Source organism: Rhizobium sp. BR 315 (assembly GCF_050577975.1).
GTDB classification, from domain to species: Bacteria; Pseudomonadota; Alphaproteobacteria; order Rhizobiales; family Rhizobiaceae; genus Rhizobium; species Rhizobium miluonense.
The window spans coordinates 1-57671 of the sequence record NZ_JARWKZ010000009.1; the positions used below are offsets into that span (position 1 = coordinate 1).

50 protein-coding genes (1 of these 50 running past the window's edge) are annotated in these 57671 nt (G+C 60.8%); 26 read left to right on the forward strand and 24 right to left on the reverse strand.

Annotated features, from left to right (window positions below):
- Positions 1 to 592 precede the first annotated feature (592 nt).
- From hrpB to QD409_RS11975, 3 genes are all read left to right on the forward strand, one after another.
- Complete coding sequence (hrpB, locus tag QD409_RS11965; RefSeq protein WP_430762787.1) at positions 593 to 3118, forward strand: ATP-dependent helicase HrpB; 2526 nt, start codon at positions 593 to 595, stop codon at positions 3116 to 3118.
- A 2-nt stretch (positions 3119 to 3120) separates the two neighbouring features.
- Positions 3121 to 4458, forward strand: coding sequence for an ActS/PrrB/RegB family redox-sensitive histidine kinase (locus tag QD409_RS11970; protein ID WP_430762788.1), 1338 nt, complete (start codon positions 3121 to 3123; stop codon positions 4456 to 4458).
- Between the two features lie 75 nt (positions 4459 to 4533).
- A complete protein-coding gene (locus QD409_RS11975) occupies positions 4534 to 5121 on the forward strand; it encodes an ActR/PrrA/RegA family redox response regulator transcription factor (protein ID WP_430762789.1) in 588 nt (195 codons plus the stop codon).
- Between the two features lies 1 nt (position 5122).
- Here the strand turns inward: QD409_RS11975 and QD409_RS11980 are convergent, their stop codons facing one another.
- Positions 5123 to 5611, reverse strand: coding sequence for an MmcB family DNA repair protein (locus QD409_RS11980; protein ID WP_430762790.1), 489 nt, complete (start codon positions 5609 to 5611; stop codon positions 5123 to 5125).
- Positions 5612 to 5790: 179 nt separating this feature from the next.
- On the opposite strand from QD409_RS11980, the gene QD409_RS11985 reads away from it, so the two are divergent.
- On the forward strand, positions 5791 to 6465 hold the full coding sequence (locus QD409_RS11985; protein WP_430762791.1) for a L,D-transpeptidase: 675 nt from the start codon (positions 5791 to 5793) through the stop codon (positions 6463 to 6465).
- 262 nt (positions 6466 to 6727) lie between these two features.
- Here the strand turns inward: QD409_RS11985 and QD409_RS11990 are convergent, their stop codons facing one another.
- The 5 genes from QD409_RS11990 to hslV form a co-directional block, all read right to left on the reverse strand.
- Positions 6728 to 8896, reverse strand: coding sequence for a malate synthase G (locus QD409_RS11990; RefSeq protein ID WP_430762792.1), 2169 nt, complete (start codon positions 8894 to 8896; stop codon positions 6728 to 6730).
- Positions 8897 to 9049: 153 nt separating this feature from the next.
- A complete protein-coding gene (locus QD409_RS11995) occupies positions 9050 to 10444 on the reverse strand; it encodes a cytochrome P450 (RefSeq protein ID WP_430762793.1) in 1395 nt (464 codons plus the stop codon).
- A 224-nt stretch (positions 10445 to 10668) separates the two neighbouring features.
- The gene (locus QD409_RS12000) at positions 10669 to 11622 is read right to left on the reverse strand and encodes a DUF1402 family protein (RefSeq protein ID WP_430762794.1); all 954 of its coding nucleotides are present in this window, start codon (positions 11620 to 11622) and stop codon (positions 10669 to 10671) included.
- A gap of 163 nt (positions 11623 to 11785) precedes the next feature.
- A complete protein-coding gene (hslU, locus tag QD409_RS12005; RefSeq protein ID WP_092846563.1) occupies positions 11786 to 13096 on the reverse strand; it encodes an ATP-dependent protease ATPase subunit HslU in 1311 nt (436 codons plus the stop codon).
- A 47-nt stretch (positions 13097 to 13143) separates the two neighbouring features.
- Entirely contained in the window at positions 13144 to 13671 is a 528-nt protein-coding gene (gene hslV, locus QD409_RS12010; RefSeq protein ID WP_430762795.1) for an ATP-dependent protease subunit HslV, read from the reverse strand.
- Between the two features lie 213 nt (positions 13672 to 13884).
- Between hslV and hisB the strand changes: the two genes are divergently transcribed.
- The 7 genes from hisB to coaA are packed head-to-tail and all read left to right on the forward strand — an operon-like array spanning position 13885 to position 18553.
- Positions 13885 to 14493: an imidazoleglycerol-phosphate dehydratase HisB gene (gene hisB / locus QD409_RS12015; protein WP_430762796.1), complete on the forward strand. Its 609-nt coding sequence runs from the start codon at positions 13885 to 13887 to the stop codon at positions 14491 to 14493.
- Between the two features lie 24 nt (positions 14494 to 14517).
- Entirely contained in the window at positions 14518 to 15015 is a 498-nt protein-coding gene (locus tag QD409_RS12020) for a DUF2628 domain-containing protein (RefSeq protein WP_430762797.1), read from the forward strand.
- A 2-nt stretch (positions 15016 to 15017) separates the two neighbouring features.
- A complete protein-coding gene (hisH, locus tag QD409_RS12025) occupies positions 15018 to 15668 on the forward strand; it encodes an imidazole glycerol phosphate synthase subunit HisH (protein ID WP_430762798.1) in 651 nt (216 codons plus the stop codon).
- Positions 15669 to 15693: 25 nt separating this feature from the next.
- A complete protein-coding gene (gene hisA / locus QD409_RS12030) occupies positions 15694 to 16437 on the forward strand; it encodes a 1-(5-phosphoribosyl)-5-[(5-phosphoribosylamino)methylideneamino]imidazole-4-carboxamide isomerase (RefSeq protein ID WP_430762799.1) in 744 nt (247 codons plus the stop codon).
- Positions 16434 to 17222: an imidazole glycerol phosphate synthase subunit HisF gene (gene hisF / locus QD409_RS12035; protein WP_430762800.1), complete on the forward strand. Its 789-nt coding sequence runs from the start codon at positions 16434 to 16436 to the stop codon at positions 17220 to 17222. Before hisA ends, hisF begins: the two co-directional genes overlap by 4 nt.
- A 14-nt stretch (positions 17223 to 17236) precedes the next feature.
- Positions 17237 to 17551 (forward strand): phosphoribosyl-ATP diphosphatase, encoded by a 315-nt coding sequence (locus QD409_RS12040; protein ID WP_092846553.1) that lies wholly within the window; start codon positions 17237 to 17239, stop codon positions 17549 to 17551.
- A 6-nt stretch (positions 17552 to 17557) separates the two neighbouring features.
- The gene (coaA, locus tag QD409_RS12045) at positions 17558 to 18553 is read left to right on the forward strand and encodes a type I pantothenate kinase (protein ID WP_430762801.1); all 996 of its coding nucleotides are present in this window, start codon (positions 17558 to 17560) and stop codon (positions 18551 to 18553) included.
- On the opposite strand, the gene QD409_RS12050 is transcribed toward coaA, so the two are convergent.
- The 4 genes from QD409_RS12050 to QD409_RS12065 all read right to left on the reverse strand — a co-directional run bounded on the left by QD409_RS12050 (position 18495) and on the right by QD409_RS12065 (position 22961).
- Complete coding sequence (locus tag QD409_RS12050) at positions 18495 to 19637, reverse strand: glycosyltransferase family 87 protein (protein ID WP_430762802.1); 1143 nt, start codon at positions 19635 to 19637, stop codon at positions 18495 to 18497. The two genes, coaA and QD409_RS12050, sit on opposite strands and share 59 nt — an antisense overlap.
- A gap of 155 nt (positions 19638 to 19792) precedes the next feature.
- Positions 19793 to 20401 carry an alpha-ketoglutarate-dependent dioxygenase AlkB family protein gene (locus tag QD409_RS12055; RefSeq protein WP_092846548.1) on the reverse strand — a complete coding sequence of 203 codons (609 nt, stop codon included), beginning with the start codon at positions 20399 to 20401 and terminating at the stop codon, positions 19793 to 19795.
- A gap of 301 nt (positions 20402 to 20702) precedes the next feature.
- Positions 20703 to 21137, reverse strand: coding sequence for an alternative ribosome rescue aminoacyl-tRNA hydrolase ArfB (gene arfB / locus QD409_RS12060; protein WP_092846546.1), 435 nt, complete (start codon positions 21135 to 21137; stop codon positions 20703 to 20705).
- A 213-nt stretch (positions 21138 to 21350) separates the two neighbouring features.
- Positions 21351 to 22961 carry a phosphoenolpyruvate carboxykinase gene (locus QD409_RS12065; RefSeq protein WP_092846544.1) on the reverse strand — a complete coding sequence of 537 codons (1611 nt, stop codon included), beginning with the start codon at positions 22959 to 22961 and terminating at the stop codon, positions 21351 to 21353.
- A 350-nt stretch (positions 22962 to 23311) separates the two neighbouring features.
- On the opposite strand from QD409_RS12065, the gene QD409_RS12070 reads away from it, so the two are divergent.
- The 12 genes from QD409_RS12070 to trxA all read left to right on the forward strand — a co-directional run bounded on the left by QD409_RS12070 (position 23312) and on the right by trxA (position 41285).
- The gene (locus QD409_RS12070) at positions 23312 to 24046 is read left to right on the forward strand and encodes a response regulator transcription factor (RefSeq protein WP_200863311.1); all 735 of its coding nucleotides are present in this window, start codon (positions 23312 to 23314) and stop codon (positions 24044 to 24046) included.
- A gap of 84 nt (positions 24047 to 24130) precedes the next feature.
- A complete protein-coding gene (locus QD409_RS12075) occupies positions 24131 to 25924 on the forward strand; it encodes a stimulus-sensing domain-containing protein (RefSeq protein WP_430762896.1) in 1794 nt (597 codons plus the stop codon).
- A gap of 8 nt (positions 25925 to 25932) precedes the next feature.
- On the forward strand, positions 25933 to 26385 hold the full coding sequence (locus QD409_RS12080) for an HPr kinase/phosphorylase (RefSeq protein ID WP_430762803.1): 453 nt from the start codon (positions 25933 to 25935) through the stop codon (positions 26383 to 26385).
- A gap of 152 nt (positions 26386 to 26537) precedes the next feature.
- The gene (locus QD409_RS12085) at positions 26538 to 26939 is read left to right on the forward strand and encodes a PTS sugar transporter subunit IIA (protein ID WP_004127534.1); all 402 of its coding nucleotides are present in this window, start codon (positions 26538 to 26540) and stop codon (positions 26937 to 26939) included.
- 18 nt (positions 26940 to 26957) lie between these two features.
- Entirely contained in the window at positions 26958 to 27233 is a 276-nt protein-coding gene (locus QD409_RS12090) for an HPr family phosphocarrier protein (protein WP_004127532.1), read from the forward strand.
- 181 nt (positions 27234 to 27414) lie between these two features.
- Positions 27415 to 28815, forward strand: a complete 1401-nt coding sequence (gene ahcY / locus QD409_RS12095) for an adenosylhomocysteinase (protein WP_430762804.1) — start codon at positions 27415 to 27417, stop codon at positions 28813 to 28815.
- 315 nt (positions 28816 to 29130) lie between these two features.
- Positions 29131 to 31710: a PAS domain-containing sensor histidine kinase gene (locus QD409_RS12100; RefSeq protein ID WP_092846539.1), complete on the forward strand. Its 2580-nt coding sequence runs from the start codon at positions 29131 to 29133 to the stop codon at positions 31708 to 31710.
- Complete coding sequence (tsaE, locus tag QD409_RS12105; RefSeq protein WP_092846537.1) at positions 31707 to 33218, forward strand: tRNA (adenosine(37)-N6)-threonylcarbamoyltransferase complex ATPase subunit type 1 TsaE; 1512 nt, start codon at positions 31707 to 31709, stop codon at positions 33216 to 33218. The genes QD409_RS12100 and tsaE overlap by 4 nt, the downstream gene beginning before the upstream one ends.
- Positions 33219 to 33406: 188 nt before the next feature.
- Positions 33407 to 34138, forward strand: coding sequence for a nucleotidyltransferase family protein (locus QD409_RS12110; protein WP_092846536.1), 732 nt, complete (start codon positions 33407 to 33409; stop codon positions 34136 to 34138).
- A gap of 4 nt (positions 34139 to 34142) precedes the next feature.
- Positions 34143 to 37331, forward strand: a complete 3189-nt coding sequence (addB, locus tag QD409_RS12115) for a double-strand break repair protein AddB (protein ID WP_430762805.1) — start codon at positions 34143 to 34145, stop codon at positions 37329 to 37331.
- The gene (gene addA / locus QD409_RS12120; RefSeq protein ID WP_430762806.1) at positions 37324 to 40890 is read left to right on the forward strand and encodes a double-strand break repair helicase AddA; all 3567 of its coding nucleotides are present in this window, start codon (positions 37324 to 37326) and stop codon (positions 40888 to 40890) included. The genes addB and addA overlap by 8 nt, the downstream gene beginning before the upstream one ends.
- A 74-nt stretch (positions 40891 to 40964) precedes the next feature.
- Positions 40965 to 41285, forward strand: a complete 321-nt coding sequence (trxA, locus tag QD409_RS12125) for a thioredoxin (protein WP_015338194.1) — start codon at positions 40965 to 40967, stop codon at positions 41283 to 41285.
- A 67-nt stretch (positions 41286 to 41352) separates the two neighbouring features.
- Here trxA and QD409_RS12130 read toward each other — a convergent pair whose 3' ends face one another.
- The 7 genes from QD409_RS12130 to QD409_RS12160 all read right to left on the reverse strand — a co-directional run bounded on the left by QD409_RS12130 (position 41353) and on the right by QD409_RS12160 (position 48595).
- Positions 41353 to 42705 (reverse strand): bifunctional folylpolyglutamate synthase/dihydrofolate synthase, encoded by a 1353-nt coding sequence (locus QD409_RS12130; RefSeq protein WP_430762807.1) that lies wholly within the window; start codon positions 42703 to 42705, stop codon positions 41353 to 41355.
- A gap of 32 nt (positions 42706 to 42737) precedes the next feature.
- Positions 42738 to 43649, reverse strand: coding sequence for an acetyl-CoA carboxylase, carboxyltransferase subunit beta (gene accD / locus QD409_RS12135; RefSeq protein WP_430762808.1), 912 nt, complete (start codon positions 43647 to 43649; stop codon positions 42738 to 42740).
- Positions 43650 to 43857: 208 nt separating this feature from the next.
- Positions 43858 to 44697 carry a tryptophan synthase subunit alpha gene (gene trpA / locus QD409_RS12140; RefSeq protein WP_430762809.1) on the reverse strand — a complete coding sequence of 280 codons (840 nt, stop codon included), beginning with the start codon at positions 44695 to 44697 and terminating at the stop codon, positions 43858 to 43860.
- A 10-nt stretch (positions 44698 to 44707) separates the two neighbouring features.
- Complete coding sequence (gene trpB / locus QD409_RS12145; protein WP_430762810.1) at positions 44708 to 45922, reverse strand: tryptophan synthase subunit beta; 1215 nt, start codon at positions 45920 to 45922, stop codon at positions 44708 to 44710.
- Positions 45919 to 46593, reverse strand: a complete 675-nt coding sequence (locus QD409_RS12150; protein WP_430762811.1) for a phosphoribosylanthranilate isomerase — start codon at positions 46591 to 46593, stop codon at positions 45919 to 45921. The genes trpB and QD409_RS12150 overlap by 4 nt, the downstream gene beginning before the upstream one ends.
- 143 nt (positions 46594 to 46736) lie before the next feature.
- Positions 46737 to 47738 carry an NADP-dependent oxidoreductase gene (locus QD409_RS12155; RefSeq protein WP_092846522.1) on the reverse strand — a complete coding sequence of 334 codons (1002 nt, stop codon included), beginning with the start codon at positions 47736 to 47738 and terminating at the stop codon, positions 46737 to 46739.
- A gap of 41 nt (positions 47739 to 47779) precedes the next feature.
- On the reverse strand, positions 47780 to 48595 hold the full coding sequence (locus tag QD409_RS12160) for an oxidoreductase (RefSeq protein WP_092846520.1): 816 nt from the start codon (positions 48593 to 48595) through the stop codon (positions 47780 to 47782).
- A gap of 89 nt (positions 48596 to 48684) precedes the next feature.
- Here QD409_RS12160 and QD409_RS12165 point away from each other — a divergent pair, with 89 nt between their 5' ends.
- The gene (locus QD409_RS12165; RefSeq protein ID WP_092846518.1) at positions 48685 to 49116 is read left to right on the forward strand and encodes a winged helix-turn-helix transcriptional regulator; all 432 of its coding nucleotides are present in this window, start codon (positions 48685 to 48687) and stop codon (positions 49114 to 49116) included.
- A 153-nt stretch (positions 49117 to 49269) separates the two neighbouring features.
- Here the strand turns inward: QD409_RS12165 and QD409_RS12170 are convergent, their stop codons facing one another.
- The 6 genes from QD409_RS12170 to QD409_RS12195 all read right to left on the reverse strand — a co-directional run bounded on the left by QD409_RS12170 (position 49270) and on the right by QD409_RS12195 (position 55884).
- Positions 49270 to 50031: a M48 family metallopeptidase gene (locus QD409_RS12170; protein ID WP_092846516.1), complete on the reverse strand. Its 762-nt coding sequence runs from the start codon at positions 50029 to 50031 to the stop codon at positions 49270 to 49272.
- 100 nt (positions 50032 to 50131) lie between these two features.
- A complete protein-coding gene (locus QD409_RS12175) occupies positions 50132 to 50569 on the reverse strand; it encodes a DUF2852 domain-containing protein (RefSeq protein WP_092846514.1) in 438 nt (145 codons plus the stop codon).
- Between the two features lie 325 nt (positions 50570 to 50894).
- Positions 50895 to 52172 (reverse strand): polyhydroxyalkanoate depolymerase, encoded by a 1278-nt coding sequence (gene phaZ, locus QD409_RS12180; protein ID WP_430762812.1) that lies wholly within the window; start codon positions 52170 to 52172, stop codon positions 50895 to 50897.
- Positions 52173 to 52472: 300 nt separating this feature from the next.
- Positions 52473 to 53315, reverse strand: a complete 843-nt coding sequence (locus QD409_RS12185; protein ID WP_092846510.1) for a fumarylacetoacetate hydrolase family protein — start codon at positions 53313 to 53315, stop codon at positions 52473 to 52475.
- 132 nt (positions 53316 to 53447) lie between these two features.
- Positions 53448 to 54866: a pyridoxal phosphate-dependent decarboxylase family protein gene (locus QD409_RS12190; protein WP_430762813.1), complete on the reverse strand. Its 1419-nt coding sequence runs from the start codon at positions 54864 to 54866 to the stop codon at positions 53448 to 53450.
- Between the two features lie 64 nt (positions 54867 to 54930).
- Entirely contained in the window at positions 54931 to 55884 is a 954-nt protein-coding gene (locus QD409_RS12195; protein ID WP_430762814.1) for a glutathione S-transferase family protein, read from the reverse strand.
- 157 nt (positions 55885 to 56041) lie between these two features.
- Here QD409_RS12195 and QD409_RS12200 point away from each other — a divergent pair, with 157 nt between their 5' ends.
- Both QD409_RS12200 and QD409_RS12205 read left to right on the forward strand, forming a co-directional pair.
- Entirely contained in the window at positions 56042 to 56341 is a 300-nt protein-coding gene (locus QD409_RS12200) for a DUF2218 domain-containing protein (protein WP_430762815.1), read from the forward strand.
- 80 nt (positions 56342 to 56421) lie between these two features.
- Entirely contained in the window at positions 56422 to 57021 is a 600-nt protein-coding gene (locus tag QD409_RS12205; RefSeq protein WP_430762816.1) for a nitroreductase family protein, read from the forward strand.
- 134 nt (positions 57022 to 57155) lie between these two features.
- Here the strand turns inward: QD409_RS12205 and gyrB are convergent, their stop codons facing one another.
- Positions 57156 to 57671: the end of a DNA topoisomerase (ATP-hydrolyzing) subunit B gene (gyrB, locus tag QD409_RS12210; protein WP_430762817.1), read on the reverse strand. The gene runs 1920 nt beyond the window's last position; only the last 516 of its 2436 coding nucleotides appear in the window; its start codon lies off the right edge, out of view — the gene reads right to left on this strand; the stop codon is at positions 57156 to 57158.

A 57671-nucleotide genomic window follows, 5' to 3' on the forward strand; every position in this document is an offset into this window, starting at 1 on the left:
GTATTCTCTTGTTCAAAACGTGACCGTCGAAGTCTATTCCAAGAACCGGCATCTCTGCCGATCCCGCAAGCTCCGCCGCCCACGTTTCTCTTTCTTCTCATCTTCAATTGTCAAATAACAGACCAGAAAACCCAGTCGAAATCCATTCCCGCAATCCCAGGCACCTAAGCCCAGAACCATCAATCAGCATCGCAGCCAATCCAGGAAACACTAGAGCGAAGGTCGTCGTCGCCAGCAGCGCCGCCGCCCTCGTCAGTGATCGGGCTTATAGACCCTACCAAACGACATAGTCAACAGCACGATTGTAAAAATTCTGACATTTTTGTAAGTTGTTGGTTTTAAACAGAATTTTGATGTGTCGGTGCGGAAGTTGGGGTTTTCTACCTGATTGGATAGGTTTTCCGGATTCATTTTACGCCTTTTGCCGGAATCATCCAGATCAGCCCCCACAAACCGGTTCAAACGGCCTCGCCGACGCACTCGCTCGACGTCTCATTGCCAGCAAAACGCCCAGGACCTAATAGACATCAAACGAACAAAGGAAGCGGAGCATGTTGCTTCTTCACGAAGAGCGGGCACAAGCAGCCGCGCCATGCGGGTCCGGCACTATTCCATACAATGCGATACGGAGCCGGCAGGCGTGACATATAGAGTGCCTCCATTACCGGAACTTCCGGTCTCGCATGTGCTTGGTGATATCGGCACTGCACTGGCCGACCGTCAGCGTGCCGTGCTTTCCGCGCCGCCCGGCGCCGGCAAGACGACTCTGGTGCCGCTCTATCTATTGGGCCAGGACTGGCGCGGCGACGACAGGATCATTCTTCTGGAGCCGCGGCGGCTGGCGGCGAGGGCAGCAGCTGCCCGAATGGCCTCGCTGCTCGGTGAACAGGTCGGCAATACTGTCGGCTATCGCATGCGGCTCGACAACCGCATCTCCTCCAAGACCCGCGTCGAGGTGGTGACCGAAGGTGTCTTCGCGCGGATGATCCTCGACGACCCTGAGCTTTCCGGCATCTCCACCGTCATCTTCGACGAGTTCCACGAGCGGTCGCTGGATGCGGATTTCGGCCTGGCGCTGGCACTCGACGTGCAGTCGGCGCTGAGGGAGGACCTCCGCATCCTCGTGATGTCGGCGACACTGGACGTGGAGCGTGTCGCTACCCTCCTCGACCATCCGCCCATCATCGAAAGCATGGGCCGCAGCTTTCCGATCGACATCCGTCATCAAGATCGGCCGACGGGAGAGCGGATCGAAGATACCGTGACACGGGCGATCCTCGATGCGCATGCGAGCGAACAGGGCTCGATCCTGGCCTTCCTGCCGGGACAGGCCGAGATCACCCGGACGGCGGAACGGCTCGAAGGCCGGTTCGGACCGGAGACGATGATCGCGCCGCTTTTCGGCAATCTCAGCCAGAAGGAGCAGGATGCGGCCATCCGGCCTGCGCCGCAGGGCACGCGCAAGATCGTGCTTGCCACCTCCATCGCCGAAACCTCCATCACCATCGATGGGGTGCGTATCGTCATCGACAGCGGCCAACAGCGGCTGCCGGTCTTTGAGGCTTCGACCGGCATTACGCGGCTCGAGACGGTGCGCGTATCGCGCGCCTCGGCCGATCAGCGCGCCGGACGTGCTGGCCGAACCGAGCCGGGCATCGCCATCCGCCTGTGGCATCCGGGCCAGACGGCGGCACTGCCTGCCTTTACGCCGCCGCAGATCCTTTCCAGCGATCTCTCGGGCCTTGCGCTCGATCTCGCCCATTGGGGCGTGCAGGATCCGGCAACGCTTTCCTTCATGGACCAGCCGCCGGCGACGACGCTTGCCGAGGCGCGAGCACTCCTGCGGCAGCTGGGAGCGCTCGACGCGGAAAACGGACTAACGGCGCATGGCCGGCTGATGCGCGAGCTCGCTTTACCGCCGCGGCTGGCAGCGATGGTCATCTCGGCTGCGGAATTCGGCCAGGCGCGGGAAGCGGCGTTGCTGGCCGTGCTGCTGACGGAACAGGGGCTCGGCGGCCAGAGCATCGATCTGGAGGACCGGCTGCGGCGCTTCAAGACAGAGAAGGGCGAGAGAGCGGAGGCGGCGCGACGCTTAGCCGGGCGACTCGCCCAGGCCGCTGGCAACGGCGGTAACCCAGCCTCCGCCACGCCGCAGCTGGCCGGTTCGTTATTGCTGCATGCCTTTCCCGATCGGATCGCCCTGCAGCGCGGCGGGCGGGGCCGCTTCGTCATGGCGAATGGGCGCGGCGCGGAGCTGCCGGAAACCGAGCGTCTTGCCGGCTCGCAGATACTTGTGATCGCCGATCTGACCGGCCGCGCAGCGCAGGCGCGCATCCTTGCCGCGGCGGAGATTTCCCGCGCCGATGTCGAAGAGCACTTGCCGGGCGAGATCCGCACGGAGGATCAGAGCTTTTTCGACAGAGCAAGTCGGCAGGTCCGCGCGAGGCGAGCGACAAGGCTCGGCGCCATCATCTTCGAGGAAACGCCCCTGCCGCGTCCCTCCGGCGAGCAGGCGGCCAAGGCGCTGGCCGAGGGCATTCACGAACTAGGGGTCGGTGTGCTGCCTTTTTCGAAAGAGGCGGCGCAGCTACGAGACAGGATCGGCTTCTTATATAGGACGATCGGCGAGCCTTGGCCGGATATGAGCGACGAAGCCTTGGCTGCCCGGCTAGACGAATGGTTCACGCCGTTTCAGACCGAAGCGCGCGGGCTCTCCGATATCTCGGCCGGCGGGCTTTCCAACGGGCTGATGGCGCTGGTCCCGCACGAGCTGCAGCGCGATCTTGCTCGGATGGCGCCGACGCATTTCGAAGCGCCGACTGGGCAGCGCCATCCCATACAATATGACGGCGAGGAGCCGCTGCTGACCATCCGCGTCCAGGAGCTGTTCGGGCTGAAACAACACCCAAGCGTCGGCGGCGGCCGGTTGCCGTTGCTGCTGGAGTTGACATCGCCGGCCCATCGCCCGATTCAGACGACGCGCGACCTGCCCGGCTTCTGGGCCGGATCCTGGCGGGATGTGCGGGCCGACATGCGCGGACGCTACCCGAGGCATCCTTGGCCGGAAGATCCGGCAGAAGCCTTGCCGACCACACGCGCCAAGCCACGAGGGACATGACGATGGCACGATTCTTCCGGGGATTGGAAAAACTGTCCGATGCGGAGATCAAGGCGCAGGACGACCATCACAGCAGCCGGCGGCTGAGGCTGCAGACGCTGGTGCGCCTCCGCTGGCTTGCGGTCGGTGGCCAGACGGCAACTGTCATGATCGTCGCCTTCTGGCTGAAATTCCCCATGCCGCTCATGCCGTGCTGCGTGCTGATCGCCTGCCTTGCCTGGATCAACTTCTTCCTGACCCTGCGCTTTCCGCCGACGCACCGGTTGGAGCCGCCGGCCGCCTTCGCGCTGCTCGGCCTCGATCTTCTGCAGCTCTGCGGGCTGCTGCTGATCACCGGCGGGCTTGCCAACCCCTTCTCGGTGCTGGTCTGCGTGCCTGTCATCATTTCCTTCGCCTCGCAGCCGATCCGCTATAGCATGACGCTGATCGCGCTTGCGATGATCTGCATCACCGGGCTCGCCTTCTCGCCCTTCCCACTCCCCTGGTATGAAGGCGTCGCCGTAAACGTACATAGCGTCATGCAGCTAGGTGTCTGGTGCTCCATCGCCTCGACCATGGCTTTTGCCGCTTTCTATGCCTATCGCGTCTCCATGGAGGCCTCGCAGCTCGCCGATGCGCTCTCGGCGACGGAACTGGTGCTGCAGCGGGAAAAGCATCTGTCGCAGCTCGACGGACTGGCAGCGGCGGCGGCACACGAGCTCGGCACGCCGCTTGCGACCATCAGCGTCGTTGCCAAGGAAATGGAACGCGAGCTGCGCGAGGACGACCGTTTTCGCGAGGATGTGGCGCTGCTGCGCAGCCAGAGCGAAAGATGCCGCGACATCCTGCGCCGGCTGACGACGCTTTCTTCGGAAGACGAGGCGCATATGCGGCGGCTGACGCTGTCTTCGATGATGGAGGAGATCATCGCCCCGCATCGTGAGTTCGGCATCTCGCTGGAGCTGATCGAAAAGAGCCCGCGCTCCGGCGAGCCTGTCCTCAACCGCAATGCCGGCATCATGTATGGGCTCGGCAACCTCATCGAAAATGCCGTCGACTATGCCCGCAAGACGGTAACCGTCACGGTGGAATACACCGTCGAGACCCTGACCATCGTCATCGAGGACGACGGCAGCGGCTATTCGCCGGAAATCCTGGCACGGATCGGCGAGCCCTATGTCACCTCGCGTCAGCGCGACGACACGGCAGGCGGCCTTGGTCTCGGCCTCTTCATCGCCAAGACGTTGCTGGAGCGCTCCGGTGCCGCCCTCTCCTTCACCAACCGCGATCCGGAAAGGCCGGGGGCTCGCGTCCGCGTCGAATGGCCGCGCGTGTTGATCGACAGTAATTCGACAAAATGATTTTGACGGCTTAAAACAACCCTCGTCAAAATCGGTAGGATATGCAGGCGGATGGTCGCCGGGATAGAAGATAGAATGACGGATAAAGAGATCGCTGCCCCGCATGCCGGGGACAAGGATGCCGCGGCCCATATCGGCGCGGATGCGACATTGCTGATCGTTGATGATGACGGCCCCTTCCTGCGCCGGCTGGCGCGCGCGATGGAAACGCGGGGCTTCGTGGTCGAAACAGCGGAATCGGTGGCGGAAGGTGTCGCCAAGACCAAGGCCAACCCGCCGAAATACGCGGTCGTCGACCTGCGCCTCGGCGATGGCAACGGCCTCGATGTCATCGAAGCCATTCGCCAGCGGCGTGACGATACGCATATCGTCGTGCTGACGGGTTATGGGAACATCGCGACGGCAGTGACCGCCGTCAAGCTCGGCGCGCTCGACTATCTCGCCAAACCCGCCGATGCGGACGACGTCTTTGCCGCGCTGACGCAGCGCCCCGGTGAGAAGGCGGAAGTGCCGGAAAACCCAATGTCGGCCGACCGGGTTCGCTGGGAGCATATCCAGCGTGTCTATGAAATGTGCGAGCGCAACGTTTCCGAGACGGCCCGGCGGCTGAACATGCATCGCCGCACGCTGCAGCGCATCCTTGCCAAGCGCGCGCCGAAATAGGCTATTCGGACGCGAAGGACTTGCCCGTCGCCCATTCGGCCAGCATCAGGCGCTGGGCGGCGGCACGCGAGAAATTCAGCGTCACCGACTTGCGCGTCGCCGGCGACAGGCGATGCTCCGGCGGCTCGCGGATGATATGAGCGCCATACCCATCGGATAGAAACAGCCCGCAATCCTCCGGAAAGATATCCAACGGCACGTCCTTGTGCGTGGCGAAGAACATCCTGTCGCAATGCTGCCGGTATTCTGGCCATTTGCGGTCGACACGGAAATCCTCGATCGAGGTTTTGATCTCGATGATCCAGATCTCGCCCTTTTCCGAAAGGCTGATGAGGTCGGCGCGGCGGCCGCTGGCCAACGGCAACTCCGGCAGCACAGCGTGACGCATGTCGTGTAGTAATAGTTGCACGCCCTTGCGTACAAGCATGGCCCGTTCCGACTGCCGGCCATCTATTAACGGATTGTTATTATAAACGTTCAAAATCGTCATGAATTGCCTCAAGGACAGGCAAGCATTGTTGCAAAAAAACCATGTCCCTCTAATTTGCGCGGCGGCGCTATTTTGTAGCGTCAGAGCAGCTTGCAAAGTTTAGTTTAATGGAAAATAAACCGTAGACAAAGATGGTAGATAACCATCCGATCCCCGCCACAAAATTTCAAGAGACTTCCATGCGCATCCGTAATGCTATGACCGCACTCGGCCTTGTCGCAATGCTCGCATCGGCTGGCTATGCCACCACCGCCGCAGCCGCGCCGACCGCTACCGCAAAATCCGCCGCAGAGACCATCAAGACGTTCGATGGCGACTATGGCATCACCAGCGATAACGGCTTCCAGCTGCCGGCGATCCCGATCCAGAAGGTGAAGCCGCAGTTCCGCCGCCAGATCGTTTCCTACAAGTCCGACGAGGCTGAAGGTACGATCATCGTCAACACGCGCGAGCGCCATCTCTATTACATCCTCGGCAACGGCGAAGCGATGCGTTACGGCATCGGCGTCGGCAAGCAGGGCTTCTCCTGGTCCGGCACCGCTTACGTCGCCTGGAAGCAGGAATGGCCGAGCTGGCATCCGCCGAAGGAAATGGCCGTCCGCCGTCCGGAAATCGCAAAGTATGTCGATGGCGGCATGAACCCGGGCCTTTCCAACCCGCTCGGTGCGCGCGCCATGTACCTCTACAACGAAAAGGGCCAGGACACGCTGTTCCGCCTGCACGGCACGCCGGAATGGGCTTCGATCGGCACGGCCGCTTCCTCCGGCTGCATTCGCCTGATCAATCAGGACGTGATCGATCTCTACAGTCGCGTCCTGCCGGGTCACAGCACCAAGGTCATCGTTATCCAGTAATTCGCTGGCATCGGGATTGAAAAAGGCCGCCGGATAGTGATCCGGCGGCCTTTTTGTTTTGGGGACTGTAAATTGTCCTCCTTCTCCCCTCGGGGAGAAGGTGCCCAAAGGGCGGATGAGGGGGAGGGGCGGCAAAGAAATAATTCCTTGAACAAGGATATTTCGCGCTCGCGGCGACACCCCCTCACCCCGCCCTCTCCCCGAGGGGAGAGGGAATCTTGCCAAGTATCGCCCTTCGCCGCGAAACGTCGCAAGCGAAGGCTTATCCAGCCTGCTTTGCCTTCAGTTCGATACGGCGGCGATGCAGGACCGGCTCCGTATAGCCGTTCGGCTGCTCGCGCCCCTTGAGCACGAGATCGAGCGCTGCCTGGAAGGCGACGGAATCGTCGAAATTGCCTGACATTGCGATGTAGTTGGGATCATCGGCATTCTGCTGGTCGACGACGGCGGCCATGCGCTTCATCGTCTCGATGATCTGCGCTTCGCTGATGACCTTATGGTGCAGCCAGTTGGCCATGTGCTGCGCCGAGATGCGCAGCGTGGCGCGGTCTTCCATCAGGCCGACATTGTTGATGTCGGGTACCTTGGAGCAGCCGACGCCCTGATCCACCCAGCGGACGACATAGCCGAGGATGCCCTGGCAGTTATTGTCGATCTCGCGCTGGATTTCCTCCGGCGTCCAGTTCGGCCGCGACGCGACCGGCACGGAGAGGATATCGGAAAGCTTGGCGCGGGCGCGGCTCTTCAGGCTCTTCTGCACGTCGGCGACGTTGACGCGGTGATAGTGGGTGGCGTGCAGCGTCGCAGCTGTCGGAGACGGCACCCAGGCGGTGTTGGCGCCGGCCTTAGGATGAGCGATCTTCTGCTCCAGCATGGCCGCCATCAGGTCCGGCATGGCCCACATGCCCTTGCCGATCTGAGCATGGCCGGACAGGCCGCATTCAAGGCCGATATCGACGTTCCAATTCTCATAGGCACTGATCCAGGCGGCCTGCTTCATATCGCCCTTGCGGATCATCGGGCCGGCTTCCATCGAGGTATGAATCTCGTCGCCGGTGCGATCGAGGAAGCCGGTGTTGATGAAGACGACGCGCTCGCGGGCGGCGCGGATGGCTTCCTTGAGGTTGACCGTCGTGCGGCGCTCCTCGTCCATGATGCCCATCTTCATCGTGTTACTGGGCATGCCGAGCAGATCTTCGACGCGCGAGAAGATGGCGACCGCGAAGGCGACTTCTTCCGGCCCGTGCATCTTCGGCTTGACGACATACATCGAGCCGGTGCGTGAATTCTTGCGGCGGCCGTTCGGACCGATGTCGTAGAGTGCGATCAGACCGGTGATGGCGGCATCCATGACACCTTCCGGCACCTCGTTGCCATCGCGGTCGAGAATGGCCGGGTTGGTCATCAGGTGGCCGACATTGCGCACCAGCATCAGCGAACGGCAATGCAGGTCGAAGGTGCTGCCATCCGGCGCGGTATAGGTGACGTCGGGATTGAGACGGCGTGTGAAGGTCTTGCCGCCCTTGGCGACTTCCTCCGTCAGGTCGCCCTTCATCAGGCCGAGCCAGTTGCGGTACACTTCAGCCTTGTCCTCGGCATCGACGGCTGCGATCGAATCCTCGCAATCCATGATCGTGGTGATTGCCGATTCCAGGCGAACGTCGGAAATGCCGGCCGGATCCGTCTTGCCGATAGTCGTGCTCGCGTCGATGACGACTTCGATTTGGATGCCGTTCTGCTTCAGCAGGATATGCGTCGGGGTGGCTGGAGCGCCCAGGTAGCCGGCGAAATGGCCGCCATCGGCCAGCTTCGACGCGCCGCCCTTGGTCGCGATCGCCAGGGCACCATCCTTCACGACAAGGCCGGTGACATCCTTCCAGCTTGCGCCATCAAGCGGCACCGTCGAATCGAGGAAATCGCGAACCCAGGCAATAACCTTCTCGCCACGCTTGGGATTATAGCCCCTGCCCTTCTCGGCGCCGTCGGTCTCGGGAATGGCATCCGTGCCGTAAAGCGCATCATAGAGCGATCCCCAGCGGGCGTTGGCGGCATTCAGCGCATAGCGGGCATTCATGACGGGAACGACGAGCTGCGGGCCGGCGATCTCAGATATTTCCGGATCGACATTGGCGGTCGAAATCGTGAAGGCCGGGCCTTCCGGCACGATGTAGCCGATTTCGCGGAGGAAGGTTTCATAAGCGGCAAGATCGACCGGCGCGCCGTTTTTCCGATACCAGTCGTCGATCGCCGCCTGCATGCGATCACGCTTGGCGAGCAATTCGCGGTTCTTCGGTGCGAGATCGTGGACGATTTCAGAAAAGCCGGCGAAGAAGGCATCGGGCTCGATGCCCGAGCCCGGAAGGGCTTCCTTGACGAGGAAATCGTAAAGTACCGGTTCGATCTGCAGCCCGTTCTTCTCAATGCGGCTCATGCCAAATACTCCTCAAGGCCATTTATGGCTCAATTTTCCTATGGTGCCACTTTGCTGACGGTTTCGCCCTCAGTCAATTTGGTAATAGTTCGAAAGATTTATGCAATACGGGAAACAATTGACTTACGTTGATCCGGAGGCGGCAAAAACACCCTATCGCCGCGTCACCCGCATCGGCAGTCCGCCGCGCGGCTGGGTCGTCAGCTTCTGCACCGGCCAAGGATCGGTCTCATCCGTCGCATCGAAACGGAAACGGCGCATCATCACGGCGAGAGCGATGACGGCCTCCTGAAGTGCGAACGTGGCACCGATGCAGACACGCGGACCCGCGCCAAAAGGCAGATACTGGAAGCGATTGATCTTGGCCCGGTTTTCCGGAAGGAAGCGCTCCGGCATGAAGGCACGCGGCTTTTCCCAGTAGAGCTCATGACGATGCAGCGTCCAAGGCATGATCAGCACGGTGATTCCCTTCGGGATCGTCACGCGCTCGCCCTTGGCGCTCGTCCATTCGTCGTCGGCAATCGCGGCTCGATTGATCGACGGCGCCGGCGGATAGAGACGCATCGCCTCCTCGAAGGCAGCGCGGACGTGCGGCATCAGGTCGAGCCAGGCGACGGGTTCGGCATCGGTGGCAAGCACCCGATCGATTTCCTCTTCCATGGCATCGCGAATATGCGGGCTGTTGGCGACGCAATAGAGTGTCCAGGCCAACGCGCGAGCCGTCGTTTCATGGCCCGCGCCGATGAAGGTGAGGATATTGTCCTCGATCTCCTCCATCGTCAGCCCGTCGGGACCGGTCTTTTCCAGAAGCAGCGTCAGGAAATCATCCGGCGCGCTCGCGCGGTCCCTGCTCATCTTCTCCAGGCGCTGGTCCATAGCCTTGCGGACGATGCCGCGGAACTTATCGAGCATGCGCCGGCCGCCGATGCGGGTGAGACGCGGCACCCAGGCGGGAGCGCGCAGAAGATCCATGGGATCGACCCGGCCCATGCGATGCAGCAGCTCGTTAACGTCGTCGGAAAAATGCTCTCTTTCAGTGACGATCTCGCCGGAAAACAAGGTCTCCGTCAGGATGGCGAAGGTCAGCTCGGTCATGTCAGCAGCGATATCGAACACTGCGCCTTCGCTGCCGATCTCCTCATATTTGTGCAGGTATTCCAGGCTCTGGCCTAGCATCTGGCCGGCGAAACCCTGGGCATGGCGCGGCGTGAAAACCGGGGCAACCGCCTTGCGCGAGCGCTTCCAGACAGATCCTTCCGCCGTCAGCAGACCATCGCGCAGAATCGGCCGGAGCACGAGCTGGCGGATATCGGCCATGCGATAGTTGGCAGCGTTGTCGACCAGAATATGCTTGATCAGGCCGGGATCATTGACGATCAGCGTCCGCTCGTTGAAGAACTTCGTCTTGATCCAGGGCAACGTATAGGAAGGTTCGCCCCAGAGTTCGAGCGGATTGCGCAGGATGGTTTTGATGATCGTCCATCGCGACGGCGGGACGGTGCGCGGGATCGGCGCCGGCGGGGAGAAGGCTTCCGGAATCATATCCATGGGATCAATTCTCCTCGAAGACCGGGCGGTTGCGCGATCTGACGCAGCCGAAGCGGCGCGCCCATCCGATATGGTGAGCGCCACTCGCGAAATCCAGGCGGTAAAACGCCGCGCGTGCCGCCTAAAGCGCATCGCGATTTGTCAAATTCGCTTTTTAGCGTTTCAGGTCTTTGACTTCACGCGTGCCGTTATCGCAAACCGCTGCACACTTTTGCGCGGCTGCTTTAAAGCAGCGACTTCAGGTCGCTCAGCTTATCATTGATGAGCCAGCCGTAGTAGTTCTCTTCCGGCCAGACGGGCTGCGAAGAGCCCCTGTTCTTGGCAGCAAGGGCGGCAGCGCGCTTGCGGGTGTTGCCGAGATTGTAGAGCGTCGCGGTGATGCCGGGATTGCCGGAAATATCCATACCGGCGATCGAACGATAGTCATCGATCGATTTGCGGATCGAGGCCGCGACGAAGGCGAGCGACAGATCCGGATCCATGATCGCCTTGTAGACACCGCCTGCATCCTTCTCGTCCAGCTTCGCGACGCCCGAGGTGCGGCTGACCAGATCGGAAAGTTCAAGCGCCGTCAGCGGATTGACCTGACCGAGACCAAAGGTCTGCCCGGCATAGAAGGGCTGGAAGAAAACAGCGCTGAAACGATTGTCGGGATAGGGTTTGCCGCCGACGGTCTTGCCGCGGAAATCATCTTCCCAGACATCCTCGCGGCAGATCCAGAGGCTGTAGGAGTCCTTCTTGCTCTTGCAGGCGTCGAATTGCGGCCGGGCGATGAAATCGTCGACGTTTTCGCCGTTATAGGCGAAGCGGAAGCTCTGGCCGGCATAGGATGCAGCTTTAACGTAGTAGGACTGCAGGCCGTCATAGGCGTCAACATTATAGGTATGCTCGCCGACGATCGCACCGATGATGTGGATGGGTTCGATGCCATAGGCACGCGCCGTCGATTTGATCTTCGACATCAGCCTAGTGTCGGTCGCCAGCAGCTCACGAACCTTCTGATACTTGCGTTCGAAGGTAGAGTTGGTGCCGCGCGTGCGCCGCACGGAGGCGCCGGGAACGGGCGGCTGCTCGGCATTGCGGTTGCCCGGAGGCACCACGCTCGCCGCATCCGCATAGGCAGGGATCCAGGAGAGGCTGGCGACTGCCAGAAGAAGGGTGATCAGTATACGTCGCAAGATGGCTGTCCTGTCGAAGTTTCAACCGATGTTTCCGTGCGGCTCCCTGACGGATAATCTTGGCCGAATAAAGCCATCCGACACAAAGAAACGGGCCCCTAACTAAAAAGTTAACGGCCCGCTGTCGAGTGTTTACTGCTTTAAATCGCCTTTGCCGGCCCGCTTATAGGATGAAGCGGGACAGATCGGTGTTTGTTGCAAGGTCGCCGACATGCTCGCGGACGTAGGCGGCGTCGATGGTCACCGACACACCGGCACGATCCGACGCATTGTAGGAAATATCGTCAAGCACGCGCTCCATGACCGTCTGCAGGCGGCGTGCACCGATATTCTCGACGGTGGAGTTCAGATGCACGGCGACATCGGCAAGTGCGTCGATCGCATCGTCGGTGAAATCAAGCTTCAGGTCTTCCGTTTCCATCAGCGCCTTGTACTGGCGGATGAGGCTGGCTTCCGGCTCGGTCAGGATGCGGCGGAAGTCTTCCTTGGTCAGTGGCTTCAGCTCGACGCGGATCGGCAGGCGGCCCTGCAATTCCGGCAGCAGATCCGAAGGCTTCGAGACGTGGAAGGCGCCAGAGGCGATGAAGAGGATATGGTCCGTCTTGACCGGGCCATATTTCGTCGAAACCGTCGTGCCTTCGACCAGCGGCAGCAGGTCGCGCTGCACGCCTTCGCGCGAGACACCGGCACCCATGCCGCCATCGCGGGCCGCGATCTTGTCGATCTCGTCGAGGAAGACGATGCCGTCGTTCTCGGCGGATTGCACGGCTTCGCGCTGGATCGCCTCGTTGTCGATCAGCTTGTCGGATTCATCGCGCACGAGTTCCTTGTAGGAATCCTTGACCGTGGTGCGCACCTTCTTCGTGCGGCCGCCCATGGCCTTGCCGAACATTTCCGACAGGTTGAGCACGCCGATATTGGCGCCGGGCATGCCGGGGATTTCGAAACCGCCGGGCATGCCGGAACCGGTATCGGCAACTTCGATGTCGATTTCCTTGTCATCCAGCTGACCGTCACGCAGCTTCTTGCGGAAGCTGTCGCGTGTCGCCGGCGATGCGGTGGCACCGACCAGCGCATCGAGCACGCGCTCTTCAGCGCTCATATGCGCCTTGGCCTGCACCTCGTTACGCTTCTTTTCGCGTACCAGGCCGATGCCGACCTCAACGAGATCGCGGACGATCTGCTCGACGTCACGGCCGACATAGCCGACTTCGGTGAACTTCGTGGCTTCGACCTTGATGAAGGGTGCGCCGGCAAGCTTGGCGAGACGGCGGGAGATCTCCGTCTTGCCGACGCCGGTCGGGCCGATCATCAGGATGTTCTTGGGCATGACTTCGTCGCGCAGATCGGGCTCGAGCTGCTGGCGGCGCCAGCGGTTGCGCAAGGCGATCGCCACGGCGCGCTTGGCCTCATGCTGGCCGACAATATAACGATCGAGCTCGGAGACGATCTCGCGGGGGGAAAAAGTGGTCATTTCGCGTGTTCCCTGTCAGGGCTAGAAACTATCAAGAGAGGAACGTCTTAGGCATCGGCATCGAGCGTTTCGACGATCACATTGTGGTTCGTGTAAACGCAAATGTCGGCAGCGATATCGAGAGCGCGGCGGGCGACGTCCTCGGCGGACTTGTCGCTATCCATCAGCGCGCGAGCGGCGGCGAGCGCGAAATTGCCGCCGGAGCCGATCGCCATGGCGCCGTGTTCGGGCTCGAGCACATCGCCGTTGCCGGTGATGGCGAGCGTTATCTGCTTGTCGGCAACAAGCATCATGGCTTCGAGGTTGCGCAGATATTTGTCCGTGCGCCAGTCCTTCGCGAGCTCGACAGCGGCGCGCATCAACTGGCCGGGATATTGTTCCAGCTTCTTTTCAAGACGCTCGAGCAGGGTGAAGGCATCGGCGGTCGCGCCAGCGAAACCGGCGATAACGTCGCCCTTGCCGATACGGCGAACCTTGCGCGCATTGCCCTTCATCACGGTCTGGCCAAGGCTCACCTGGCCATCACCAGCCATCACGACCTTGCCGTTCTTGCGAATAGTCACGATTGTCGTCATTTAACACCTGTTTGCCCCCGTTCCGGCGGGCTTTCTGCCGGGCCGCGTTTCGGCCCCGTCAGCACCTATGTAAGAGGGCTTTTGGCGATTGCAAATGGCAGCCGAACCGGATTGGTTCAAGCGAGCCGGCTAAAGACGCACGGCCCATGCGTAACTTCTGGATATTTCTCGATCCGCCTGATAAGGAACGGCCGTATTCCGATGGAGCAGCCCATGGCAGAGACCGCAGCGAGCCGCACGGCAAGCGTTTCCCGCAAGACCAACGAGACCTCGGTCTCCGTTTCCGTCAACATTGACGGCAGCGGCAAATCGACGATTTCGACTGGTGTCGGCTTCTTCGACCATATGCTGGAACAGCTGTCGCGACATTCGCTGATCGACATGGAGATCGACACCAAAGGCGACCTGCATGTCGACGATCATCATGCTGTCGAGGATACCGGCATCGCCATCGGTCAGGCCATTGCCAAGGCGCTGGGCGACCGGAGCGGCATCACGCGCTATGCCTCGATCGACCTTGCCATGGACGAGACGATGACGAAAGCGGCCGTTGATCTTTCCGGCCGGCCTTTCCTCGTCTGGAATGTCAGTTTCAGCGCGCCGAAAATCGGTACCTTCGATACCGAACTGGTACGCGAATTCTTTCAGGCCTTAGCGCAGAATGCCGGCATCACGCTGCATATCCTCAACCATTATGGCGCCAACAATCACCATATAGCCGAGACATGCTTCAAGGCCGTTGCGCGCGCACTGCGCACCGCAACCGAGATCGATCCGCGGCAGGCAGGCCGGGTGCCTTCGACGAAAGGCACGCTCGCCTGAGCCCCGAGCTGGGGAATTGAGGAAATGGCAAGCTATCTGATTTTGACTCCGCCAGGAGTGCCGAACCGATCCGAAGTATCGGATCGGTATCGCGACGGAACACGATTCATCCGCGACGGCTTTTCGTGGAAGGCATTTTTGTTTCCCGCGCTCTGGATGTTCTTCAATCGCCTCTGGCTGCCCGCCGTCGCTGCCATCCTACTGCAGGGCCTCGCTCTGGAGCTGATGCGCCAGCCGGGATTCTTTGCCGCTGGAGCCGGGATTCTGTTGGGCGTGCACGTCCTGGCGGCCCTCGAAGGCACGCATGCGCTCAGCGACCGCCTTGTCGAACGCGGCTGGAAGGTGGAAAATCTCGTCTCTGCGCATGATCTGACGACGGCTGAGGAAATGCATTTTTCCCAGCTGGAGCAGAAACGAGACCCGGATATCCATCCAAAAGACTGGGATATTTCGGCCACAAACACCAATACCCGCCGCCAAGGCCCGAGCTTCGGCCTTCCCGGCTATGACGGAGGACGCTGACCATGCGCGTCGCAATTATCGATTATGGTTCCGGCAATCTGCGCTCGGCCACGAAGGCTTTTGAGCGGGCTGCCCGTGAAGCAGGCATCGACGCTAAAATCGACCTGACCGATGACGCCGAGCGCGTCGCCACGGCTGACCGCATCGTGCTGCCTGGCGTCGGCGCCTACGCCGATTGCCGTCGCGGCCTCGATGCCGTGCCCGGCATGGCGGAAGCGGTCATCGACGTTGTCGAACACAAGGCCCGTCCCTTCCTCGGCATTTGCGTCGGCATGCAGCTGATGTCGTCGCGTGGGCTGGAGAAGACTGTTACCCAAGGGTTTGGGTGGATCAAAGGCGATGTCAAGGAAATGACGCCGAACGATCCCAATCTGAAAATTCCGCAGATCGGCTGGAATACGCTGGACTTGCGCCACCCGCATGCCTTGTTCGACGGGATCGAGACCGGGCCGGACGGCTTGCACGCCTATTTCGTCCATTCCTATCATCTGGCGGCCGACCATGGCGACGATGTCATCGCCACAACGAGCTATGGCGGATCGATGACCGCCTTCGTTGGACGCGACAATATGGCCGGCGCCCAGTTCCATCCGGAAAAGAGCCAGAAGCTCGGCCTTGCCCTGATCGCCAATTTCCTGCGCTGGAAGCCGTGACGCTTCGCGCTTTGAGGACCAAAACATGATTCTCTTCCCCGCAATCGACCTCAAGGACGGGCAATGCGTGCGCCTGAAGCTCGGCGACATGGAGCAGGCAACCGTCTACAATCCCGATCCCGGCGCCCAGGCGAAAGCCTTTGAAGACCAAGGCTTCGAATGGCTGCATGTCGTCGATCTCAATGGCGCCTTTGCCGGCGAGACCGTGAATGGCGCTGCCGTCGATGCCATCCTCAAGGCGACGAAAAATCCTGTGCAGCTTGGCGGCGGCATCCGCACGCTCGACCATATGGAAAACTGGCTGTCGCGTGGGCTTACCCGCGTCATCCTCGGCACGGTTGCCGTCCGCGATCCGGCCCTTGTCATTGAAGCCTGCAGAAGATTTCCAGGCCATATTGCCGTCGGCATCGACGCCAAGGGTGGCAAAGTCGCGGTCGAAGGCTGGGCGGAAGCCTCAGAACTCGGCGTGATCGAGCTTGCGAAACAATTCGAGGGCGCCGGCGTCGCTGCGATCATCTATACCGACATCGACCGCGACGGCATTCTGACAGGCATCAATTGGGCCTCGACGCTGGAACTGGCCGACGCGGTCTCCATCCCCGTCATCGCCTCCGGCGGGCTCGCCTCGCTGGATGATATCCGCCGCATGATCCAGCCTGATGCCCGCAAACTGGAGGGTGCGATTTCCGGCCGCGCGCTCTATGATGGCCGGATCGATCCGAAGGCAGCACTGGCCCTGATCAAGCAGGCCAAGGAGGCAGCGCAATGACCCTGAAAGCCCGCGTCATCCCCTGCCTCGACGTCAAGGACGGCCGCGTCGTCAAGGGTGTCAATTTCGTCAACCTCGTCGATGCCGGCGATCCCGTCGAGGCTGCCAAGGCCTACGACGCCGCCGGCGCTGACGAGCTTTGCTTCCTCGACATCACGGCTTCCTCCGACAATCGCGACACCATCTTCGACGTCGTGGCGCGGACCGCCGAACAATGCTTCATGCCCGTCACGGTCGGCGGCGGAGTGCGCACGATCGCCGACATCCGCAAGATGCTGCTCTGCGGCGCCGACAAGGTTTCGATCAATTCGGCGGCCGTCAACAATCCCGATTTCGTTGCCGAGGCCGCCGATAAATTCGGCAACCAGTGCATCGTCGTTTCCATCGACGCGAAAAGGCGGCGCACCGAAGCGCTCGGCGGCGACAATATGAGCCCCTGGGAGATCTATACCCACGGCGGCCGCAACGCGACCGGCATCGATGCCGTCGATTTTGCCCGCAAGATGGTCGAGCGCGGCGCCGGCGAGTTGCTCGTCACCTCCATGGATCGCGACGGCACCAAGGTCGGCTACGATCTGGAGCTGACGCGGGCGATCGCCGATGCCGTGCGTGTGCCCGTCATCGCGTCGGGCGGCGTCGGCGATCTCGACGACCTCGTCGCCGGCGTGAAGGAAGGCCATGCGACGGCGGTACTGGCTGCTTCGATCTTTCACTTCGGCACCTATTCGGTGGGCGAGGCAAAGCGCTACATGGCCGAGCGCGGCATTCCCATGCGGCTGGATTAGGAGACAGCGTAGCGATGAGCGGATTTACCCTTTCCGACCTCGAAAAAATCGTCGAGGAACGCTCCAAGGCTTCGCCCGACGAATCCTGGACGGCGAAGCTTTTTGCGGCCGGCCAGCCGAAAGCGGCGAAGAAACTGGGCGAAGAGGCGATCGAGGCCGTCATGGCTGCGGTTGCGAATGATCGCGACAACCTCACCTACGAGGCCGCCGATCTGCTATATCACCTTTTGGTCGTATTGAAGATTGCCGGCATTCCGTTGCAGAATGTCATGGGTGAGCTCGAAAGGCGCACCACTCAATCCGGCCTTCAAGAGAAGGCAAGCCGGTAAAACGCAATGACGATAGCGACCAAGACCGAGCCAGCGCACGAGACACTCGATATTTTCCAGGCGAAAGCCTATTCGCCCTATTATTTCTTCTCCTCGGAAGAATGGGCGAAATTCCGGGCGGACACGCCGCTGACATTGACCGCCGACGAAGTGACGCGGCTGCGCTCGATGGGCGATCCGATCGATCTCAACGAGGTCCGCCGCATCTATCTGTCGCTGTCGCGCCTGCTGTCCTCGCATGTGGAATCCTCGCAAATTCTGTTCGAGCAGCGCAACCGCTTCCTCAGCCTCTCTGATGTCGCCAAGACGCCTTTCGTCATCGGCATTGCAGGCTCCGTCGCCGTCGGCAAATCCACCACGGCGCGTGTCCTGAAGGAATTGATGGGGCGCTGGCCGTCGAGCCCGAAGGTCGATCTGGTCACGACAGACGGCTTTCTCTATCCGAACGCCGAACTACAGCGCCGCAACCTGATGCAGCGCAAGGGCTTTCCGGAAAGCTACGACACGGCAGCGCTCTTGCGCTTTCTTTCGGCAATCAAGGCCGGTCAGCCGAATGTCCAGGCTCCCTCCTACTCTCACCTCGTCTACGACGTGCTGCCGACCGAGTTCAAGACGGTCGACCGTCCGGATATTCTCATCTTCGAAGGCATCAACGTGCTGCAATCGCGGCATCTGCCGGCTGACGGCAAGATCGTGCCGATGGTCTCGGACTTCTTCGATTTCTCGATCTATATCGATGCCGACGAGGATCTTATCCATAACTGGTACGTCGCCCGCTTCATGAAGTTGCGCGAAACCGCGTTCCGCGACCCCAACTCCTTCTTCCACCGCTACGCCTCGATCAGCGAGCAGGAAGCATTGGCGATCGCGGAAGGGCTCTGGAAGAATATCAACCTCAAGAACCTGCGCCAGAACATCCTGCCGACGCGCCCGCGCGCCGACCTCATCCTGCAGAAGGGCAAGAACCATCTGATCGAGCAGGTTGCATTGAGGAAGCTGTAGCTCGCGATTCTTCGGCCGTAGTCGCCATGTCCGCGCCTGGCGAGCGTCGATCACGCAGGATGCGGATGAGTACGCAGGCTGCAAGTGCGGCCAATACCACGGCGCCGAGCGGCGCGAGTTGCCTTGCGACCTGCTGATTGTAGAGCGGATAGAGCCAGGCAGCGCCAAGAGGAGCCAAAAGGCCGCGATAGTTGAAGAAGAAGTACGCGGCAGCGACATTCATCGGGATGGTGTCGTAAGAATAGCCGTAAGGCGTCGCGATAAGCGTCAGGAGTATCGTGAGGCAGACCTTGCTCCGATGCTCGATGACCGTACTGCTGCGCCAGAGCCACAGGGTCGTCGCGATGGCAACAACAGAAGCGACCACTTGGAGCGAGTAGGAAGGCGTAAGACCGAGTCCCAAGGATCGCGCCAGAATGAAGAATGTCGTGGCGTTGACCTGATAGCCATTCGAAAAGGGCGCCTCTAGGATTGATGTCATCAGCGGGCGTGTCTCGGTCCAAAACAGCAGCCACACATCGAAGCCAAACAGCAGTCCTGTGACGATCACCAGGAAGAGCGCGGTAACGCCTGCCGAAAGAAAGGCCCGGTAGTTCCCACTGGCAAGCAAGCAGAACGGCACCAAGACGCCCAATTGTGGTTTGACCGTCAACAGGCCGAACAGAATACCCGCGATGATTGGCCGGCTCGGAGCAAGCAGCAGCCCGGATAGCAGGAGCGCCGTCGTCAACGCCCCATTTTGCCCGAAGATGGCGTCGACCATCGCAGCGGGCGAAACGACGATGAGCACGCGCGCCCACCAAACCAGACCGAGCGGCTTCGTTGCCAGGAACAGCAGGAAAAGCGTACCCAATGTCCAGATGATATAGGCGATGAAAATCGGCAATCCGGCAAGGGGAACGCCAATCAGCAGCATGGAGGGCGGGTAGCTCCATTCCTGATTCTGCATCAAAGGCGACAGGAGCAGCCGAAGCTCCCGTCGATAAGCCTCGGCATCGAACAGATAGGCGACATTACCTTTCAGGGCCATCACCGCCCCGCCCCAGAGATTGGTGAAATCCCAATAGGGCAGACGATTGGTCATGACGGAGAATCCGTCGGGCGTTAAGACCCATAAGGATGTCAGGAAGTAGAGACCCCTTGCCAATCCGAGAGCAACGGCCAGGGCCGCAAAAATCAACTCCGGTCTCGTCCTCAGCCTTGTCACGATCGCCCCAATCGCATTCGTCTCCAATCTACTTATGGGGTTACCCGTCTTAAGGTCAGGTTTATCCGCCCGCCATTCTTCAGCAATGTCGATGTCGCGGGATAGATGCGGTCGACGCCGTGGAAGCTGAGCCTGCCCTCGCCGCCGAGGACGACGATATCGCCGCTGGAAAGCTTGAAAGATAGCGTACGATCATTGCGGTTGAGGCCGCCCACCCGAAACAGGCAGGTGTTGCCGAGCGAGATCGACAGCACGGGCGCGTTGAGATCCTGTTCATCTCGATCCTGATGCAGGCCCATGCGGGCATCGTCTGCATAGAAATTGACGAGGCAGGCCTGCGGCGGCTTTTCATAACCTGCTATATCATTCCAGAGATCGAGCATTTGCGGCGGCATAGCCGGCCAAGAACGATCTGTCACGGGATGAGTGGGTTGATACCGATAGCCGCGTTGCTTGTCCGTGACCCAGCCGAGCGGGCCGCAATTGGTCATGCGCACCGACATCTCTTTGCCGGTGCCCGGCATGACGGGCGTGAATAGCGGCGCGTCGGCCACGACAGCACGGATCGCCTCGATCAGCGTTTCCTGGGCGGGGCGATCGAGGTATCCGGGCAGGTGGCGGATTCCGTTTGGGAGCAGCATTTGGTGTCCTGTAGGTGTTGCCAATTAGGTGAATGCATCACCGCCTCGCCTTTGTGCATGGCCCCTCACCCCAACCCTCTCCCCGCAGGCGGGGCGAGGGAGTTTCTCGTACCTCAAGCTCGCTGCCGCACACTATCCACGGCAAGCGAGGGCGGTGCTGTGGCGCTCGGTCGTCCCTTCTCTCCGCACGGCGGGGAGAAGGCTAGGATGAGGGGCCGAGCACATAGCTGCCGCGAAATCGGACTCACCCGACAAGCTATTTTGAACCAACCAAACCCAGCATGCAGCCCGAAAAGCCGATCTAGTCGCCGCCGACCTTGCCGCGCATCTTCTTCACTTCGGAACGCCCGGACTTCTCCTTCAGCCTGCGTTCGACGGAGCCCTTAGTCGGCTTGGTCTTCTTGCGCGGCGGTGGCGGTGGGGCAGCCGCCTCGAGGATTAGCTCCTTCAGGCGCTCTCGCGCATCCTCGCGGTTGCGATCCTGGCTGCGGAAACGGCTGGCCTCGATCATCAGCACGCCATCCTTGGAGACGCGCCGCCCGGCAAGTCTGACCGCATTCGCCTTGACGCGGTCTGTCAGCGACGGCGAATTCTGGACATTGAAGAAAAGCTGGACAGCCGTCGCGACCTTGTTGACGTTCTGGCCACCGGGACCGCCCGCCAAAACGAACTGTTCCGCCAGCTCCCAGCCGGCAATGGTAATCCGGTCGTTGATGTAAAGCGCTTCGCTGGCCATGGTTTTCTCCGCGCCTGCCCTGGACAGCGAATATTCGGTCGAAGCCGCATCGCCGCTCTATCGGTCTACGCAATTCCAAGCGGAAAACCGCTGAACACTTTTCCTGAAATCGCTCTATTCCACATTGCACTGCGCTTGAAAACATCCGGTGAAACGAAAAACCCGGCGGATGGGCCGCCGGGTTTCACGTGAGTCATTGCTGTTGCGAAAAGTCTACTCCGCAGCGGCCGGCATTCCCGGCGCCGCATCGCGGACATTGCCGTCCACGTGACCTTCGAACTTGGCGAAGTTGGTGACGAACATCTGCACCAGCTTTTCGGCCTGCGCATCATAGGCATCGCCATCAGCCCAGGTGGAGCGCGGGTCGAGGATGGCGCTGTCGACGCCTTCGACCGCGACCGGAACCGCAAAGCCGAAATTCTGATCGATGCGGAACTCGACATTGTCGAGGTCGCCCTTGAGGGCAGCAGCGAGCAGCGCACGCGTCGCCTTGATCGGCATGCGGCTTCCCTTGCCATAGGCACCACCGGTCCAGCCGGTGTTGACCAGCCAGCAACGGGCGCCGTGACGAGCGATCAGCTCCTTGAGTAGATTGCCGTATTCGGCCGGATGGCGCGGCATGAAGGGAGCGCCGAAGCAGGTCGAGAACGTCGCTTCCGGCTCGACGACGCCCTTCTCGGTGCCGGCGACCTTGGCGGTGTAGCCGGACAGGAAGTGGTACATCGCCTGATCCGGCGTCAGCTTGGCGATCGGCGGCATGACGCCGAATGCGTCGGCCGTCAGCATGATGATCGTCTCCGGATGGCCGGTAATGCCGGATTCCGAAGCGTTCGGGATGAAATGCAGCGGATAGGCGCTGCGGGTGTTTTCTGTCAGCGAGCCGTCATCGAGATCCGGCTTGCCATGTTCGTCGAGCACGACATTTTCCAGCACGGTGCCGAAGCGGCGCGTGGTGGCGTAGATTTCCGGCTCGGCCTCGGCCGAAAGGCGGATGGTCTTGGCGTAGCAGCCGCCTTCGAAATTGAAGATGCCGTTCTCGCCCCAGCCATGCTCGTCGTCGCCGATGAGCGTGCGGGTCGGGTCTGCCGAGAGCGTCGTCTTGCCGGTGCCGGACAGGCCGAAGAAGATCGCGGCATCGCCTTCGGGACCGACATTGGCCGAGCAGTGCATCGGCATAACGCCGCGCTCCGGCAGCATGTAGTTCAGCGCCGTGAAGACCGATTTCTTCATCTCGCCGGCATAGGACGTGCCGCCGATCAGGACGATACCGTTGACGAAGTCGCAGGCGATCACCGTTTCCGTGCGGCAGCCATGACGCTCCGGATCGGCGCGGAAGCTCGGCAGATCGATGATCGTCAGCTGCGGCACGAAACTTTCGAGCGCCGAACGGTCGGGACGGATCAGCAGATTGCGGATGAACAGCGAGTGCCAGGCGAATTCGGTGATGACGCGCGTCGGCAAAGCATATTCGACGTCGGCGCCGCCGATCAGATCCTGCACGAACAGGTCCTTGCCGCGGGCATGCGCCAGCATGTCCTCATGCAGCAGCTCGAAATGCTCCGGCGACATCGGCTTGTTGTTGTCCCACCAGATCTGGTCTTCGGTGGTGGCGTTGCGCACCACGAACTTGTCCTTCGGGGAACGGCCGGTGTGCTGGCCGGTCAAAGCCCTGAGCGCGCCATCGGCGGTCAGATCGGCTTCATGACGACGAATCGCCTCCTCATAGAGATGGGCCTCCATGAGGTTATAGCGCACGCTGGCGGCGGCTCCCAGGCCAATCGATCCCAGTTCAGTCGCGGGATTACGGACGCCGAATTGCTCCATCACTTTTTCCTCTGCAAAGGCCTCAGCCGTTGTAATTGCCTAAAGCGTAGAGGTGTCTTTTTAAAAGCACAAGAGCGAAAAACAAAAAATCTTTAATGATATCAGATATTTAATCGATTTAAATAAATCTCGGCAATTTTAAATCGTTTGAATAAACCATGACGGGACGTTTCGTCACACAACCGCCGATCACGGATGTTTGGCCTTAGCAATCCTCCCCTTTATCTTTGCCACAATTTGTTCCACCTTTATCCCCATAAGCGCGCCAGGTTACCGCCGACCGAGCTGGCAGACCGCCTGGGCTGGATTCCAAATCCGGGAGACGCGCACTGATGACGGAGACGAATACCATGTTGACAATCGCGCTCGTTGACGACGACCGCAATATCCTGACTTCCGTATCGATTGCCTTGGAAGCAGAGGGATATAAGGTAGAGACTTACACGGACGGAGCCTCGGCGCTCGATGGCCTGCTTGCCCGGCCGCCGCAACTGGCGATCTTCGATATCAAGATGCCACGCATGGACGGCATGGAGCTGCTGCGCCGCCTGCGCCAGAAATCCGATCTGCCCGTGATCTTCCTGACGTCCAAGGACGAGGAAATCGACGAACTCTTCGGCTTGAAGATGGGCGCCGACGACTTCATCACCAAGCCCTTCTCTCAACGCCTGCTGGTCGAGCGCGTCAAGGCCGTGCTTCGCCGCGCTTCGGCCCGCGAGGCTGCGAATGCTGCCGGTGGCGGCAACGCGGTCGCAAAGCCGGGAGCAACGCAGCAAGCCCGCTCGCTCGAACGCGGCCAGCTCGTCATGGACCAGGAACGCCATACCTGCACCTGGAAGGGCGAGCCGGTAACGCTGACCGTTACCGAATTCCTTATCCTGCATTCGCTGGCGCAGCGCCCCGGCGTGGTCAAGAGCCGCGACGCCCTGATGGACGCTGCTTACGACGAGCAGGTCTATGTCGACGACCGCACGATCGACAGCCACATCAAGCGGTTGCGCAAGAAATTCAAGATGGTCGATCTCGAATTTGATATGATCGAGACCCTGTATGGCGTCGGCTACCGCTTCCGCGAAGCCGCATAAGAGTTAACTGGACCATACGGCAAACGATGAAATAAGAGCATGCGGACGGGATCGACGATCCCGTTCTTCGAAAGGGCCGTTGGCTTGGCACAGCTGGTGCAGGACAGAGATATAGACGACTCGGAAGGCCCGAGCGGCGCTCGAATCGCGCGCCGACGCTGGACCCATCCCTTCGTTCTGATCCGCCGCATCTTCGGCAATGCCGTATTTTCGAGCCTGACGCGCCGCATCCTGTTCTTCAATCTTGCGGCGCTGGTCGTCCTTGTCGGCGGCATTCTTTATCTCAACCAGTTTCGCGAAGGCCTGATCGACGCGCGGGTCGAAAGTCTGCTGACGCAAGGCGAAATCATCGCCGGCGCCGTTTCGGCTTCGGCTTCGGTCGATACGAACTCCATCACCATCGATCCGCAGAAACTGTTGGAGCTCCAGGCAGGCCAGAGCATTACGCCCGTTCCGAACGACGAGGATCTGGAATTCCCGATCGATCCGGAAAAGGTGGCGCCGGTGCTGACGCGGCTGATCTCGCCGACGCGCACCCGCGCCCGCATCTTCGATGCCGATGCGAACCTGCTGCTCGACAGCCGCCATCTTTATTCGCGTGGCCAGGTGCTGCGCTACGATCTGCCGCCGGTCGACGACGAGAAGCAGAGCTGGTCCGACTGGTTCAGCGGTCTGCTCAACAAGATGCTGCAGCCGGGCAACCTGCCTGTTTACAAGGAAGCGCCTGGCGGCGACGGCTCCATCTATCCGGAAGTCATGAATGCGCTGACGGGCGTGCGCGGCGCCGTGGTCCGCACCACGGAGAAGGGCGAGCTGATCGTTTCCGTCGCCGTGCCGGTCCAGCGCTTCCGCGCCGTGCTCGGTGTGTTGCTGCTATCGACCCAGGCCGGTGATATCGACAAGATCGTTCATGCCGAACGCCTGGCGATCATGCGCGTCTTCGGCGTCGCGACGCTGGTCAACGTCGTGTTGTCGCTGCTGCTGTCGTCCACCATCGCCAATCCGCTGCGCCGGCTCTCCGCCGCGGCCATTCGCGTGCGCCGCGGCGGGGCGAAGGAGCGCGAGGAAATTCCGGATTTCTCGGCCCGGCAAGACGAAATCGGCAACCTGTCGATCGCGCTGCGCGACATGACATCGGCGCTTTACGACCGCATCGACGCGATCGAAAGCTTCGCGGCCGACGTCAGCCACGAACTGAAGAACCCGCTGACATCGCTGCGCAGCGCCGTCGAAACGCTGCCGCTCGCCAAGAGCGACGATTCCAAGAAGCGGCTGATGGATGTGATCCAGCATGACGTTCGCCGCCTCGATCGCCTGATCAGCGACATCTCCGACGCATCGCGGCTCGACGCCGAACTCGCCCGTTCGGACGCGAGATCGCTCGATCTGGAAGTGCTGCTGCGCGACATGATCGACATTTCGCGGCAAGTGGGACACAGCAAGCGGGCCGTCGAGATCGAATATGTGATCGACCGTAAGCCGGCCAACAAGGCGAAGTTTGCGGTCGACGGCCACGACCTGCGCATCGGCCAGATCGTCACGAACCTCATCGAGAACGCCCGGTCTTTCGTTCCGAACGAGACCGGCAAGATCACGGTCAGGCTGACGCGCACGAGAACGCGCTGCGTCATCTATATCGAGGACAACGGTCCGGGCATCCAGGCCGAGAATATCGACCGCATCTTCGAGCGCTTCTACACCGACCGGCCGGAATCGGAAGGCTTCGGGCAGAATTCCGGCCTCGGTCTCTCCATCAGCCGGCAGATCGCCGAGGCACATGGCGGATCGCTGCGCGCTGAAAACATCGTCGACAGCGATGGCATGACGCTGCTCGGCGCGCGTTTCATCCTCTCGCTGCCCGCCAAGACGCAGGCATGAGCGCCCGCATGACCGGCGAAGCAACCAATATCCACGCCACGGCGATCATCATCGGCAAGACCGGGCTTTTATTTCTCGGCCCCTCGGGAAGCGGCAAATCCACCCTCGCCTTCTCTTGCCTTGCGGCTGCCAAGCCGCTCGGACTTGCAGCCATGCTGGTGGCCGACGACCGCGTGCTGATTGCAAAGCAGGACGGTTCGGTAACCGCCGAATGCCCGCCGACAATCGCTGGTCTGATGGAGATTCGCTATACCGGCATCGTTCGTATGCCTTACATTTCAAAGGCTGAGATGCACTTTGCCATCCGTCCGGTCGATCCGGCGACGGCCGAGAGATTGCCACCCGAAGACGAGCAGATCGACGTCACTGGCTCCATTCGGTTGCCCTTGATCCGCCTGTCCGCAACCTCCGCGAATCCACTCGCCATAATAACAGCGAAAATCGGCGCCAGACTGGATTAATTGGCCGACTTGGCCTCAACCGGCGCTCAAATCCTGTATTTTAAGCTTGCACTTCGTCTTTTCATCGCCAAGATGTCCCCCCACCGGTGGACGACATTGCTGCATTGCGATATTGGCCACCTGTTTGCGTATGCGATGGGAGCAGTAATATCATGATCGGACTTGTGCTTGTCACTCATGGCAAGCTGGCTGAAGAGTTTCGGCATGCCGTCGAGCATGTCGTTGGTCCGCAGAAGTTCATAGAGACGGTATGCATTGGTCCCGAAGACGACATGGACAAGCGGCGGCAGGACATCCTGCAGGCCGTCGCCGGCGCCGATGACGGACATGGCGTCATCATCCTCACCGACATGTTCGGCGGCACTCCCTCCAATCTCGCAATCTCCGTCATGAATAGCGGCCACACCGAGGTCATCGCCGGCGTCAATCTGCCGATGCTCATCAAGCTCGCCGGCGTGCGCGGCGACAACAACATGGAGAAAGCCCTGGTGGAGGCTTCAGAGGCCGGTCGCAAATACATCAACGTGGCCAGCCGCGTGCTCAGCGGCAAATGACGAGACAGCACCGCCCCCATGACTGAGCTTTCCCGTGAACTCCTGATCATCAACAAGCGGGGCCTCCATGCCCGCGCCTCCGCCAAATTCGTCCAGACCGTCGCAGCCTACGACGCCGCCATCACCGTTTCGAAGGACGGCACGACGGTCGGCGGCACTTCGATCATGGGCCTGATGATGCTGGCGGCCAGCCCCGGCTGCAGCGTCACGGTGACGGCAAGCGGCAATCAGGCTGCCGAAGCGCTCGAAGCGCTGGACCAGCTGGTGGCCAACAAGTTCGGCGAAGAAATCTAGGCGTTTCCCGCCAGCCGCCGCCTGGATATAAAGACATAAAGACTTCTTTATATCATTATTGATTTCCGCCCTGAAGCCTGCTACACGGCATCATCCACACGCTGTCAGCGTGCAATTCTTGTTGCATTCGGCCGAGGCGTTTGCCTTTGGCGCGATTGCATCGTTCAGGCTGGAGATCTTCATGAGCACTGAAAAGGACTACGTCGTCGCGGATATCGGCCTTGCCGACTTCGGCCGCAAGGAAATCACGATCGCCGAAACCGAGATGCCGGGCCTAATGGCTTGCCGCGCCGAATTCGGCGAAGCACAGCCGCTGAAGGGCGCGCGCATCACCGGATCGCTGCACATGACGATCCAGACCGCCGTTCTCATCGAGACGCTGGTCGCCCTCGGCGCTCAGGTGCGCTGGGCATCGTGCAACATCTTCTCGACGCAGGACCATGCCGCTGCCGCAATCGCCGCCTCCGGCGTTCCGGTCTTCGCTATCAAGGGTGAGAGCCTCGAAGATTACTGGACCTACACGGACAAGATCTTCCAGTGGACCGATGGTGGCGTTTCCAACATGATCCTCGACGACGGCGGCGACGCCACGATGTATATCCTGCTCGGCGCCCGCGCTGAAGCCGGTGAGGACGTGCTCTCCCATCCGCATTCGGAGGAAGAGGAAATCCTTTTCGCGCAGATCAAGAAGCGCCTCAAGGCTTCGCCGGGCTGGTTCACCAAGCAGCGCGACGCCATCAAGGGCGTGACCGAAGAAACCMCCACCGGCGTCAACCGCCTCTACCAGCTCAGCCAGAAGGGCCTGCTGCCCTTCCCGGCCATCAACGTCAACGATAGCGTCACCAAGTCGAAGTTCGACAACAAGTACGGCTGCAAGGAGTCGCTGGTTGACGGTATCCGCCGCGCCACCGACGTCATGATGGCCGGCAAGGTCGCCGTCGTCTGCGGTTACGGCGACGTCGGCAAGGGTTCCGCCGCTTCGCTTTCCGGCGCCGGCGCACGCGTCAAGGTCACGGAAGTCGACCCGATCTGCGCGCTCCAGGCTGCCATGGACGGTTATGAAGTCGTTCAGCTCGAAGACGTCGTCTCCAGCGCCGACATCTTCATCACCACGACCGGCAACAAGGACGTCATCCGCATCGACCATATGCGCGCGATGAAGGACATGGCGATCGTCGGCAATATCGGCCACTTCGACAACGAAATCCAGGTTGCCGCTCTGCGTAACCAGAAGTGGACGAACATCAAGCCGCAGGTCGACCTGGTCGAATTCTCCAAGGGCAACCGCATCATCCTGCTGTCGGAAGGCCGCCTGCTCAACCTCGGCAACGCCACCGGCCACCCGTCCTTCGTGATGTCGGCTTCCTTCACCAACCAGACGTTGGCGCAGATCGAGCTCTTCACCAAGCCCGGCCAGTACAAGAACGAAGTCTACGTTCTGCCGAAGCACCTCGACGAGAAGGTCGCTCGCCTGCATCTCGCCAAGCTCGGCGTGAAGTTGACGGAGCTTTCCGAAGAGCAGGCATCGTATATCGGCGTGACGCCACAGGGTCCGTTCAAGTCCGACCACTACAGATACTGATTGTAACGATAGTATCCACAACATCTTGTGGCCCTGGCATTGACAAATGCCGGGGCTTATTTTTTAGCCAGCTCCCTTCCCGCCGATTCCCTTAGGCAGTATTGTTTTTAGACTTGATTCGTGACGAACCGGGCCCGCCCGGAGCCATGAAAATGGGATGTCTTGTCAGGATGCGGCACATTAGAGCGGATGATTTTTGGTCTATTCGACCAGAGATCTGAATCAGCTCTAAATCAAAGAAGTAGAGCATAATGTCGTCCGAAAACCGCTTACACTTTTCGGCATCATGCTCTAAAGGACGGAGACAGACCTCTTATGTCTGAAAGGGAAGACAACCTGCATCAGCCAGCGCTACGCGGAGCGGCGGCGCGGCTGTGGCAGGTCGATGCATATTGGTTTTCAGGACGGGCGAAGCATGGCAAGGGCCGGCTGGCTTCATTGACCCGCCTGCTGCGGCTCAGCGTTTTCGGCGGTCTGGTGACCGGTCTAGCAGGGCCCGTTCTCGCACAGAGCGATGCCGCCACGCAGACGAGCATGCGCCTCTTCACCTCATCGGAAATGGCCGTCTTCTCCGTCATCATCGGTGTCATTTCCGCAGCGCTCCTGTCGACCATGTGGATGGTCAGGCAGCGCGGCAATATGGAAAGCGAAAGCCGCGAGATTCGCACGGCGCTGTCCGATGCCAACCAGCGCATTTCGCAATATCAGGCGCTGATCGCCGACAAGAATCGCCGCATCGTCATCTGGGACGGCCAGAACGCGCGGCCGGAACTGCTCGGCCAGCTTCCGGTCGAAACCGGCGCACCGCAGGACAACGAGTTCCTCGCCTTCGGACGCTGGCTGAAATCATGGTCGGCCGGCGAACTCGACAGGGCGATCGACAAGCTGCGCGGCAGCGGCCAGAGCTTCGATATGGTGGTCGAGACCAATCGTGACGAAATTCTCGAAGCGCAGGGTCGCATTTCCGGCGGCCGCGCCTTCGTCCGCTTCATCGCGCTCAACAATCTGCGCGCCGAATTGGCCGAGCTGAAGATCGAGCGTGACCGGCTGATGACCTCGATCTCCGCCTTCCAGAATCTGCTCGACGCCATCGACCTGCCTGTCTGGCAGCGCGATGCCGAAGGCAAGCTCACCTGGGTCAATCAGGCCTATGGCGAGGCCGTGGAAGCCATTTCGACCGAGGAAGCGATCCGCGAAGAGCGCGAATTCCTGACGACGGTGGCCCGCGAGCGCATCCGCGCCTCCGCAACCCCGGAATCGCCCTTCCACGACAAGATTTCGACCGTCGTGCACGGCAACCGTACCTTCTTCGACGTCGTCGACGTCAAATCGCCGAACGGTTCGGCCGGAATGGCGATCGATATTTCCGAGGCGGAAGGGATTCGGGCCGAGCTGGCGCGCACGCTGAAGAGCCACGCCGAAACGCTCGATCACCTGGCGACACCGGTTGCGATCTTCGATGGCGACAGACGGCTGCAATTCTACAATCAGGCCTTCGTCCAGCTCTGGGAACTCGATATCGCCTTCCTCGAGAAGCGGCCCGACAATAGCGAGCTTCTGGACCGGCTGCGCGGCGCCAAGAAGCTGCCGGAACAGCTGAACTGGAAGACATGGAAGGACGGCGTTCTTTCGGTCTATCGCGCGCTCGATACGCAGACCGATCTCTGGCATCTGCCCAACGGCCAGATCCTGAGGGTTTTCGCGACGGCGCATCCGCAGGGGGGTGCTACCTGGGTGTTCGAGAACCTGACCGAGCAGGTCGATCTCGAAACGCGCTACAACACGCTGGTCAAGGTGCAGGGCGAAACCATCGATCATCTCTCCGAAGGCGTCGCCGTTTTCGGTCCGGATGGACGCATCCGCCTTTCCAACCCGGCTTTCCGCATTCTCTGGAACATCACAGAGGCGCAGGCCAAGCCCGGCACGCATATCCAGACGCTGGCCGAGGCCTGCGCTCCCTCCTACGACCGGCCCGATGGCTGGAAACGGTTTGCCGAGCAGATCACCAGCTTTGACGACGAGCGGCCGTCATCGCAGGGGACGCTGGAGCTCTTTTCCAATCTGGTGCTCGACTACGCCGTCATTCCGCTGCCGAACGCGCAGACCATGCTGACCTTCGTCAACAAGACCGACAGCGTGCGCGCCGAACGGGCACTGACGGAAAAGAACGATGCGCTGCTGAAGGCGGACGAGCTGAAGAACGACTTCGTTCAGCACGTCTCCTACGAGCTGCGCTCGCCGCTGACCAACATCATCGGCTTCACCGACCTGTTGAAGACGCCGGGCATCGGCTCGCTGAATGACCGGCAGGCCGAATATATCGACCATATCTCGACTTCCTCCTCCGTGCTCCTGACGCTGGTCAACGACATTCTCGACCTGGCGACGGTCGACGCCGGCATCATGCGGCTGAACTACTCCGAGATCGTGCTCAATGACCTGCTCGACGAAGTGTCGATGCAGATTGCCGACCGATTGCAGGAAAGTGGCGTGACGCTCGAAATCACCGTGCCGGCCCATCTCGGCTCCATCGTTGCCGACCAGCAGCGGCTGAAGCAGATCCTGCTCAAGCTTCTGACCAACGCCGCCAATTTCGCGCCCGAGGGATCGACGATTGCGCTCAAATGCGGGCGCGAAGGTGCGGATTTCGTCTTCTCGGTTTCCGACAAGGGGCCTGGCATATCGGAAGAGCTGATTCACAGCGTCTTCGATCGCTTTGCCTCCGGCGGCAAGGGCGGCAAGCGCAGCGGCGCGGGCCTCGGCCTTTCCATCGTCGAGAGCTTCGTCAGCCTGCATGACGGCGAAGTCTCCATCGAGAGCCAGCCGGGCAAGGGCACGACCGTAACCTGCCGGATTCCTTCGGCTGAATTGCCCCATTCCGTCGCAGCAGAATGACAGCCTCGAACAGCAGCATTTCCCTCTTCCTCGCAGATGACGCCGCCACGGCTCAGCTCGGCGAGGATCTGGCGCTGGCATTGAAGGTCGGTGACTGTCTGGCGCTGTCTGGCGATCTCGGCGCCGGCAAATCCTCGCTCGCACGCGCACTGCTGCGCGCCATGGCCGACGATGCCGAACTGGATGTGCCGAGCCCGACGTTTACGCTCGTGCAATCCTACGAGCTACGTATTCCTGTCTCGCATTTCGATCTCTATCGCCTCGGCGATGCCAGTGAATTGACGGAACTTGGCTTCGACGAAGCTCTGCAGACCGGTATCTGCCTTGTCGAATGGCCCGAAATGGCCGAAGGCGAGCTGCCGAAGGAGCGCATCGACCTCAAGCTCACGCATGAAGGCGAAGGACGGCGGGTCACCATCACAGCACCGGCCAAGCAGATGGTGCGCATCGAGCGCGTGCTTGATATCCGTGCCTTTCTCGATTCAAACGGCTATCGCGGCGCGCTCAGGCGCTTCCTGACTGGCGATGCCTCGCTACGCGCCTATGAGTCCATCTATCCAAGCGATGGCGGCGACCGTGTGATCCTGATGGATTGGCCGGGCCTGCCGGAAGGGCCGCCCGTGCTCGACGGCAAGCCCTACCCGAAGGTCGCGCATCTTGCCTGGGATACCTATCCCTTTGTGGCGATCGCCAACATCCTGCGCGAAAACAGCTTTGCCGCTCCGGAAATCTTCGCTGCCGATTACGATCAGGGCATTCTTCTGATCGAGGATCTCGGCACCGACGGCGTGCTCGACGCGCAAGGCAAGCCGATTGCCGAGCGCTATCGCGAAAGCGTCGCCTGCCTCGCGCATTTGCATGGCCTTTCCATTCCCCGTGACATCCCGGTAACGCCGGATCACGTCCATCACATTCCGGATTTCGACCGGACCGCGATGAAGATGGAAGCGCGGCTGCTTCTCGACTGGCATCTGCCCTGGAAGCGCGGCACGCCCGCAAGCGATGAGGAACGCGCCGACTATCTGGTGATTTGGGACAAGCTGATCGATCAGCTCGAGGATGCGGAAAAGAACCTGCTGCTGCGTGACATGCACTCGCCGAATATCATCTGGCGGGCGCAGGAAAAGGGCATTCAGCGCATCGGCCTCATCGATTTCCAGGATGCGATGATCGGGCCGACCTCCTACGATGTTGCTTCGCTGGTACAGGATGCCCGGGTGACGATCGAGCGCGGTCTGCATGACCAGCTGATGACCGACTACCTCGCGCTGCGCCATGCGCAAGGCGGGTTTGACGAGGCGAAATTCCTGAAGAGCTGGGCGATCATGTCGGCGCAACGCAATTGCAAGCTTGCCGGCCTCTGGGTGCGGCTCTTACAGCGCGACGGCAAGCCGGGATATCTCAAGCACATGCCGCGCACGCTCGCTTATCTCGCCATCGCCTTCGAACACGAAGCGCTCACCCCCTTACGCGAATGGTGCGAGAAGGCTGGGATCGGCCGGGCATAACAGCCAGAGCGTGATGCCGAAAAGTGTAGGCGGTTTTCGGGCAACATCACGCTCTATTTCTTCGATTATAGAGCGGATTCAGATTTTAGGTCGAACAGACCTAAAATCATCCGTCTCTAGAGACCGGGCGACGGCTTTCCGGCCTTATGCTAAGGAAAGCAGATAGCGAATCGAGAGTTCGAGACGAGATGACCATCAAGCAAGCCATGGTATTGGCCGCGGGGCTCGGAACCCGCATGCGGCCGATCACCGACACCATCCCGAAGCCGCTGGTAAAGATCGCCGGCAAGCCGATGATCAATTATGCGCTGGATGCGCTGGCAGAAGCCGGCGTCGAGCGGGCTGTCGTGAATGTCCATCACCATGCCGATCAAATGGAAGCACATCTGCGCAGCTATCGCGGCCTTGAAATTCTGATCTCCGACGAGCGGGACGGGTTGATGAACAATGGCGGCGGCCTCGTCAAAGGCCTGAAACTGCTCGACCGCGATCCGATCTTCGTCATGAATGCCGACCTCTTCTGGATCGGTGAGAAGCCCGGCCATACGACGAACCTCGAGCGCTTAGCCGGATTCTACGACGAGCAGCACATGGACATGGCGATGCTCTGCGTCGACCTGGAGAGAACCACCGGCCATAACGGCAAGAATGACTTCGGCATGGCGCAAGACGGAAGGCTCGCCCGCTACCGCGATGTCGGGCGCGACGGCGTCGTCTATGCCGGCGCTATCGCGATGAACCCGTCCTTCTTTGACGACGCGCCGATTGACGCCTTCAACCTCAACATCTACTTCGACAAAGCCATCGAGCGCGGCCGGCTCTATGGCACTATGCTTGAAGGCCATTGGCTGACTGTGGGAACGCCGGAGGCGATCGGCGAGGCGGAGGAAGCGATCCGGACGTTCCGGGCGTTTGCGTGAACCTATGGCGGGCGGACACCGGCAACGCATCCTGACGATCCCTGCGGGCCTGCCCTTCCTGAAGACCCTCGCGTCAGCTCTCTGCGATGGCCGGCTGACCGAACATTTCCGCCATGATCCGAGCGACCCGCTGTCGCTTGCCAAGGTCAGCATCTTCCTGCCGACGCGGCGCGCGGCGCGCGTGCTGCGCTCGGAATTCGTCGATCTGCTCGGCGGCCGTTCCGCCATCCTGCCCGTCATTCGCCCGCTCGGCGAAACCGATGACGACAGCGGTTATTTCGAGGAAGCCCTGCCTGAAACAGCCGATCTGGCGCAGCCGCTTGCCAACACGGCGCGGCTGCTGGAGCTGGCGCGGCTGATCCTTGCCTGGCGTAACAAGCTGCCGCAGATCGTGCGCGACATTCATTCCGATTCGCCGCTCGTCGCCCCGGCAAGCCCGGCGGACGCCATTTGGCTGGCACGCAATCTCGCCGAACTCATCGATTCGCTGGAGACCGAGGATCGCGAATGGAGCGAGCTTGCCAATCTCAGCGCCGAAGAACATGCGCTCTGGTGGCAACTGACGGCTGAATTCCTGCGGATCGCCAGCGCCTTCTGGCCGGCGCGTCTCGAAGAGCTTGGCAAATCTTCCCCTGCCCGCAATCGCAATGCCGTTCTTCGCGCCGAAGTGCAGCGAATCGCCACCATGCGGCATGCCGGACCTGTCATCATTGCAGGCTCTACCGGCTCTGTGCCAGCGACCGCGGAACTGATCGCTGCGGTCGCTTCACTGCCGCAAGGAGTGATCGTGCTGCCCGGCCTCGATCTTTCGATGCCGGAAGAAGACTGGCAGCTCGTGGCGGCGGAAACGGCTGCCGGCGAACGATCCGACCCCACCACGCGCAGCCACTCCCAATATGGCCTGTCGTTGCTACTCAAGCGCTTGCACGTCACCCGACGCGATGTCGAAGCCGCCGCCGAGGCGTCCGAAACCATGCAGATGCGCGCGGAAATCCTGTCACGCGCACTGGCGCCGGCAAAAGCGACGAGCGGCTGGGATAGCTGGCGCAAGACACTTGCCGCCGACGCGATTGCTGACGCTTTTGCCGACGTATCTCTGATCGAGGCATCGAACGAGCGCGAGGAAGCGACGGCAATCGCCATCGCATTGCGGCTGGCACTGGACAAGCCCGGGCGCAACGGTGGCGAGAGCCAGGCAGCCTTGATCACCCCGGACCGCAATCTTGCCAGACGGGTCACGGCCGAGCTTGCCCGCTTCGGCATCACCGCCGATGATTCCGCCGGCACGCCACTGAACGCCACGCCGCAAGGCACGCTGCTGCAACTGATTCTCGAAGCCACGCTTCGCCCTGGCGATCCCGTCGCCGTCGTCGCGCTGCTCAAGCATCCCCTCGCCCGCTTCGGCCTGTCGCCGGAAGCGCACAGTCTCCGCGTCGATGCGCTGGAAATCCTGGCGCTTCGAGGCGGTGTCGCCAATGTCGATATCAGCACGCTGGAGACCCTGCTTGATGGCCGGGTGGCTGAGCAGGCCAGTGACCGTCATGCACCGCAATGGCGCAAAGCACTGCCGCCTGAGGCCATTGAACAGGCGCGCGAGCTGGCGCAGCGAGTGACTGCCGCATGCGAGCCGCTTGTATCCGCGCTCTCCCTGCAGGCGGTGGAGGGTCTGCCGACCCTCTCGGAATGGGCGGAGTGTACGGGCCGGGCATTGGAGGCAGTGGCCGCCGACGAACGCGGCAATCTGGCAGCACTTTGGTCCGGGGAAGCCGGCGATACGCTCGCCAGCCTGTTGAAGGACGTCATCGACACTGAAGGCCAGCTCGAAGCCGACGGACCGCAATGGATCGACATCATGACCGCGCTCTGCGTGGGACAGGCGGTGAAGCCGCAGGCGCTCAGCCATCCGCGCCTCTTCATCTTTGGTACGCTGGAAGCACGCCTGCAGAGCGTCGATACGCTGATCCTCGGCGGCTTGAACGAGGGTTCCTGGCCAGGGCAGACGGCAAACAATCCCTTCATTTCCCGCAGCATGAAGACGGAGATCGGCCTGGAGCCGCCGGAGCGCCGCATCGGCCAGCTCGCCCACGATTTCGAAATGGCGAACGGCACGCGCGATCTGATCTACTCCCGCGCGCTGCGTCAGGGCTCGACCCCGACGGTCGCGTCGCGCTGGCTGCAGCGGCTGATCGCGCTTGGCGGCAAGGAACTGGAGGACGCTATGAAGGCCCGCGGCGACCAGTATCGCCATTGGGCCGCCATGATCGACGAGGGCGAAAACCAGGCTCCTGCGCTGCGTCCGGCACCGAAGCCGCCTGTGGAATTGCAGCCGAGAAGCTATTCCTTCAGCGAAGTGGGGCGGCTGCGCCGCGATCCCTATGCCATCTATGCCCGGCGCGTGCTGCGGCTCGATCCGGTCGATCCGTTCAACCGCGATCCCGGCCCGGCTGAGCGCGGCACGCTCTACCACATGATTATCGATCGTTTCGTTCGCGAGGGGCATATAGCCGGCACGCCGGATGCGGCGCTGGCTATGGATCGCATCATCGCCGAACTCTTCGATGCCGAACGGCTACCCGTTCACATCGACAGCGTCTGGCGGCCTCGTTTCCGCGAAGTGGCGCGCGCCTTCCTTGGCTGGGAAGCGGAACGGCGACCAGAGGTGCGCAAGACGGCGACAGAGGTACCAGCCGGCGTCGAAATCGAACCAATCGGCATCCGGCTGACTGGCGTTGCCGACCGCATCGACATCAAGAGCGACAAGGCCGCCGATCTCATCGACTACAAGACCGGCTACAATCCCTCTCCGCCACAGGCTCGCGCGCTGCTCGACCCGCAGCTTGCTTTGGAAGCCTATGCGCTGAAAGCGGGCGCCTTCCGCAATATCGGCGTGCTGCTGCCCGAAAACCTGCTTTATGTCCGGCTGCGGCCCGGAGACCGCTTCAAGGTCGATCAGGTCAACAACGAGCACTCCAGCCGCGGCGGCAAGACGGAAACGAAGTCGGCTATGGATCTGGCGCAGGAATCGATGGACCAGCTCGTGAAATTCGTCTCGCTGCTGCAGTCGGGCGAGAAGGGCTTCTCCTCGCGGCTGATCCCGGCCCAACAGTTCGAATATGGCGGTGACTACGATCACCTCGCCCGTGTTTCCGAATGGTCGACGGCGGAGACCGAGCAGGAGGGCGGCGATGAGTGAGTTTCCCGCCGACAACATCGGCACTCTGCCCGAAAGCGACGATCCCGGCGTCTGGATCAGCTGGACGACGATCCAACAATCCATCGCCTCGGATCCCGAACGCTCCGCCTGGGTTTCGGCCAATGCCGGCTCAGGCAAGACGCATGTGCTGACGCAGCGCGTCATCCGCCTGCTTCTCGCTGGTGCGCGCCCTTCGGCCATTCTCTGCCTGACCTATACCAAAGCGGCAGCTTCCGAAATGTCGAACCGCGTCTTCGACCGGCTGGCCGCCTGGGCAACGATGCCAGACGAGGAGCTGAAAAAGCGCATTGCCGATATCGAGGGCAAGGAGCCCGATCTCTTCAAGCTTGCCGAGGCCCGTCGACTGTTCGCCAAGGCGCTGGAGACGCCTGGCGGTCTGAAGATCCAGACGATCCATGCCTTTTGCGAGGCCCTACTGCATCAATTCCCGCTTGAGGCCAACGTCGCCGGCCACTTCTCCGTTCTCGACGATCGCGCGGCAGCCACCTTGCTCGACAATGCGCGGCGCGCGCTGCTGGCCTCCGCAACGTCACATGGCGATGCCGAATTGGCAGACGCTTTCGCCTATGTGCTCGATCTCGGCGACGAATCGGGCCTGGAAACGCTGCTCGGCGATATCGTCGCCAATCGCAACGCCATCCGTCGCTTCACCGAGGCCGCGGAGCGGCAGGGCGGTTTTGAGACGGCTTTGCTGGCGCGGCTCGGCCTCTCCGCAGGCGACACAGAAAACGGCATTGCGGAGCAATATTGGCCGCTTCCCGGCCTCTCCGGCGCAACGCTCGAGCTTTATCTGACGCTTGCCGATCAGAAAGGCGGTGCCAAGGCCCAGGAGGTCGCCTATGCGCTGCGGCTTGCCAAGCGCGAGGCGGATCCGCTCGTTCGCGCCGACTTTCTCGAAAAGGTCATGCTGACCGCCAAGGGCGAGCCGAAATCGGACAGCCAGTTTTTCGTCAAAGCGATGCTGGCAGATGCCCCCGCCGTTACTGAGGCCGTCGCTGAAGCGCGCGCCCATGTCGTTGCCTGCCGCGACCGGCTGAAGCTGATGCGGATGTATCGTGCCACACGCGCGGCCCTCATCCTCGCCGATCGGCTAAACCGGGATTATGAAGAGCTGAAGAAGCGGCGCAGCCAGCTCGATTTCGAAGACCTTATCACCCGCACGGCGGATCTTCTGACCAAGAAAGATGTCGGACCCTGGATTCACTACAAGCTGGACCAGGGCATCGATCACATTCTGGTGGACGAGGCGCAGGACACCAGCCCGATCCAGTGGAGCGTCATCCAGTCTCTTGCGGAAGACTTCTTCTCCGGCGAAAGTGCGCGGCCGACGCTGCGGACGATCTTTGCCGTCGGCGACGAGAAGCAATCGATCTATTCGTTCCAGGGCGCCCGGCCGGAACGCTTTTCCGAGGAAAGCGACCGTACCCGTCGGCGGGTGGGCGCCAGCGGCCAGCAATTCTCGTCGATCCGCCTGCCGCTGTCCTTCCGCTCGACGGCCGATGTGCTTGGTGCCGTCGATCATGTCTTCACCAGCCCGGACAATGCGAGAGGTCTCAGCGCCGTCAACGAGCCGGTGGTGCATCGCTCCAGCCGCATCGGCCATCCCGGCGCCGTCGACCTTTGGGAGATGATCGCGCCGGAGCCGGCCGCCAAGGAGGAAGACTGGACGGCGCCCTTCGATTTGACACCGGAAAGCGCGCCGCCTGCCATCCTGGCCCGGCGGATGGCACAGACGATCGGCAATCTTGTCGGACGGGAAACGATCATCGAGAAAGGCAAGGCTCGCTTCATCGAGGCCGGCGACATTCTCGTGCTGGTGCGCAAGCGCGACAGCTTCGTCAATGCACTCACCCGCGCGCTGAAGCGGCGCGGCAATATCCCCGTCGCCGGTGCCGATCGTCTGGTTCTGACAAGCCATATCGCCATTCAGGATCTCCTTGCACTCGGCCGCTTCCTGCTGCTGCCGGAAGACGATCTTTCTCTTTGCGCCCTGCTGAAAAGCCCGCTGTTCGACCTCAGCGAAGAAGACGTCTTCGCGGTCGCGGCCTATCGCGATGACGGCCAGAGCGTGTGGAACCATCTGCTGAGATTCGCCGAGGATGGCCATGATCGCTTCCAGTTGGCGGCCGATCGGCTGAAGACCTTTCTTGCTCTGTCGAAGAGCCTGGCCGTGCATGATTTCTATGCCCGCGTGCTCGGCAGCTTTGGCGGCCGGCGGCAGTTTCTGGCGCGTCTCGGCACCGAGGTCAGCGACATCCTCGACGAGTTTCTGACCTTCGCGCTCGACCACGAGACCAGCGGCTTGCCGGGCCTGCAATCCTTCATCTCGACGCTCGAACTCGAAGCGCCGACGGTCAAGCGCGAGCAGGACAAAGGCCGCAACGAAGTGCGGATCATGACCGTGCACGCCTCGAAGGGGCTGGAGGCGCCGATCGTCTTCCTCGTCGATGGCGGCGGCAAGGCCTTTACCCACACGCATCTGCCGAAGATGCGGCTGGTCGAGACCGGCCGCGACCAGATCCCGCTGCCGGTCTGGGTTCCGGTCTCGGCGCTTGCCAATTCGCTGACGCAGGCCGATACGGCAAGGCTGCAGGCGCTGGCGGAGGAAGAATATCGCCGCCTGCTCTATGTCGGCATGACCCGCGCCGCCGATCGGCTGATCATTTGCGGCTATCGCGGCATCCGTGAAAATGCCGACACCTGGCATGCCATGATTTCCGCTGCGTTGCGTGAGGATGAGCAGCACTGCACGCAAAGAACCTTCACCGGTCCCGATGGCGACTGGGAGGGCTTAAGCTGGCGCGTCGCCCAGGTCCAGCTCGAATTCGAAACCGTGAGAGAGCGTGAGAAACGTTCGGAACGCGTAGGCCTGCCGGCGGGTCTCAACCAGCCATTGCCGCCGCAAAGAAACCTGCCGCGACCGCTGAGCCCCTCCGGCGTCGGCACCGTTATCGACGAGGAAGCCGACAATCTGCTCGTCACGTCGGCGCTCTTCGGCGAAAAGGCCAAGTCCGACCGCGCCCTGCAGAAAGGCCGCTTCATCCACCGCATGCTGCAGACTTTACCCGACATCGCGCCTGAGGACCGGGCCGATGCGGCACGGCGCTATGCCGAACGGGCTGCGCGCTTCTGGCCGCAGGCGGAGCGGGACGCGCTGGTCAATTCGGTCATGGCGCTGCTGTCGCATCCGGACTTGCAGGGCACCTTCAGCACCCATGCGCAGGCCGAAGTCTCGATCATGGGAACGCTGAAGCTCGGCCGCCAATCCTACGCCGTCTCGGGCCGCATCGATCGGCTCGCGGTGCTCGACGACCGTGTCGTCATTCTCGACTACAAGACCAATCGTGTACCGCCCGGCGAGGAAAGCACCATTCCTTTCGCGCACAGAGCACAGCTTGCCATCTATCGCGAAATCCTTTCGCCGCTTTACCCGGGAAAGCGTATCGACTGCATGCTGGTCTATACCGAGAATGCCTCGATCTACACGCTGTCCGATAGGGCACTTGCATTGGCGCTTGCGGACCTCGAGACAAAGTGAAATACCAAATATTGAAATTTTGGCACCGCACCATCACATATCTAGCAACCGCAAATCCTGGTAAGGAGCAGCCTATGGCTACCGTTAAAGTCGATACCTCCAATTTCGCCACCGAAGTGCTGCAGTCTGCAGAACCTGTCGTCGTTGATTTCTGGGCCGAATGGTGCGGTCCGTGCAAGATGATCGCCCCGGCTCTTGAAGAGCTCGCCGTGCAGTTCGAAGGCAAGGTCAAGGTTGCCAAGCTCAACATCGACGAGAATCCGGAACTGGCTGCCCAGTTCGGCGTTCGCTCGATCCCGACGCTTGCCATGTTCAAGGCCGGCGAAGTCGCTGACATCAAGGTCGGCGCCGCTCCCAAGACGGCCCTGCAGAACTGGATCTCCAGCGCAGCCTGATCTCGGTATCGATCGCATGAATTAAAAAAGCCCGGCTCGACCGGGCTTTTTGTTGATCTCGATCTGATTATCGCGGCGGCGTGCCGTTATCGGCAAGCACATCACCGACCAGGTAGAGGGAGCCGCCGATCAGGATGCGTGGGGGTAGCGAGGTCGGCGCCGCAAGGGCCTTGATCGCATCCAGCGCGTCGCCGACAGTCGACATCGGCTCCGCCACCAGACCGGCGTCATAGGCGGCATTCGCCAGAATGACCGGATCGATCATGGCATCGCTGGCGCGGATCGGCACGCAATAGACTTTCTCCGCGAGACCGACGAAAGCCTTGAAATAACCGACGGGATCCTTGGTATTGATCATGCCAATGATCAGGAAGAGCGGCCGCGGCTGGCGCTCTTCGAAACTGGCCATGGCCTCGGCGATGACTTCGCCGGCGCCGGGATTGTGGCCACCATCGACCCAGATCTCCGCGCCTTCGGGCGCATGCGACATCAGATTGCCTTCGGTCAGCCGCTGCAGGCGCCCCGGCCATTCGACCGAGGTCATCGCCTTTTCCATCATCGCTTCGGTGACGGCGAAGCCGGCGGCCTTGACGGCCCGGATGGCGGCAGCGGCATTGCCGTATTGGTGGCGGCCGGGCAGACGCGGCAGCGGCAGGTCGGCAAGGCCGAACTCATCCTGATAGACGAGCTTGCCATATTCTTCGTGGGCGGAAAAATCCTGGCCGAAAACGGCAGTCGGGCAGCGAAGCCGCTCCGCCGTCGATATCAGCACATCGAGCGCGGCATCATATTCCTGATGACCGATGACAACGGGGTGCCCGGCCTTCATGATGCCGGCCTTCTCAGCAGCGATCAGCTCGACGCGATCGCCGAGATAGGGCTGGTGATCGAGCGAAATCGGCATGATGACCGAAACGGCAGGATCGGAAATGACATTGGTCGCATCGAAGCGGCCACCGAGGCCAACTTCGATAACTGCGGCATCGGCCGGATGTTCGGCGAAAAGAAGGAAGGTCGCAGCCGTCAGGATTTCGAAGACAGTGATCTTCTGGCCGGCATTGGCGGCCGCGATGCGACGCAGCACATCGGCGAAAACGGCATCGTCGACGAGCGCGCCGCAACCGCCCTTGACGCCCATCCTGTAACGCTCATGCCAATTGACGAGATGCGGCGAGGTGTGGACATGGACACTGTAGCCGCCTGCTTCGAGCAGCGCGCGGCAGAAGGCCGTCACGGATCCCTTGCCGTTGGTGCCGGCGACATGGATCACCGGCGGCAACTTCTTGTGAGGATTGCCGAGGATATCGAGCAGCCGGGTTATTCTCTCCAGAGAGAGGTCGAAGCCCTTGGGGTGCAACTCCAAAAGCTTCTCGATCTCCCGTGCTGCCTCACTCATTGCGGATTGATCCATAGCCGTCATCCCGCACCTCCGCCTTTCGGCCGTCAATGATATCAGGCGCTCGCCGCCACCGGCAATGCCGCACCGTTCTTGCTCTTGGCGGACACATCGTTTGCCGGCGCCTTCGTCAGGATTTTCAGAAGCGTGGCAAGAGTGTCCGGAATATCATGGCGCTTGATGACCATATCCACCATGCCGTGCTCTAGCAGGTATTCCGAGGTCTGGAAGCCTTCCGGCAGCTTCTCGCGGATCGTCTGCTCGATGACGCGCTTGCCGGCAAAGCAGATTTCCGCACCCGGTTCGGCCAGGTGGATATCGCCCAGCATGGCGTAGGAGGCGGTGACGCCGCCGGTCGTCGGGTTGGTCAGCACAACGATATAGGGCTGGCCGGCTTCCTTGAGCATGTCGACGGCAACCGTGGTGCGCGGCAGCTGCATCAGCGACAGAATGCCTTCCTGCATGCGTGCGCCGCCAGAGGCCGGGAACATGACCAGCGGGCACTTCTCCGAAATCGCGCGCTCGAATGCCTTGACGATGGCTTCGCCGGCGGCAATGCCGAGCGAACCGCCCATGAAATTGAATTCGTGCACGACGGCAACGAGCTTCACGCCGCGAACCTTGCCGACGCCGGCGAGGATCGTGTCTTCCTGCTCGGTCTTAATGCGGCTGTCCTTCAGGCGATCGGTGTATTTCTTCGAGTCGCGGAACTTCAACGGGTCCTGCGCCACCTTCGGCTGCGGCAGGGCTTCGTATTCACCCTTGTCGAAGAGATCGGCAAGGCGCGCCTTGGCCGGCATCTTCATATGGAAGCCTGAGGCAGGAATGACCCACTTGTTGTCTTCCAGATCCTTGTGGAAGACCATCTCGCCGGTCTCCGGGCACTTGATCCAGAGATTTTCGGGAACCTCGCGACGGCCCAGCATGGAGTTGATCCGCGGGCGAACGTAATTCGTGATCCAGTTCAATTCGAAACTCCTAATCGACCAAATTCATCGATCTCGTCGTCGTCATCTGGAACGGTTCGGCTTTTCATCGAAACGCTGACTATTCCAGCTCTCTGTTTTCTCGCAATTCCGGGCGGAAAACCGCTGTGCACTTTTCCGGGATTGCTCTAATGCCCATCGGCCTTTTCCGCAATCCGCAGGGAATTGCCGAAAGGCCTATATGGGAAAACTATTCGGCGGCAACAAGGCGCGCAGAGCGCGTTCCCGTCGACAGACCGCGGACAAGCGTCGCGACGGCCTGGATGGTGTCAGCCGTCGCCTTGCCATCCTTGGTAAGGCTGGTGGCGATCTGGTTGACAATGGCGGTGCCGACGACGACGCCGTCAGCGGAAGCGCCGATCAGCTTGGCGTGCTCGGCCGTCTTGACGCCAAAGCCGACGCAAACCGGCAGCTCGGTATGCTGCTTGATGCGCTTGACGGCGCCCGAGACCAGCGACGGATCCGGCAGGGCCGAACCGGTGATGCCGTTCATCGAGACATAATAGACAAAACCGGACGTGTTCTTCAGAACCGTCGGCAGGCGCTTGTCATCGGTGGTGGGCGTTGCCAGGCGGATGAAGTTGATGCCCTTGCGGATGGCAGGAATGCAAAGCTCGTCATCCATTTCCGGCGGCAGATCGACCACGATCAGTCCATCGATGCCGGCGGCAATCGCGTCATCGAGGAACTTTTCCACGCCGTAGATGTAGATCGGGTTATAGTAACCCATCATCACGATCGGCGTATCGGCGTCGGTCTTGCGGAAGTCGGCGGCGAGCTGCAGCGTCTTCTTCAGCGTCTGGCCGGCCTTCAAGGCGCGCTGGCCGGCAAGCTGGATCGCCGGGCCATCGGCCATCGGATCGGAGAAAGGCATGCCGAGCTCGATGACATCGGCGCCGGCTTCCGGCAGCGCCTTCATGATACCGAGCGAGGTCTCGTAATCGGGATCGCCACCCATGAAATAGGTGACGAGTGCCGGGCGGCCTTCAGCCTTCAGAGCGGCGAAGCGTTTGTCCATACGTGCGGTCATGGCGTCTAACTCACATTCCCAGAATCTTGCCGACGGTGAAGATATCCTTGTCGCCGCGGCCGGATAGGTTCATCAGGATGATCTCGTCCTTGCCCATCTTCGGGGCGCGCTTGATCACTTCGGCGAGCGCATGGCTCGGCTCGAGCGCCGGAATGATGCCCTCGAGGCGCGTCAGCGTCTGGAAGGCTTCCAGCGCCTCATGGTCCATGATCGGAACATATTCGGCGCGGCCGATATCGTTTAGCCAGGAATGCTCCGGGCCGATGCCGGGATAATCGAGGCCAGCCGAGATCGAATGACCCTCTTTGATCTGCCCGTCGTCGTCCTGCAGCAGATAGGTGCGATTGCCATGCAGCACGCCGGGCGAGCCGGCGGTGATGGAAGCGCAATGCTCATCGCCCTGCAGGCCCTTGCCGCCGGCTTCCACGCCGACGATCTTGACGCTTGCGTCATCGAGGAAGGGATGGAAGATGCCGATCGCATTCGAACCGCCGCCGACGGCCGCGATGACGAGATCCGGCAGGCGGCCTTCGGCCTCCAGGATCTGCGCGCGGGCTTCGGTGCCGATCACGGCCTGGAAATCGCGGACCATTTCCGGATAGGGATGCGGGCCGGCAGCCGTGCCGATCAGGTAATAGGTATCGTCGACATTGGTGACCCAGTCGCGCAGCGCCTCGTTCATGGCGTCCTTCAGCGTGCCGCTGCCGGCCGTCACCGGAATGACCTCGGCGCCCAGCAGCTTCATGCGGAAGACGTTCGGCGCCTGGCGCTCGACATCGGTCGCGCCCATGTAGACGACGCAAGGCAGGCCGAAGCGGGCAGCAACAGTTGCGGAGGCAACGCCATGCTGGCCGGCGCCGGTTTCGGCGATGATGCGGGTCTTGCCCATGCGCTTGGCGAGCAGGATCTGGCCGATGCAATTGTTGATCTTGTGCGAGCCGGTGTGGTTCAGCTCTTCGCGCTTGAAATAAATCTTGGCGCCGCCAAGCTCGGCCGTCAGGCGCTCGGCGAAATAAAGCGGGCTCGGGCGGCCGATATAATGCGTGCCGAGCGACTTCAATTCCGCCTGGAAGGCCGGATCATCCTTCGCCTTGTTCCATTCCTCCTGAAGGTCCAGGATCAGCGGCATCAACGTTTCGGCAACGAAACGACCGCCATAAATGCCGAAACGACCGTCCTCATCAGGGCCGGCGCGGAAGGAATTGGGTTTAGGCGTCTGGTTCACTTTCTACTCCCTGCTGCCGGTTCCGGCAGGCATGCTTCTGCAAAAGCGTCAAAAAACTGGTCGATCTTGCCTAGATCCTTCACGCCCGGCGCGCTTTCGACGGCCGAGGAAAGATCGATGCCGGTGGCCTTGGTGGAGGCAAGCGCCAGCGCGACATTATCCTTGTTGACGCCGCCCGAGAGCATGTAGTCCACGCGATCGTCGAGCCAGCTCATCAGGCTCCAATCGAAGGATACGCCGTTTCCGCCCGGCAGCACAGAGCCGGCCGGCGGCTTGGCATCGAACAGGAAGCGGTCGGCAATGCCGATATAGGATTCCACCCGCCTCAGATCGTCGGCGTCGCGCACTGACATGGCCTTCATGACGGCGACGTTATGGATCGCTTTGATTGTCAGCACGCGTTCCGGGCTTTCATTGCCATGAAGCTGCAGCATATCCGGCTTCACCAGCGCCATGATCTCGTCGAGATCGTCATTGCTGGGATTGACCGTGACGGCAACGATCTTTGCCTTGCCGCGCGCGCGCTCCGCCAGCTGGCCGGCCAGATCGGGCTCGATATAGCGCGGGCTCTTTTCGAAGAAGATAAAGCCGATATGAGTGGCGCCGCGCTCAAGAGCACGATCCACCGCTTCCGGCGTCTTCAGACCACAAATTTTGACATCGGGGTTCATGGCAGCGGAGTGACACGAAATTTCGAAAGAGTCGAGCCTAAAGGCGACGTTGGCGGGATTTTTACATTGTCCGAATGCAACGGGCGGCATAGGTTTTTCGGCTTAAAGCGCACCTAATATCCGCTGAAGCAACAGCTCACCCCTTACTTCACCGCGATCACGACTTTGCCCTTGGCTCGACCGGTTTCCACGTAGACCAATGCCTCGTTGACATTCTCGAACGGAAAGACCCGATCTACGACGGGCCGCAGGGCTCCTGCTTCTATCAAAGACGCGATCTGCCCAAGCTGCTCTCCGTTCGCCGTCATGAAAAGGAACGAGTAGCCGACCCCATGACGCCTTGATTTCCTCCGGATGCCGGAGCTTAGCAGGCGCATGACCTGCTGAAGCAGCCAGCCTGAACCATTCTCCCTGGCAAACTCGGGATCCGGCGGACCGGAGATCGAGATGAGCTTTCCTCCTGGCTTCAACACTCGGAGTGATTTCTCCAACGTATCCTTGCCTAGGCTGTTCAGCACAACGTCGTAACCTTTCAAGACCTTCTCGAAATCGTCCTTCTTGTAGTCGACGACAACATCTGCTCCAAGGTTCTTGACGAGATCGACATTGGCTGTGCTCGTCGTCGTCGCCACATGCGCACCGATATACTTGGCGAGCTGGATGGCAATCGTCCCCACGCCGCCCGAGCCGGCATGGATCAGAACCTTCTGCCCCTTCTTCAAACCGCCTCGCTCGACAAGTACCTGCCAGGCCGTCAAGGCGACGAGTGGTAGCGATGCCGCCTCTTCCATCGTCAGATTTTTAGGCTTCATCGCCACATCAGCCTCGTTCATGGCGATGAACTCAGCAAACGCGCCGATGCGATCCTGGCCCGGACGGGCATAGACCTCGTCCCCCGGCTTGAAGTGCCGGACTTTGGATCCGACCCGGACGACGACACCCGCTACATCGTTGCCGAGAATCAGCGGCAGGCGGTACGGCAGGATGAGCTTGAACTCCCCGTCCCTGATCTTGGCATCCAAGAGGTTCACGCTGGCAGCGTGAACCTCTACCAACACGTCGTTATCCCGCAAGTCCGGCGCGGGACTTTCGCCGAGCCGCAGAGCACCACCTTTCGCATAGCGATCGATCAGAAATGCTTTCATGAGAACTAGCTTTCGTTTCTGAGATTGCGACAATCAGGGGCTCAGGCGGGAAGCCGATTGAATTTGCGAAGATTCTTGTCGACGAATGATTCGGGCAGAAAACGACGTATGAAGCGGACCTGGCCTGCCGCCCTTCCTGCCGTGTAACGTCTTTTCGGCGATGTCACGTTGGCCGCTTTGACGACCGTGGCGGCAACCACTTCCGGTGCGTCTCCCGTCTCGACGATCTCTCGCATCAGCTTTTCCGCATCGGCGCGAACGGTGTCGTAAACGGTAAGCGGCTGATCCGCGCGCGTAAGATTCTCTTCAAAAGAGGTGCGGGTGACACCAGGCTCGACCAGCACGACGCGAATGCCTTGCGTTCGCACCTCATGGTCGAGCGATTCCGAATAGCCCTCGATCGCGTGCTTGGTCGATGCGTAGAGGGCATTGAAGGGGGCTGGGATGAGTCCAAGAATGGAGCTCAGATTGATGATCCTGCCTTTTCGCTGGCGTCTCATCACAGGCAATACCGCATTCGTCAGACGCACGATGCCGAAGACATTCACGTCAAACAAAGCCTTTGCCTGCGCGGCGGAAGATTCCTCTGCACCACCGAGCAACCCGATCCCAGCATTGTTGACCAGAAGATCAACTCGCCCTGCGCGGATCAGAACATCATCAACCGCACTTTGCACGGATCCTTCGTCGGTGACGTCGCAGACCAGCATCACTACGCCATCGGAGGTGTCGGCCATCGGTTTCCGGCTGGTTCCGAACACCCGGTAACCGTCGCGGCTCAGTGCCTGTGCCGTCGCCAGCCCAATGCCGGAAGAAGCGCCCGTAACCAGGGCGACGCCGCGTTCTGTCTTGCTCATCTGTCACAGCTTTCATTCTGTCGTGGAACACCAATGGAAATTATGTTACTATCGTTTCGAAACTAAGTCACTATCAAAAAGATACTAACATGCAAAATCTTTCAGACCAGCCGTGCCTGATCGCCCGCAGCCTCGCGCTGGTGGGGGACGCATGGAGCATGCTGATCCTGCGGGACGCCCATGCCGGGCTCACCCGTTTCGATGAGTTCCGCAAGAGCCTCAGCATCGCTCCTACGATCCTGACTCGTCGGCTTGCCGCGCTCACGGAAGATGGACTGCTGGAGAGGCGGCGATATTCGGAGCGACCACCGCGAGAGGAATATGTGCTGACTGCAGCGGGCCGGGACTTCCTGCCTGTGCTTTTCGCGATTGGAGCGTGGGGGCGAAAGCACCGCAATACAGATGGCGTAACCCGGTTCTTCGACGCCGAGACCGGAACGGAGATCGATCCCGTCATGATCGATCGTGCAACGGGCGCTCCGATCGGCACACGGCGGATTCGCATCGCTGCACCCGAATGAGCCACATCACGCGAAATGTGCCGGAAGCCTTTATCTTAGGAGCAGAGCACAATCGGCTCAAAACTGTCGCCAGCTATCCGAACTGCGGAAATGACCGGCGATAACGGCGATGGAATAATGGAGTTTCAACGGCCTTCCATCGGCTCAAATTGCTCAATCAAAATCGATCGCGTGCAGCTGGCTCCCGTGGCGCTTCAGCCAGGCCTTGGCCTCGTCCATATCGGGGCAGAGCTTGCGGCAGAGCGCCCAGAAGCGCGGGCCGTGGTTCATTTCTCTTAGGTGCGCCACCTCATGGGCGGCGAGATAATCGATCACCAGCGGCGGCGCCATGACGATGCGCCAGGAGAAGCTCAGATTTCCTTGTGAAGAGCATGAACCCCAGCGGCTGCGGGTATCCTTCATGGTGATGGAAGAGACGGTGGCGCGGATTGTCCTGGCGTGCGCCGCCACGAGCTTTTCCAGATCGGCGCGGGCTTCCTTCTTCAGGAAGGTCGCAATGCGGCGACCGGCATGTTCCGGCAGGCCGCTGACGCGCAGCACTGGCAGCCCGTCCAAGGTCACCACTTCGGTCAGACCACGCAGGGTGCCGGTATGTTCGATCCGGTGGCGCATGCCGCGCAGAAGGATTTCGCTGCCACCACGCAGGCTGCTGTCTGTTGTAAACTTCGCCAGTTTGGTCAGAAGCCAGCCCTGGTGCCGGTCCAGGAAGGCATTGACCTCATGGGCGGCAAGACCGCGCGGAATGGTCATCTTCAGCGCCCGTCCGCCAGGTTCGATCCTAAGCGTGATCCGCGTCGCCTGCTCATGCTGGCGAATGGTCAACGGCATCAGTCGGCCAGCGATGTCCAAGGTGCGCGTTTCCGGCGCGGGTGGCTTGGCTGGAGGTCTGCGGGATCTGGACAGAAGCGGAAACATGGAGGCAGTTTTATACGATTCGGGCTGATATCTGGCAAAGAAAAACCGGCATCGTCCGATGCCGGTTTCGACTATATGACGCGGTTGCTCTCGCAGCCCATCACGGCGTCTGGAATTCGGTCGGCGAGCCGCCATTGTCATTGCGCTTGACGCTGTTGCGCTCGCGCATGAAACGGTCGAACTCCTCCTGGTCCTTGGCGCGGCGCAGCTCGCGGGCATAGGCGTCGAACTCGGCGCGCATTTCGTCCAGCTTGCGGCGTTCCTGCTCGAGGCGCTCAAGCTCTGCCCGGCGCCAGTCGTCGAAGGCGACGTTGCCGGTGGAGTAGGAATGGCGATAGCGATTACGATGGCGACCGCATCCGGCAAACATGCCGTCGGTCTTGTCGTTCACATCCCGTTTGAACTCCCGCAAACGTTCCCCGAAGAGAATATAGGCGAGCATGGCGAAGCCGAGGGGCCAGAAGACCACGAAGCCTAGTACCATCAGGGCAATAGTAGCCGGAGTCCAATCCGGGCGAAGCAATGCAGATTGGTTCATTGTCAGGTATCCTCGCACGGCGCACCGCCCTCCGACCGATACCGATCGACGGAAAGGTTTCTGCGCGGTTTTTAAAGCTCTACCTGCATCTCAGCGCGTTCCAAGGACGCGCGGCGCGGTAAACGGCCCGATCTCTGCGGTACCGCTGGAATCGAGATGGTAACCTCTTCGTGAGGCTTCAATGGCATCGCCGAGCGGAATCGGACAAGTGTTTGAATCCGCCCGGATAATTCAACAAAAGCTAATCTTTTGCGCTGCTAGGACGCCATTTGATTTTGCATGATCTCATCCAAAAACCGCTTCGCGCTTTTTGGGATCATGCTTATCAGGCTGATTTTCCACCCTTGATGACCCGCTTGACGACCGGTCGGCCGGTGCGGGCATGCTCGCGCGTGAAGGCCAGAATGCGCGGCGCGATCTCGCGGCGGAAGCGCGAGCCGTTGAAGACGCCGTAGTGACCGACATCCGGCTGCAGATAGTGCATGCGCATATGGTCGGGAATGTTGGTGCAGATGGTCTGCGCCGCATGCGTCTGGCCGACGCCGGAGATATCGTCGTTCTCGCCTTCGACAGTCAGAAGCGCGACGTTGCGGATGGCGGTGGGATCGACGCGCTGGCCGCGATGCATAAGCTCGCCCTTGGGCAGCGCGTGTTTGATGAACACCTGATCGACTGTCTGCAAATAGAATTCCGCCGTCAGATCCATGACGGCCAGATATTCGTCGTAGAAATCGCGGTGCTTCTCGGCCGGCTCACCGTCATTCTTGACGAGATGCACGAAGAAATCCTTGTGGGCGATCATATGGCGGTCGAGGTTCATCGACATGAAGCCGGAAAGCTGCAGGAAGCCGGGATAGACCGGGCGCATGAAGCCCGGCTGCGGCCAAGGCACGTTCATGACGACATTGTCGGCAAACCATTCCAGCGGCTTGTCCTTGGCGAGCTGGTTGACCGCGGTCGGATTGATGCGCGTGTCGATCGGCCCCCCCATCAGCGTCATCGACGAGGGCGCGAGACGATCGCCCGCCGCTTCCATGACGGCAGCGGCCGCCAGAACCGGCACCGACGGCTGACACACGGCGACGACATGCGTGTCCGGCCCGAGGTGATGCAGCATCTCGATGACGTAATCGATGTAATCTTCCAGATCGAAAGTACCGTCGGTCATCGGCACCATGCGGGCATCGATCCAGTCGGTGATGTAGACATCAGCACCCGGCAGAAGGGCTTCGACGGTGCCGCGCAGCAGCGTGGCATAGTGACCCGACATCGGCGCGACGATCAGGATGCGCGGATCCGTGCCGTGGCCGGCGGGCAGGCTGCGCTCGAAATGGATGAGATTGCAGAAGGGCTTCTTCCAGACGATCCTCTCATACACGGATACAGGCTTACCCTCGATCAGCGTCTCATTGAGCCCGAATTCCGGCTTGCCGTAGCGCCTTGTCGTGCGCTCGAAAACCTCGAGGCTTGCCGTCAACGTGCGGCCGAACACCGTGTGCGAGAGGGGATTAAGCGGATTGGCATAGGCCAGACGCATCATGTCGGCCGCGGCGCGAAAAGGAGCGAGAGCGGCGTGATTGAGTTCGTAAAACTGATAAAACATGGGTGGCTTTGCCTTTCGTGATGCGGGTACGCAACCTCGCAAATCACCTCGTCATTGAAATGCACGCGCCTCGCGTGTCGGTGCTTTCACTACAGCGCTCCTCCAGTCACGCCATGCAGACGGATGATCACGGCTCCTCGGGCGCGATCCTCATCCTTTAAGCTCTTATTATCCAACCTAGCAGCTTTTGCTGCAGAGCAACATAACCGCGGACAGTTCTTTCTGTAAAAAAATGCCGGAGAATCGCTTCTCCGGCATCAACATTGATCTCAAAAAGTTAAAGTTCCTGAGCCGTACATCTTATGCGTCGGCCAGGAAGGTCTGGCGCTGCGTGCCGAGGCCTTCCATGCCAAGCTCGACGACATCGCCCGGCTTCAAATACTGCGGCGGCTTCATGCCCATGCCGACGCCGGGAGGCGTGCCGGTGGAGATGACGTCGCCCGGATGCAGCGACATGAACTGGCTGAGATAGGAGACCAGGTAGGCAACGCCATAGACCATGGTCTTGGTCGAGCCGTTCTGCATCGTCTTGCCGTTGACCTTGAGCCACATGCCGAGATTCTGCGGATCGGCGATCTCGTCCTTGGTGACGAGCCAGGGGCCGATCGGGCCAAAGGTGTCGCAGGATTTGCCCTTGGTCCACTGTCCCGAACGCTCGGTCTGGAAGGCGCGCTCGGAGACGTCGTGGGAAACGCAGTAACCGGCGACATAGTCAAGCGCATCGGCTTCGCTGACATATTTCGCTTTTTTGCCGATGACGACGCCGAGCTCGACTTCCCAATCGGTCTTTTCCGATCCGCGCGGGATCAGCACATTGTCGTTCGGGCCGACGATGGCGGAACTTGCCTTCATGAAGATGATCGGCTCCGGCGGCACCGTAGCGCCGGTTTCGGCAGCATGGTCGGAGAAGTTCAGGCCGATGCAGATGAACTTGCCGGTGCCGGCAACGCAAGCGCCGAGGCGACTTTCCGCCAGTTCGGGCAAGCTCTTGGGATCGAGGGCCGCGATCTTTGCAAGACCTGCCGGCGAAATGGCCTCGCCGCCGATGTCGGCGACGTGGGCGGAGAGATCGCGGATCTTGCCGTCGCTATCGAGAAGCGCCGGCTTCTCCCTGCCGACTTCGCCAACACGCAACAATTTCATGGATTTTCCTTCCCTGCATTTTCAAAGATGAGATTGGCTTTACCATATATGAACGAATTATTCACCAGTGTCACCAATCGATTTCGAAGAGCATAACACGTCCCGCCTTGCGGCACCGGAACAACAGCTTTTCTAGGACGATGGCAACGATCTGGCGATTTCGACGATGACGTCGAAAGCCGTATCGATATCATCAGCCGTCGCCTCGAACTGACCAGCCTGGAAACGAATGACGAACCGACCGCCGACGCGGGTCTGTGTCAGGTAGATTCGACCGTCATTGTTGATCGCCGTGATCAGGCGCTGCGTATGCTCCTCCTGATCGACACCGGCGGGTGCCTTGTGATCGAAAGAGAACAGCGACAGGAACGGTTGCGTCACGATCTCAAAGTCTGGTTCGTCGGCAAGACGCTTAGCCAGATTCTGCGACCAGGCGACATGGTTGCGGATCATCGTCCGCAGTCCTTCCAGCCCGTGATAACGCAGGAGGAACCAGAGCTTCAGCGCACGGAAGCGGCGGCCGAGCGGCACGGACCATTCCGAATAGTTGATGATGCCGTCATGGCCATGAGTGCGCAGATATTCCGGCTGGATCGCGAGCGTCCGCACAAGCGCGTCCGGCTCGCGAACGAACTGGACAGAACAATCGAACTGAGCGCCAAGCCACTTATGCGGGTTGAAGACGACGGAATCGGCCCGCTCGACACCCTGCCAGAGCTCGCGGAATTCCGGGCAGATCATCGCCGAACCGGCCCAGGCGGCGTCCACATGCACGTAGAGCCCGTTTGCATGCGCGACATCGACAACCGCGGCAATGTCATCGCAAGCGCCGACACTGGTGCCGCCAACGCAGGCAATCACGCCGGCCGGCAGCAGCCCGGCTGCGCGGTCGCGCGCTATCGCGGCGGCAAGCGCCTGCGGGTCCATGGCGTTGCTGGGACCACCCGAGGGAATGCGCACCAGATTTTCGCCGCCGACACCGGCAATCCAGATGGCGCGATCAATCGAGGTGTGAACCTGATTGGTGGAATAGATGCGCACAGCCTTGTTGGCTGCAAGCCCACCGCTGTTGCCCTGCCAGTTCAGTGCTCTCTCGCGCATCACGAGAACGGCCGCAAGTGTTGCTGTCGACGCCGAATCCTGTATGACGCCGGTGAAGCTCTCCGGCAGGCCGAGGGCTTGGCGCAGCCAATCGACCACCTTGGTTTCCAATTCGGTGGCGGACGGTGATGTCTGCCAGAGCATGCACTGGGCGGCGATGGCGCTGACCAGATATTCGGCGATTACCGAGACCGGCGCCGCATTGGCAGGGAAATAGGCAAAGAAGCGCGGATGCTGCCAATGCGTCATCCCGGGAACAAGAATATCCTCGAAATCTTTGAAGATATCCTCCATGGCTTCGCCGGATTCCGGTGGAGAATCAGCGATATGCGCGGATATTTCTCCCGGTGCCATCTTCGCCCGTACCGGCCTGTCCCGAAGCGACGCGCGATAATCCACGCCCCAATTTGCCGCCTTCTCCGACCACTGCCGGAACTCTTCCCAATTCATGACGGTCCTCCCCGCTCTATCGAACGAGGCGGACCTTAGACCGGTTTTCGCATACGGTCGAGTATCAGAACAGCTCGTCGAGAGCGGGCCCGAGCGGCACGATACCGGTCGGATTGAGCGAAGTTATCGAGTAATAACCGCGCTTGATGTGATCGAAGCTGACTGTCTCTGCAATCCCCGGCCAATCAAGCATGCGATGGCAGAAGGACTGGAGATTGGCATAGTCGGAGAGGCGGCGAATATTGCATTTGAACAGGCCATGATAGGCGACATCGAAGCGGACGAGGGTGACGAACAGCCTGATATCGCTTTCGGTGGGCTGATTGGCAAAGAGGAAGTCCCTGCCCTCCAGCTCCGTCTCCACCCAATCGAGGCAGTTGAATACCTCGTTGAAAGCTTCTTCGTAGGCGATCTGAGTCGTGGCAAAGCCGGCACGATAGACACCGTTGTTGAGGGCGGGATAGATCCGGGCATTGAAACGATCGATATCTTCCCGTTTGCCCGCCGGATAGAGATCGATGTCATTGCGGGCGAGATCGCCGAAGCCATCATTCAGCATCCGCAGGATATCGGATGACTCGTTGTTGACGATCGTCCCGGTTTGCTTGTCCCAGAGCACCGGGACGGTGGCGCGGCCGGTGAAGGCCGGATCGGCCTTCGTATAAATCTCGTGCATATAGGTGACGCCATTGACGGCGTCATTCGTAGCGCCCGGATAATCACCAAAGCGCCAGCCCTGCTTGGATAGGACGGGCTCGACGATGGAAACGGAAATGGCCTCTTCCAGGCCCTTGAGCTTGCGCCCGATGAGAGTACGAGACGCCCAGGGGCAGATCAGCGCGACATAAAGGTGATAACGGCCGGCTTCCGCTTTGAAACCACCCTCGCCCGTTGAACCTGCCCGGCCATCGGGCGTCACCCAATTGCGAAAGCTCGACGTCTGGCGAACGAAGCCGCCCTTCTCATCCTTGGCCTGGACCGGCTGCCAATCTTCTGTCCATTTCCCGTTTAACAGCAAGCTTTCGTCTCCGCGCGCGTTTCTTCTTGCTCACAGCATAGCGTAACAGAATTTCACTGGAATAACGCAAACTTGAAACAGACTGTCTACCTGGCGCGTGCGGATACGGCTATGTATGAAAACCTGCAGCTTATGATCAAGTTCACTGGAGCATCCCATGGCGAAATCCGTTTCTACGGTCAGGACCGATCATGCCAGCCGCTATTTGCAGCAACTCTGCAAGCACTGGAGCCACAAATTTGAGGTGGAATTCAACGAAACTGCGGGCAAGGTGCCATTCCGCCCGGAGGCATCCCTTGGATTGGCAGCCGACGCCGCCAACCTGATCCTGACGTTGAATGTCGAGAAGTCCGAAGATCTTGAGCGCATGCAAAATGTCGTCGCCGATCATCTGAAGCGCTTCGCCTTCCGCGAAGAGCTCGACGTGGTCTGGACCGCCGACGCAAGCGCCGTATAGCTCTTACCCTTATATTATCGCGCCCACGATCTCATTTTCCGAGATCGGCAACCGGCTCCCTCTGACGAAAGAAGCCCCCAATGACATCAAGCAATAGCCGCGAATCCCAATATCCGATCGACAAGCTTTTTCTCGACCGCTGGTCACCCCGCGCCTATTCCAACGAGAGTATGCCGGAAGCCGATCTGTTGACCATCCTGGAAGCAGCGCATTGGGCACCATCCGCCTCGAACCTGCAGCCCTGGCGTTTCCTTTACGCTCTGCGCGGCTCGGAAAACTGGGACAAGTTCCTGAGCGTCCTGGTCGAGTTCAACCAAGGTTGGGTGAAGTCCGCATCCGCGCTGCTTTTCGTCATTTCCCGCACCCACAATGGCGAGCTTGGCTCGGCCGAACAGAAGCCCAGCTATAGCCATTCGTTCGATGCAGGCGCAGCCTGGGGCTTCCTTGCAGTCCAGGCACATCTAGCCGGCTACGAAGCGCATGGGATGACCGGCTTCCACGTTGAAAAGTCCTATGAAGTCCTCGGCATCCCTGACGGCTTCCGCGTCGAAGCGGCCGTTGCGATAGGCAAGGTCGGCGACAAGAACCAGCTTCCGGAAAAGCTGCGCGAGCGCGAAGTGCCAAGCCAGCGCAAGCCGCTTTCGGAACTCGCCTTTAACGGCACCTTCATCGCCAAGTAATTGGATATAAATAGAAAAGGCCCGCCTGGAGCATCCGGGCGGGCCTTTTTCTTTTTTGGCAATAGAACTTTTCTTGCTTCTTTACGCGTTCCGGACGGAAAACTGCTGCGCACTTTTCCTGGAAATGCTCCAGATCAGATGTCGAGATTGGCGACGTTCAGCGCATTGTCCTGAATGAACTCGCGCCGTGGCTCGACTTCGTCGCCCATCAACCGGGCGAACAAGCCATCGGCATCCGTCGCATCGTTAACCCTTACCTGCAGCAGCGTGCGGACATTCGGATCGAGCGTCGTTTCCCAGAGTTGCTCGGCATTCATTTCGCCGAGACCCTTGTAGCGCTGCATGGTCAGGCCCTTGCGGCCAGCGGTGAAGATCGTTTCCAACAGCTTGCGCGGCCCGGAAACCTCGGCTTCGCCATCACGGCGCACGAGCTTCGGCGGCACGACGTAGGTCTCCTTAAGGCGGACGCCGAGCTGGTCGATGAGGCGTGCATCCTGGGAGCCGATCAGCGCCATGTCGAGAAGGATGACTTCCTTGACGCCGCGGACCGTGCGCTCGAAACGCAGACCACCCTCACCCGTCACGACGCCGCTCCAGCCGCGCTCGGTTTCCTCGGCGATGAGGTCGAGCCGCTTGGCGACGTCATCCAC

Excerpts from the sequence above, each read along its gene's own strand:
- hrpB (WP_430762787.1), top strand. The coding sequence starts at position 593 with ATGCGGGTCCGGCACTATTCCATACAATGCGATACGGAGCCGGCAGGC.
- QD409_RS11970 (WP_430762788.1), top strand. The coding sequence starts at position 3,121 with ATGGCACGATTCTTCCGGGGATTGGAAAAACTGTCCGATGCGGAGATC.
- QD409_RS11975 (WP_430762789.1), top strand. The coding sequence starts at position 4,534 with ATGACGGATAAAGAGATCGCTGCCCCGCATGCCGGGGACAAGGATGCC.
- QD409_RS11980 (WP_430762790.1), bottom strand. The coding sequence starts at position 5,611 with ATGACGATTTTGAACGTTTATAATAACAATCCGTTAATAGATGGCCGG.
- QD409_RS11985 (WP_430762791.1), top strand. The coding sequence starts at position 5,791 with ATGCGCATCCGTAATGCTATGACCGCACTCGGCCTTGTCGCAATGCTC.
- QD409_RS11990 (WP_430762792.1), bottom strand. The coding sequence starts at position 8,896 with ATGAGCCGCATTGAGAAGAACGGGCTGCAGATCGAACCGGTACTTTAC.
- QD409_RS11995 (WP_430762793.1), bottom strand. The coding sequence starts at position 10,444 with ATGGATATGATTCCGGAAGCCTTCTCCCCGCCGGCGCCGATCCCGCGC.
- hslU (WP_092846563.1), bottom strand. The coding sequence starts at position 13,096 with ATGACCACTTTTTCCCCCCGCGAGATCGTCTCCGAGCTCGATCGTTAT.
- hslV (WP_430762795.1), bottom strand. The coding sequence starts at position 13,671 with ATGACGACAATCGTGACTATTCGCAAGAACGGCAAGGTCGTGATGGCT.
- hisB (WP_430762796.1), top strand. The coding sequence starts at position 13,885 with ATGGCAGAGACCGCAGCGAGCCGCACGGCAAGCGTTTCCCGCAAGACC.
- QD409_RS12020 (WP_430762797.1), top strand. The coding sequence starts at position 14,518 with ATGGCAAGCTATCTGATTTTGACTCCGCCAGGAGTGCCGAACCGATCC.
- hisH (WP_430762798.1), top strand. The coding sequence starts at position 15,018 with ATGCGCGTCGCAATTATCGATTATGGTTCCGGCAATCTGCGCTCGGCC.
- hisA (WP_430762799.1), top strand. The coding sequence starts at position 15,694 with ATGATTCTCTTCCCCGCAATCGACCTCAAGGACGGGCAATGCGTGCGC.
- hisF (WP_430762800.1), top strand. The coding sequence starts at position 16,434 with ATGACCCTGAAAGCCCGCGTCATCCCCTGCCTCGACGTCAAGGACGGC.
- QD409_RS12040 (WP_092846553.1), top strand. The coding sequence starts at position 17,237 with ATGAGCGGATTTACCCTTTCCGACCTCGAAAAAATCGTCGAGGAACGC.
- coaA (WP_430762801.1), top strand. The coding sequence starts at position 17,558 with ATGACGATAGCGACCAAGACCGAGCCAGCGCACGAGACACTCGATATT.
- QD409_RS12050 (WP_430762802.1), bottom strand. The coding sequence starts at position 19,637 with ATGACCAATCGTCTGCCCTATTGGGATTTCACCAATCTCTGGGGCGGG.
- QD409_RS12055 (WP_092846548.1), bottom strand. The coding sequence starts at position 20,401 with ATGCTGCTCCCAAACGGAATCCGCCACCTGCCCGGATACCTCGATCGC.
- arfB (WP_092846546.1), bottom strand. The coding sequence starts at position 21,137 with ATGGCCAGCGAAGCGCTTTACATCAACGACCGGATTACCATTGCCGGC.
- QD409_RS12065 (WP_092846544.1), bottom strand. The coding sequence starts at position 22,961 with ATGGAGCAATTCGGCGTCCGTAATCCCGCGACTGAACTGGGATCGATT.
- QD409_RS12070 (WP_200863311.1), top strand. The coding sequence starts at position 23,312 with ATGTTGACAATCGCGCTCGTTGACGACGACCGCAATATCCTGACTTCC.
- QD409_RS12080 (WP_430762803.1), top strand. The coding sequence starts at position 25,933 with ATGACCGGCGAAGCAACCAATATCCACGCCACGGCGATCATCATCGGC.
- QD409_RS12085 (WP_004127534.1), top strand. The coding sequence starts at position 26,538 with ATGATCGGACTTGTGCTTGTCACTCATGGCAAGCTGGCTGAAGAGTTT.
- QD409_RS12090 (WP_004127532.1), top strand. The coding sequence starts at position 26,958 with ATGACTGAGCTTTCCCGTGAACTCCTGATCATCAACAAGCGGGGCCTC.
- QD409_RS12100 (WP_092846539.1), top strand. The coding sequence starts at position 29,131 with ATGTCTGAAAGGGAAGACAACCTGCATCAGCCAGCGCTACGCGGAGCG.
- tsaE (WP_092846537.1), top strand. The coding sequence starts at position 31,707 with ATGACAGCCTCGAACAGCAGCATTTCCCTCTTCCTCGCAGATGACGCC.
- QD409_RS12110 (WP_092846536.1), top strand. The coding sequence starts at position 33,407 with ATGACCATCAAGCAAGCCATGGTATTGGCCGCGGGGCTCGGAACCCGC.
- addB (WP_430762805.1), top strand. The coding sequence starts at position 34,143 with ATGGCGGGCGGACACCGGCAACGCATCCTGACGATCCCTGCGGGCCTG.
- addA (WP_430762806.1), top strand. The coding sequence starts at position 37,324 with ATGAGTGAGTTTCCCGCCGACAACATCGGCACTCTGCCCGAAAGCGAC.
- trxA (WP_015338194.1), top strand. The coding sequence starts at position 40,965 with ATGGCTACCGTTAAAGTCGATACCTCCAATTTCGCCACCGAAGTGCTG.
- QD409_RS12130 (WP_430762807.1), bottom strand. The coding sequence starts at position 42,705 with ATGACGGCTATGGATCAATCCGCAATGAGTGAGGCAGCACGGGAGATC.
- trpA (WP_430762809.1), bottom strand. The coding sequence starts at position 44,697 with ATGACCGCACGTATGGACAAACGCTTCGCCGCTCTGAAGGCTGAAGGC.
- QD409_RS12150 (WP_430762811.1), bottom strand. The coding sequence starts at position 46,593 with ATGAACCCCGATGTCAAAATTTGTGGTCTGAAGACGCCGGAAGCGGTG.
- QD409_RS12155 (WP_092846522.1), bottom strand. The coding sequence starts at position 47,738 with ATGAAAGCATTTCTGATCGATCGCTATGCGAAAGGTGGTGCTCTGCGG.
- QD409_RS12160 (WP_092846520.1), bottom strand. The coding sequence starts at position 48,595 with ATGAGCAAGACAGAACGCGGCGTCGCCCTGGTTACGGGCGCTTCTTCC.
- QD409_RS12165 (WP_092846518.1), top strand. The coding sequence starts at position 48,685 with ATGCAAAATCTTTCAGACCAGCCGTGCCTGATCGCCCGCAGCCTCGCG.
- QD409_RS12170 (WP_092846516.1), bottom strand. The coding sequence starts at position 50,031 with ATGTTTCCGCTTCTGTCCAGATCCCGCAGACCTCCAGCCAAGCCACCC.
- QD409_RS12175 (WP_092846514.1), bottom strand. The coding sequence starts at position 50,569 with ATGAACCAATCTGCATTGCTTCGCCCGGATTGGACTCCGGCTACTATT.
- phaZ (WP_430762812.1), bottom strand. The coding sequence starts at position 52,172 with ATGTTTTATCAGTTTTACGAACTCAATCACGCCGCTCTCGCTCCTTTT.
- QD409_RS12185 (WP_092846510.1), bottom strand. The coding sequence starts at position 53,315 with ATGAAATTGTTGCGTGTTGGCGAAGTCGGCAGGGAGAAGCCGGCGCTT.
- QD409_RS12190 (WP_430762813.1), bottom strand. The coding sequence starts at position 54,866 with ATGAATTGGGAAGAGTTCCGGCAGTGGTCGGAGAAGGCGGCAAATTGG.
- QD409_RS12200 (WP_430762815.1), top strand. The coding sequence starts at position 56,042 with ATGGCGAAATCCGTTTCTACGGTCAGGACCGATCATGCCAGCCGCTAT.
- QD409_RS12205 (WP_430762816.1), top strand. The coding sequence starts at position 56,422 with ATGACATCAAGCAATAGCCGCGAATCCCAATATCCGATCGACAAGCTT.